Source organism: Hydrogenophaga palleronii (genome assembly GCF_031457455.1).
Classification (GTDB): domain Bacteria; phylum Pseudomonadota; class Gammaproteobacteria; order Burkholderiales; family Burkholderiaceae_C; genus Hydrogenophaga; species Hydrogenophaga palleronii_A.
Genome location: NZ_JAVDWU010000002.1, coordinates 1 through 56,908, shown reverse-complemented (window position 1 = coordinate 56,908; position 56,908 = coordinate 1). Strand labels below are relative to the sequence as shown.

The 56,908-nt window shown below is 65.1% G+C and carries 48 protein-coding genes (1 of these 48 cut by a window edge); 25 read left to right on the top strand and 23 right to left on the bottom strand.

Annotation, left to right across the window (positions count from 1 at the left end; translation table 11 throughout):
• From J2W49_RS04855 to J2W49_RS04840, 4 genes are all read right to left on the bottom strand, one after another.
• Positions 1-835 carry the 5' portion of an amidohydrolase family protein gene (locus J2W49_RS04855; protein ID WP_310312351.1) on the bottom strand. Its footprint begins 98 nt before the window's first position, so the window shows 835 of its 933 coding nt (coding positions 1-835); the start codon lies at positions 833-835; the stop codon falls past the left edge of the window.
• Between the two features lie 110 nt (positions 836-945).
• A complete protein-coding gene (gene ligK, locus J2W49_RS04850; protein ID WP_310312348.1) occupies positions 946-1,629 on the bottom strand; it encodes a 4-carboxy-4-hydroxy-2-oxoadipate aldolase/oxaloacetate decarboxylase in 684 nt (227 codons plus the stop codon).
• Positions 1,630-1,753: 124 nt separating this feature from the next.
• Positions 1,754-2,788 (bottom strand): amidohydrolase family protein, encoded by a 1,035-nt coding sequence (locus J2W49_RS04845; RefSeq protein WP_310312345.1) that lies wholly within the window; start codon positions 2,786-2,788, stop codon positions 1,754-1,756.
• A 27-nt stretch (positions 2,789-2,815) separates the two neighbouring features.
• Positions 2,816-3,532, bottom strand: a complete 717-nt coding sequence (locus tag J2W49_RS04840; RefSeq protein ID WP_405000990.1) for a substrate-binding domain-containing protein — start codon at positions 3,530-3,532, stop codon at positions 2,816-2,818.
• 75 nt (positions 3,533-3,607) lie between these two features.
• Between J2W49_RS04840 and J2W49_RS04835 the strand changes: the two genes are divergently transcribed.
• Complete coding sequence (locus J2W49_RS04835) at positions 3,608-4,501, top strand: LysR substrate-binding domain-containing protein (protein ID WP_310312338.1); 894 nt, start codon at positions 3,608-3,610, stop codon at positions 4,499-4,501.
• A gap of 27 nt (positions 4,502-4,528) precedes the next feature.
• On the opposite strand, the gene J2W49_RS04830 is transcribed toward J2W49_RS04835, so the two are convergent.
• The 7 genes from J2W49_RS04830 to J2W49_RS04800 all read right to left on the bottom strand — a co-directional run bounded on the left by J2W49_RS04830 (position 4,529) and on the right by J2W49_RS04800 (position 11,843).
• Positions 4,529-5,482 (bottom strand): AEC family transporter, encoded by a 954-nt coding sequence (locus tag J2W49_RS04830; RefSeq protein ID WP_310312335.1) that lies wholly within the window; start codon positions 5,480-5,482, stop codon positions 4,529-4,531.
• Between the two features lie 12 nt (positions 5,483-5,494).
• A complete protein-coding gene (locus J2W49_RS04825; RefSeq protein WP_310312332.1) occupies positions 5,495-6,415 on the bottom strand; it encodes an NAD(P)-dependent oxidoreductase in 921 nt (306 codons plus the stop codon).
• 21 nt (positions 6,416-6,436) lie between these two features.
• Complete coding sequence (locus J2W49_RS04820) at positions 6,437-7,432, bottom strand: Bug family tripartite tricarboxylate transporter substrate binding protein (protein WP_405000989.1); 996 nt, start codon at positions 7,430-7,432, stop codon at positions 6,437-6,439.
• A gap of 105 nt (positions 7,433-7,537) precedes the next feature.
• A complete protein-coding gene (locus tag J2W49_RS04815; protein ID WP_310312329.1) occupies positions 7,538-8,854 on the bottom strand; it encodes a TRAP transporter large permease in 1,317 nt (438 codons plus the stop codon).
• A 90-nt stretch (positions 8,855-8,944) separates the two neighbouring features.
• On the bottom strand, positions 8,945-9,466 hold the full coding sequence (locus tag J2W49_RS04810; protein WP_310312327.1) for a TRAP transporter small permease: 522 nt from the start codon (positions 9,464-9,466) through the stop codon (positions 8,945-8,947).
• A gap of 307 nt (positions 9,467-9,773) precedes the next feature.
• A complete protein-coding gene (locus J2W49_RS04805) occupies positions 9,774-10,820 on the bottom strand; it encodes a TRAP transporter substrate-binding protein (protein ID WP_310312325.1) in 1,047 nt (348 codons plus the stop codon).
• Positions 10,821-11,033: 213 nt separating this feature from the next.
• A complete protein-coding gene (locus tag J2W49_RS04800) occupies positions 11,034-11,843 on the bottom strand; it encodes a GntR family transcriptional regulator (RefSeq protein ID WP_310312323.1) in 810 nt (269 codons plus the stop codon).
• Positions 11,844-11,979: 136 nt separating this feature from the next.
• Between J2W49_RS04800 and J2W49_RS04795 the strand changes: the two genes are divergently transcribed.
• On the top strand, positions 11,980-13,116 hold the full coding sequence (locus tag J2W49_RS04795; RefSeq protein WP_310312321.1) for a 5-methyltetrahydropteroyltriglutamate--homocysteine S-methyltransferase: 1,137 nt from the start codon (positions 11,980-11,982) through the stop codon (positions 13,114-13,116).
• A 112-nt stretch (positions 13,117-13,228) separates the two neighbouring features.
• Here J2W49_RS04795 and J2W49_RS04790 read toward each other — a convergent pair whose 3' ends face one another.
• From J2W49_RS04790 to J2W49_RS04775, 4 genes are all read right to left on the bottom strand, one after another.
• Positions 13,229-14,257 (bottom strand): TRAP transporter substrate-binding protein, encoded by a 1,029-nt coding sequence (locus J2W49_RS04790; RefSeq protein WP_310312318.1) that lies wholly within the window; start codon positions 14,255-14,257, stop codon positions 13,229-13,231.
• A gap of 229 nt (positions 14,258-14,486) precedes the next feature.
• The gene (locus J2W49_RS04785; protein ID WP_310312314.1) at positions 14,487-16,043 is read right to left on the bottom strand and encodes an acyl CoA:acetate/3-ketoacid CoA transferase; all 1,557 of its coding nucleotides are present in this window, start codon (positions 16,041-16,043) and stop codon (positions 14,487-14,489) included.
• Between the two features lie 154 nt (positions 16,044-16,197).
• Positions 16,198-17,430: a thiolase family protein gene (locus J2W49_RS04780; RefSeq protein ID WP_310312311.1), complete on the bottom strand. Its 1,233-nt coding sequence runs from the start codon at positions 17,428-17,430 to the stop codon at positions 16,198-16,200.
• Positions 17,431-17,434: 4 nt separating this feature from the next.
• On the bottom strand, positions 17,435-18,640 hold the full coding sequence (locus J2W49_RS04775) for a thiolase family protein (RefSeq protein ID WP_310312308.1): 1,206 nt from the start codon (positions 18,638-18,640) through the stop codon (positions 17,435-17,437).
• Between the two features lie 172 nt (positions 18,641-18,812).
• On the opposite strand from J2W49_RS04775, the gene J2W49_RS04770 reads away from it, so the two are divergent.
• The 11 genes from J2W49_RS04770 to J2W49_RS04720 all read left to right on the top strand — a co-directional run bounded on the left by J2W49_RS04770 (position 18,813) and on the right by J2W49_RS04720 (position 31,776).
• Positions 18,813-19,598, top strand: coding sequence for a crotonase/enoyl-CoA hydratase family protein (locus tag J2W49_RS04770; RefSeq protein ID WP_405000988.1), 786 nt, complete (start codon positions 18,813-18,815; stop codon positions 19,596-19,598).
• A 66-nt stretch (positions 19,599-19,664) separates the two neighbouring features.
• On the top strand, positions 19,665-21,542 hold the full coding sequence (locus J2W49_RS04765) for a feruloyl-CoA synthase (RefSeq protein WP_310312305.1): 1,878 nt from the start codon (positions 19,665-19,667) through the stop codon (positions 21,540-21,542).
• Positions 21,543-21,556: 14 nt separating this feature from the next.
• Positions 21,557-22,321 carry an SDR family NAD(P)-dependent oxidoreductase gene (locus J2W49_RS04760; protein ID WP_310312302.1) on the top strand — a complete coding sequence of 255 codons (765 nt, stop codon included), beginning with the start codon at positions 21,557-21,559 and terminating at the stop codon, positions 22,319-22,321.
• Positions 22,321-22,749 (top strand): acyl-CoA thioesterase, encoded by a 429-nt coding sequence (locus J2W49_RS04755; RefSeq protein ID WP_310312298.1) that lies wholly within the window; start codon positions 22,321-22,323, stop codon positions 22,747-22,749. The genes J2W49_RS04760 and J2W49_RS04755 overlap by 1 nt, the downstream gene beginning before the upstream one ends.
• A 58-nt stretch (positions 22,750-22,807) precedes the next feature.
• Positions 22,808-23,938, top strand: coding sequence for an ABC transporter substrate-binding protein (locus tag J2W49_RS04750; protein WP_310312295.1), 1,131 nt, complete (start codon positions 22,808-22,810; stop codon positions 23,936-23,938).
• A gap of 158 nt (positions 23,939-24,096) precedes the next feature.
• Positions 24,097-25,137, top strand: a complete 1,041-nt coding sequence (locus J2W49_RS04745; protein ID WP_310312291.1) for a branched-chain amino acid ABC transporter permease — start codon at positions 24,097-24,099, stop codon at positions 25,135-25,137.
• A gap of 1 nt (position 25,138) precedes the next feature.
• Positions 25,139-26,908, top strand: coding sequence for a branched-chain amino acid ABC transporter ATP-binding protein/permease (locus J2W49_RS04740; RefSeq protein ID WP_310312289.1), 1,770 nt, complete (start codon positions 25,139-25,141; stop codon positions 26,906-26,908).
• Position 26,909: 1 nt separating this feature from the next.
• The gene (locus tag J2W49_RS04735) at positions 26,910-27,644 is read left to right on the top strand and encodes an ABC transporter ATP-binding protein (protein WP_310312286.1); all 735 of its coding nucleotides are present in this window, start codon (positions 26,910-26,912) and stop codon (positions 27,642-27,644) included.
• Positions 27,645-27,711: 67 nt separating this feature from the next.
• The gene (locus J2W49_RS04730; protein WP_310312283.1) at positions 27,712-29,472 is read left to right on the top strand and encodes a tannase/feruloyl esterase family alpha/beta hydrolase; all 1,761 of its coding nucleotides are present in this window, start codon (positions 27,712-27,714) and stop codon (positions 29,470-29,472) included.
• Between the two features lie 11 nt (positions 29,473-29,483).
• A complete protein-coding gene (locus tag J2W49_RS04725; RefSeq protein WP_310312280.1) occupies positions 29,484-31,205 on the top strand; it encodes an acyl-CoA dehydrogenase family protein in 1,722 nt (573 codons plus the stop codon).
• A 49-nt stretch (positions 31,206-31,254) separates the two neighbouring features.
• Positions 31,255-31,776 (top strand): MarR family winged helix-turn-helix transcriptional regulator, encoded by a 522-nt coding sequence (locus J2W49_RS04720; protein WP_310312277.1) that lies wholly within the window; start codon positions 31,255-31,257, stop codon positions 31,774-31,776.
• 126 nt (positions 31,777-31,902) lie between these two features.
• Here J2W49_RS04720 and J2W49_RS04715 read toward each other — a convergent pair whose 3' ends face one another.
• A complete protein-coding gene (locus J2W49_RS04715) occupies positions 31,903-32,181 on the bottom strand; it encodes a hypothetical protein (RefSeq protein WP_310312274.1) in 279 nt (92 codons plus the stop codon).
• Positions 32,182-32,509: 328 nt separating this feature from the next.
• Here J2W49_RS04715 and J2W49_RS04710 point away from each other — a divergent pair, with 328 nt between their 5' ends.
• The 4 genes from J2W49_RS04710 (at position 32,510) to dnaJ (ending at position 37,157) form a co-directional block, all read left to right on the top strand.
• Positions 32,510-32,866: a winged helix-turn-helix transcriptional regulator gene (locus J2W49_RS04710; RefSeq protein WP_310312272.1), complete on the top strand. Its 357-nt coding sequence runs from the start codon at positions 32,510-32,512 to the stop codon at positions 32,864-32,866.
• Between the two features lie 424 nt (positions 32,867-33,290).
• Complete coding sequence (gene grpE, locus J2W49_RS04705; protein WP_310312269.1) at positions 33,291-33,866, top strand: nucleotide exchange factor GrpE; 576 nt, start codon at positions 33,291-33,293, stop codon at positions 33,864-33,866.
• 132 nt (positions 33,867-33,998) lie between these two features.
• Positions 33,999-35,942 (top strand): molecular chaperone DnaK, encoded by a 1,944-nt coding sequence (dnaK, locus tag J2W49_RS04700; RefSeq protein WP_310312266.1) that lies wholly within the window; start codon positions 33,999-34,001, stop codon positions 35,940-35,942.
• 84 nt (positions 35,943-36,026) lie between these two features.
• Positions 36,027-37,157: a molecular chaperone DnaJ gene (dnaJ, locus tag J2W49_RS04695; protein ID WP_310312264.1), complete on the top strand. Its 1,131-nt coding sequence runs from the start codon at positions 36,027-36,029 to the stop codon at positions 37,155-37,157.
• Between the two features lie 102 nt (positions 37,158-37,259).
• Here the strand turns inward: dnaJ and J2W49_RS04690 are convergent, their stop codons facing one another.
• From J2W49_RS04690 to J2W49_RS04680, 3 genes are all read right to left on the bottom strand, one after another.
• The gene (locus J2W49_RS04690) at positions 37,260-38,108 is read right to left on the bottom strand and encodes a hypothetical protein (RefSeq protein ID WP_310312261.1); all 849 of its coding nucleotides are present in this window, start codon (positions 38,106-38,108) and stop codon (positions 37,260-37,262) included.
• A gap of 16 nt (positions 38,109-38,124) precedes the next feature.
• Positions 38,125-38,298, bottom strand: coding sequence for a hypothetical protein (locus J2W49_RS04685; protein ID WP_310312257.1), 174 nt, complete (start codon positions 38,296-38,298; stop codon positions 38,125-38,127).
• Between the two features lie 160 nt (positions 38,299-38,458).
• The gene (locus tag J2W49_RS04680; RefSeq protein WP_310312255.1) at positions 38,459-39,019 is read right to left on the bottom strand and encodes a DUF3617 family protein; all 561 of its coding nucleotides are present in this window, start codon (positions 39,017-39,019) and stop codon (positions 38,459-38,461) included.
• A gap of 110 nt (positions 39,020-39,129) precedes the next feature.
• Here J2W49_RS04680 and J2W49_RS04675 point away from each other — a divergent pair, with 110 nt between their 5' ends.
• From J2W49_RS04675 to J2W49_RS04650, 6 genes are all read left to right on the top strand, one after another.
• Positions 39,130-40,203 carry a ligase-associated DNA damage response exonuclease gene (locus J2W49_RS04675; RefSeq protein WP_310312253.1) on the top strand — a complete coding sequence of 358 codons (1,074 nt, stop codon included), beginning with the start codon at positions 39,130-39,132 and terminating at the stop codon, positions 40,201-40,203.
• Positions 40,200-41,867 carry an ATP-dependent DNA ligase gene (locus tag J2W49_RS04670; protein ID WP_310312250.1) on the top strand — a complete coding sequence of 556 codons (1,668 nt, stop codon included), beginning with the start codon at positions 40,200-40,202 and terminating at the stop codon, positions 41,865-41,867. Before J2W49_RS04675 ends, J2W49_RS04670 begins: the two co-directional genes overlap by 4 nt.
• The gene (locus J2W49_RS04665; RefSeq protein WP_310312247.1) at positions 41,864-44,566 is read left to right on the top strand and encodes a ligase-associated DNA damage response DEXH box helicase; all 2,703 of its coding nucleotides are present in this window, start codon (positions 41,864-41,866) and stop codon (positions 44,564-44,566) included. Before J2W49_RS04670 ends, J2W49_RS04665 begins: the two co-directional genes overlap by 4 nt.
• Before the next feature lie 104 nt (positions 44,567-44,670).
• Complete coding sequence (pdeM, locus tag J2W49_RS04660; RefSeq protein ID WP_310312244.1) at positions 44,671-45,348, top strand: ligase-associated DNA damage response endonuclease PdeM; 678 nt, start codon at positions 44,671-44,673, stop codon at positions 45,346-45,348.
• A 155-nt stretch (positions 45,349-45,503) separates the two neighbouring features.
• Positions 45,504-46,304, top strand: coding sequence for an ABC transporter ATP-binding protein (locus tag J2W49_RS04655; RefSeq protein ID WP_310312242.1), 801 nt, complete (start codon positions 45,504-45,506; stop codon positions 46,302-46,304).
• A complete protein-coding gene (locus J2W49_RS04650; protein ID WP_310312239.1) occupies positions 46,288-48,798 on the top strand; it encodes an ABC transporter permease in 2,511 nt (836 codons plus the stop codon). The genes J2W49_RS04655 and J2W49_RS04650 overlap by 17 nt, the downstream gene beginning before the upstream one ends.
• A 3-nt stretch (positions 48,799-48,801) precedes the next feature.
• Here the strand turns inward: J2W49_RS04650 and J2W49_RS04645 are convergent, their stop codons facing one another.
• The 3 genes from J2W49_RS04645 to J2W49_RS04635 are packed head-to-tail and all read right to left on the bottom strand — an operon-like array spanning position 48,802 to position 51,360.
• Complete coding sequence (locus J2W49_RS04645) at positions 48,802-49,611, bottom strand: amidohydrolase family protein (protein WP_310312236.1); 810 nt, start codon at positions 49,609-49,611, stop codon at positions 48,802-48,804.
• Complete coding sequence (locus J2W49_RS04640; RefSeq protein WP_310312233.1) at positions 49,608-50,612, bottom strand: tripartite tricarboxylate transporter substrate-binding protein; 1,005 nt, start codon at positions 50,610-50,612, stop codon at positions 49,608-49,610. The genes J2W49_RS04645 and J2W49_RS04640 overlap by 4 nt, the downstream gene beginning before the upstream one ends.
• A gap of 10 nt (positions 50,613-50,622) precedes the next feature.
• Entirely contained in the window at positions 50,623-51,360 is a 738-nt protein-coding gene (locus J2W49_RS04635; protein ID WP_310312230.1) for a GntR family transcriptional regulator, read from the bottom strand.
• A 323-nt stretch (positions 51,361-51,683) separates the two neighbouring features.
• Here J2W49_RS04635 and J2W49_RS04630 point away from each other — a divergent pair, with 323 nt between their 5' ends.
• The gene (locus J2W49_RS04630) at positions 51,684-52,709 is read left to right on the top strand and encodes a ZIP family metal transporter (protein WP_310312228.1); all 1,026 of its coding nucleotides are present in this window, start codon (positions 51,684-51,686) and stop codon (positions 52,707-52,709) included.
• 61 nt (positions 52,710-52,770) lie between these two features.
• Here J2W49_RS04630 and J2W49_RS04625 read toward each other — a convergent pair whose 3' ends face one another.
• Positions 52,771-55,179, bottom strand: coding sequence for a S8 family serine peptidase (locus J2W49_RS04625; RefSeq protein ID WP_310312226.1), 2,409 nt, complete (start codon positions 55,177-55,179; stop codon positions 52,771-52,773).
• A 212-nt stretch (positions 55,180-55,391) separates the two neighbouring features.
• On the opposite strand from J2W49_RS04625, the gene J2W49_RS04620 reads away from it, so the two are divergent.
• On the top strand, positions 55,392-56,756 hold the full coding sequence (locus J2W49_RS04620; RefSeq protein WP_310312223.1) for an MBL fold metallo-hydrolase RNA specificity domain-containing protein: 1,365 nt from the start codon (positions 55,392-55,394) through the stop codon (positions 56,754-56,756).
• Positions 56,757-56,908 lie beyond the last annotated feature (152 nt).

Below are 56,908 nucleotides of genomic sequence, written 5' to 3'. Positions count from 1 at the left end.
GCAGGCCATCGTCGGGCATGTGGTCTTTCAAGTTGGGATGTGGCCAGTCGGTGCCCCAGAGCACGCGGTCCGGGAACTCTTCGACCACCTTGCGCGCAAAGGGCACCACGTCCTGGTAGGCCGCCTGTTCACCGTTCAGTGCTTTGGGGCCGGCCACAGACAGGCGCTCCGGGCAGCTCACCTTGCTCCACACATTGGGGTGCTGGCGCATGAACTTCAGGAACAGCTCGAACTCGGGGCCGTCCACGGGCTTGCTCACATCGGGCCGGCCCATGTGGTCGACCACCACGGTGGTGGGCAGCGCGGTGAAGAAGTCCCACAGATCGGGCAGGTCCACCGCTTCGAAGTAGATCACCACATGCCAGCCCAGCTTCTGGATGCGCGCGGCGATTTCCATCAGTTCGTCCTTGGGCGTGAAATCCACCAGGCGCTTGACGAAGTTGAAGCGCACACCACGCACGCCCGCTTCGTGTAGTGATTGAAGGTCCTCATCGCTGATGCTGCGACGGACCGTGGCCACACCCCGCGCCTTGCCCTTGCTGTGCACCAGCGCGTCGACCATGGCACGGTTGTCGGCACCATGGCAGGTGGCCTGCACCACCACATTGCGCGCAAAGCCCAGGTGGTCGCGCAACGCGTACAGCTGCTGCTTGCTCGCGTCGCAAGGGGTGTATTTGCGCTCGGGCGCGTAGGGAAATTCAGCCCCGGGGCCGAAGACGTGGCAATGCGCATCCACGCTGCCAGCCGGTACCTGGAAGCGCGGCTTGCTGGGGCCCTCAAACCAGTCAAGCCAGCCTGCAGTCTTGGTGAAGTCGCCCGATGTCGGTTTCGTCATTTGCTGATCCCTGGGAGTGAGGTGAATTTTTCAAGAAACACCGCGGAACCGGCTTTGCCGGGCCGCTGGTGTTGCCCCCTGGAAGGGGGTCGCGCGCAGCGCGGCGGGGGTCAGTCAATATATTTGAGGCCGGCCGCAGCCAGCGGCTCGCGCATCTTGTACATGTCCAGTCCCAGCACACCGCTGGCAAGTTTGGCGCGCTTCTCGCCTTCAAAGCTTTCGCGCTTCTGGGCAGCCTCCAGCGTGGCCGCAGCGCGTGCGGCGGGCACACAGACCACACCATCGTCGTCGGCCACGATCACATCACCCGGTGTGACCAGCATGCCGGCACACACGATGGGAATGTTCACCGAGCCCAGTGTGGCCTTGATGGTGCCCTTGCTGCTGATCGCCTTGCTCCAGACAGGAAAGTTCATCTCCTGCAGCGTTTTCACGTCGCGCACGCCGGCATCGATGATCAAGGCGCGCGCGCCGCGGGCCTGGAAACTGGTGGCCAGCAGGTCGCCGAAGTAGCCGTCGGTGCATTCAGCGGTGACCGCCGCCACCACGATGTCGCCGGCCTGGATCTGCTCTGCGGCCACGTGCATCATCCAGTTGTCGCCGGGTTGCAGCAACACAGTCACGGCCGTGCCGCTGACCTGCACGCCCGGGTAGATGGGGCGCATGTAGGGCTTGAGCAGGCCGACGCGGCCCATGGCTTCGTGCACGGTGGCAGAGCCCAGGGCGGCGAGCCCGTCTGCGGCTGCGCGGTCTGCGCGGGTGATGTTGCGGTAAACAACGCCGAGTTCGTACATGTTCAGTCTCCTGTTGTCGATTTCCCCTCTCCCCTTGGGGAGAGGGTCAGGGTGAGGGTGTTGGCGTGCCGAGAACCCTCACCCCAGCCTCTCCCCAAGGGGAGAGGGAGTTAAGTCCGTTCCTTCAATGACCTTTGGCTTTGAGGCGCGCATCCAGCCGTGAGAACACACGGCGCACATTGCCTTCATAGATCTGGTGCTTGTCCTCCGCGCTCAGGATGGTGGATGCCTCGATGTAGCGCTTGGTGTCGTCGTAGTAGTGGCCGGTGGTGGGATCGATGCCACGCACCGCGCCGATCATTTCGGAGGCGAACAGCACGTTCTTCACCGGGATCACGGTGTTGAGCAGGTCGATACCGGGCTGGTGGTACACGCAGGTGTCGAAGTACACGTTGTTCATGAGGTGTTCGCTGAGCAGCGGCTTCTTCATTTCCTGGGCCAGGCCACGGAAGCGGCCCCAGTGGTAGGGCACGGCGCCGCCGCCATGGGGAATCAGGAACTTCAGTGTGGGGAAGTCCTTGAACAGATCACCCTGGATCAGCTGCATGAAGGCAGTGGTGTCAGCGTTCAGGTAATGCGCGCCGGTGGTGTGGAAGCAGGCGTTGCAGCTCGTGCTCACGTGGATCATGGCCGGCAGGTCGTGCTCCACCATCTTCTCGTAGATGGGGTACCAGTGTTTGTCGGTCAGTGGCGGGCTGGTCCAGTGGCCGCCGGACGGATCGGGGTTCAGGTTGATGCCCACGGCACCGTATTCCTTCACACACTTTTCAAGTTCCGGAATGCAGGTGGCCGGGTCCACGCCGGGGCTTTGCGGCAGCATGGCCACGGGCACGAAGTGATCAGGGAACAAGGTGGAGACGCGATAGCACAGCTCGTTGCAGATGGCGGCCCAGGTGCTGGAGACGTTGAAGTCGCCGATGTGGTGCGCCATGAAACTGGCGCGCGGGCTGAACAGCGTGATGTCGCTGCCGCGCTCCTTCATCAGCTTGAGCTGGTTGGTCTCGATGGACTCGCGCAGCTCGTCGTCGCTGATCTTCAGGTCGGCCACCTTCGGCATGGCGGCCGGGTCCTTGATGCCGGCGATCTGCGCGTTGCGCCAGTTTTCCAGCGCCTTGGGGGCCGTGGTGTAGTGACCGTGACAGTCGATGATGAGGCTCATGTTGTCTCCAGGGTGAATGGTGTGTGTTCAGGCCGGCTCCATGCCCTGACGCTTTTTGGCATCCATCGCCTCCGGCGAGGCCATGAAGGCGATGAAGGCACGGGCCGCGTCGGGCTGGCTGGCTGTGCAGCAGATGGCCGCCGAAAAAGTGGTGGTGATCTGGATGGCGTCGGGCAAGGGTCCGAGCAAGGTGATGCCGTCGACATGCAGCAGCTCACTGAGCTGCTGGAAACCCAGCTCCACCTCGCCTCGCGCCACCAGCGTGCCCACGGGTACGCCGGGCGGAGCCTGCACGATGCGCTCACGCAGCACATCGGCCAGGCCCCAGCGCTCAAACAGTCTGGCCAGTGCGACGCCGCTCGGGCCAGTGGAATAGCTCAGACTGCGAGCGGTCAGCACGGCCTGGCGCACGGCGGCCTCGGAACTGATGTCGGGCTCCGGCGCGCCGGCCTGCACGGCCAGCGCAACGCCGGAGCGCACCAGATCCACGCGGCTGCCCGGCAATACCTTGCCGGCGGCTTCAAGCTTGTCGATTGCGTCCGACGCCAGCACCACCAGATCAAAGGGCTCGTCAGCCGCCACGCGCCGCGCTGCATCCACACCGCCCACCGATTCGATGGAGATGGCAGGTGCAGAAGGCTGCTGTTGGGCGTAGGCAGCGATCAGGTCGGCCAGGACCAGTCGGGTGGCCATGGAAGAAATCCCGCGCAGGGCGGACACAGCGGTGTCGGACATGCGTTGCATTGTGCTCACCTCAGGGAAACCTACAAGCGGAATACCGTACTATTAGCCATTCCTGTTTGATATAGCTCCCCGTCCATGGACCTCAAGCAACTGGCGTACTTCGTCCGCGTGGCCGAACTGGGCAGCTTCACCAAGGCGTCTCAGGCGCTGGATGTGGCGCAGCCCGCGCTCTCGCGGCAGGTGCGCCTGCTGGAAGTGGAACTGCGGCAGAACCTGCTGGTGCGCAACGGCCGCGGCGCCACGCCCACTGAAGCGGGGCGGCTGTTGCTGGAGCACGGGCGCGGCATCCTGCATCAGGTGGAGCGCGCGCGCGAAGAACTGGGCCGTGTGCGCGGCTCGCTGGCCGGGCGCGTGGCCATCGGCCTGCCACCCAGCCTGGCACGGGTGCTCACGGTGCCACTCACGCGGGCGTTCCGCCAGCAGTTGCCCGAAGCCAGCCTGTCGATCAGCGAAGGCTTGTCGGCCACCATGCAGGAATGGCTGGCCACTGGCCGGCTGGACATCGCGGTGCTCTACAACGCCCTGCCCGCACCGGAAATCGAGATCACACCGCTGCGCGACGAAGACCTGTTTCTGGTGCAGAAACGCCCGGCCGGCTTGGCCGAGGAACCTCCCGCGCCACCGATTCCGCTGGCCGAAGTGGCCAAGCTGCCCCTGGTGATTCCCAGCCGGCCCAATGCCATCCGCATGCATGTGGAAAGCGAAATGGCCAACATCGGCTGCCGGCCGCAGGTGGTACTTGAAATCGATGGCGTGTCTGCCATCCTGGATCTGGTTGCCGATGGCGCCGGCGCCGCCCTGCTCTCACGCAACGCCGTGGCCAGCTCGATCCGCCCTTCCGCCTACCTGACCCGACCGATCTGTGACCCGCCACTGCGCACCCGCGTGTGCCTGGCCACCAGCTCCATGCGCCCGGCCACGCTGACCCAGCAGGCCACGCTGAACCTCATCAAAACAATTCTGGGCTGACCTTCCGCCGCGCAGCGCCGCGAGGGCTCAACCCTTCACCATCCACAAGATGGCGCTGAGTGTGAAGAACGATGTCGCCGTTGTGGCCAGCAGCGCTGCCGCCGTGAAGCCTTCCAGGCCGTGGCGCTGGGCCAGGAGGGGGTAGATGCCCAGCATGGGCATGGCCGCGGAAAGAACCGCCGCAGCGCGCAGCTCGCCGGTGACGGCCGGCAGACCCAGCAAGGGCAGCAACACGACGGCGCCAAACACCGCCAGAGGATGCAGCACCAGCTTGCCCACGGTGATCATCGCCACCTGCCTGCGCAGTCCCTTGACCTTCAGACCCACCAGGGTGCCGCCGATGATGAACAGAGCCAACCCACCGCTGGCTGCAGAGAACAGGTTGATGGTGCGCGAGAGCACGTCGGGCAGGCGCAAACCCACGAGGGCCACCAGAAAACCGGCACAAATGGCCACGATCATCGGGTTGCGGATCTGCCGTGCGGCGGTCTGCTTCAGCACCTGGGCCACCGATGGCCTTTGCCCCTGGTGGCTGCCCGCGTCGGCCAGCGCAAACAGCAACGGCAGCTTGGCCAGGTTTTCCACGAGCAGGTTGAGCGCAAGAATGACACCCGCCAGTGGGCCGAAAGCCAGCAGCATGACCGGATAGCCCACGTAGCCACTGTTCGAGCAGGTCATGCCCATGGCCACATAGGCGCTCTCGGTCAGCGGTTTGCCTTGCACACGCCGGGCATACGCCAGCGCCCCCAGCAGAAGCGCCAGTGAACCGACGGCGTAGGCCATGAGGTAACCCGGGTGAATGACCTCGGTCAGCGGGCGCGAAGCGAGGGCGTTGAACAGCAGCGCCGGCAGGGCAATCTGGATCACGAAACGGCCCAGCACCCGCATGTCGGCGGCGCTGAACAGGCCCAGGCGAACACTCGCAAACCCGGCCGCGATACACAGGTAGATCGGGCCGGTGATGGTGAAGATGTCAAGCATGCAGCTGGAAGCTCACTGCGCAGCGTCGCCAGGCGGGCGATTCAGCAGGCGATCCGCGTAGGCCTGCCAGGGGGAAAGCGACTCGGCCTTGTGGCTCAGGTCGGCAAACAAGCCGTCGCGCGCCTTCCCGGCCATCCAGTCATGTTTGTCGGCAATGGCCGACGCCATGAAGGGATCAAAGCCCGCTTCGCGCACGGTCTGCGCCACCTCGCGCATTTCTTCTGCCCGGCGCTTGCCGTGCTGCGCCACACGGCTGAAAAAATAGCTGCCCTGGCGCTGCCAGTCGATGCCGGGAAAGGTTTCCTGCAGCGTGGCGATCATGGCGTCTTCCACGCCGTGATGGCGTGCGGTGGCATAGCTCTCCAGCACCAGGGCTTCCAGCCCCTTGATCATCACGCTGCGGCACATTTTGGTGGCCGAGGCCACGCCGAGCTTTTCACTGGCGATCTTCGCGTCCATGCCCAAGGCCTGCAGTGCGGGCAACAACGTCGCCGCATGCGCGCCACCCAGCAGCATGGGCACACGAATGCCATAGGGCGGCACCGAGGTCATCACGCCGGCTTCCACGTAGCGCGCACCCGCCGCATCAATCAGCGCTGCGGCCTGCTGCTTGGTGCCGGGCGACGCGGAATTCAGATCGAGGAAAAACGCACCGGGCCGGATGTGGGCCGACACCGCCTGTGCCACCGCCAGCGTGTTCGACGCGGTCACGGCCGAGACCACCAGCGTGGCCTCGGCACACAAGGCGGCAAGTCCGTCACACACCACCACCTCGTTGGCCGTCGCCGGCGCCACCATGGCGTCGCGCAACGCGGGCTCGTCGAATTTCAGATCCCAGGCGCCCACCCAGGGCACACCAGCGGCCTTGAGTCCGGCCGTGAAGATGCGGCCCACCTCTCCAAACCCGACAAAGCCCACACGCATGTTGTCCATCTCTCTTCCTCGCTTTGATGCTCATTGCTTCGGAATGCCGACGCGCTCGATCACGGCACTCCATCGAAGGATGTCAGCGGCCAGCAGCGCGGCCGCCTGCTCGGGCGTGGAGGCCTTGGCTTCGACATTGAGTGTGCGCAGGCGCTGTTGCACCTCGGCGTCACCCAGGGCAGCCACGATTTCGCGGTGCAGGCGGTTGATCACAGCAGGCGGTGTGCCAGCCGGCGCAGCCAGTGCATTCCAGGACGAGGCCACCAGGCCTGTCACGCCGGCCTCCTTGGCCGTGGGCACACGAGGCTGCACGATGGAGCGGGTCTCTCCAGTCACAGCCAGCGGCCTCAGTGCGCCGGCATGGATCTGCGGCAACACCGGCCCCAGCATCTCCACCGCCACGTCCACCTGGCGCCCGCGCAGGGCGGCCACCAGGGCGGGCGTGCCGTTGAACGGCACCACTTGCACATCGATACCAGCCGAACTCTTGAACAACTCGGCGGTGAGGTTCTGCGTGCTGCCCACGTTGATGCTGCCCACGTTCAGCTTGCCGGGATTCGCCTTGGCATACGCAATTACCTCGGCCAGTGTGGTGTAAGGCGCTTCCGTGCCCGACACCACGGCGATGTCAAAGTAGCCCAGTGTGGAGATGGGCTTGAAGTCTTTCACCGTGTTGAATGGCAGCGTCTTGAACAAGCCCGCAGTGACGGCGGTGCCGTTGGACATCAGGAACAGGGTGTGGCCATCTGGCTCGGCACGGGCCACTGCCTCTGCGGCCGCCACGCCACCGGCACCCGGCCGGTTTTCGATCACCACTGGCTGGCCCAGCCGCTCTGCCAGCTTCTGTCCCACGGCGCGCGCCGTGAGGTCGCCCACGCCGCCTGGCCCAAACGGCACGATGATGCGCACGCTCTTGCTGGGGAACGTGGCCTGCGCAGTGGCCAGGGTGGGTGCCAGACCTGTCATGCCCAGACCCAGCGCAGCAAGTGAGAGAAGATGGCGTCGGCGAATGAACGGTACGGGCATCGGGGGTCTCCTTGGGCTCAGTGATCGAAAGCGTCAAGTGTCAACAAAAAAGGCCTGCTTGGGCAGGCCCTTCGTTTGCGCATGTAAGCGCAGCGCACGCCGACATCAAAGGCGCAACACGAACACGGTGATCGAGGGAAACGCCACCAGGATGGCGGTGCGGATCACGTCGCTCAGCACGAACGGCATCACACCCCGGTAGGTGGCCATGATGGGCACGTCCTTGGCCATGGAATTGATCACGAACAGGTTCATGCCCACCGGCGGCGTGATCAGGCCCACCTCCACCACGATCAGCACCAGAATGCCGAACCAGATGGCGAACTCTTCCGGTGGCAGCCCGAAGTCCAGCGCCGTGACGATGGGGAAGAACACCGGGATGGTCAGCAGAATCATGGACAGCGAGTCCATGAAGCAACCCAGGATCACATAGATGACCAGAATGGCCACCAGCACCACCCAGGGATTCAGGCCGGAGCCCCCCACCATGGACGCAGCTTCCTGCGGCAGTTGCGACAGCGCCAGGAAGGTGTTGTAGACACCCGCACCCAGCACGATCATGAAGATCATGCCAGTGGCAATCGCCGTACCCAGGATGGCGCCCAACAGGGTCTTGCGGTTCAGCCCACCGGCGAACCATGCAGCCAGGCCGGTGCCGAAGGCGCCCACGGCTGCACCTTCGGTGGGTGTGAACAGGCCGCTGTAGATGCCCCCCACCACGGCCACAAAGATCACCATCACCGGCCAGACCTTGGCGGTGGCGAGCCAGCGGTCTTTCATGGGCATGGGCGGCATGGTGCCCATTTCCTTGGGGCGCACACGCGCGTAGATCGCAATCACGATCATGTAGCCGATGGCCGCCAGAATGCCCGGCACGAAGGCGGCCAGGAACAGCTTGGCGATGTTCTGTTCGGTCAGGATGGCGTAGATCACCAGCACCACGGAAGGTGGAATCAGGATGCCCAGCGTGCCACCGGCGGCCAGTGTGGCGGTGGAAATACCACCGGCATAGCCAGCGCGCTTGAGTTCCGGCAGGGCCACCTGGCCCATGGTGGCGGCGGTGGCCAGCGAAGAGCCACAGATGGCGCCGAAGCCAGCACACGCGCCCACGGCCGCCATGGCCACCCCACCCTTGCGGTGACCGATCCAGGCTTCTGCTGCCTTGAAAAGCGCCTGCGACAACCCTCCCAGCGCCGCAAACTGGCCCATCAGGAGAAAGAGCGGAATGACCGAGAGCGAGTAATTCGAGAAAGTGCTGTAGGTGACTTGCTTGAGCTGGTTGAGGATAGGCGCAGCGCTGCCGTAGATGATGCCGGCGCCCACCAGGCCGCAGACGAGCATGGACAGGCCGATCGGGATGCGGATGAAGATCATCAGCAGCAGGATGGGGAAGGACCAAGCGGCGAGTTCGATACCGGACATTTCAGGCTTTCAGGCAGACCGGCACGAGGGCGGTCAATGCGCCCATGCTGGGCAGGGAAACGGGGATTGGGGGGCGGGCGTCGCGCATGCTCAGTGGCTTCCACCACCGTCGGTGGTGAACCCGGCAGGCACCGAGCCAATACCGAACTGGGTCAGTGTCTTGGCGATGTAGCACAGGCAGCCAATCGCAGCGCCCACCATGCAAACGGCATAGGCCCACCAGATGGGCATCTGGAGAATGAACGTGGTTTCCTGGTATTCGCGCTTTTCCAGCATGCCTTCCCACAACATCCAGGAGAGCATCAGCCATACCGCCAGCATCAGCACATCGCTGATGGTGTCGATCACCCGGCGCGCCACATTGGGCAAGTGCATGTAGAGCAGGTCCACCGTGGCGTGGCCGCCCTTGAGGTAGCACCAGGGCAGGAAAAAGAACACCGCGAGCGCCGTGCCCACTTCCACCAGTTCAAAGTCACCCGGCACCGGCCCCAGGCCCAGACCGATCAAGGCGCGCCCAGAGACGCTGATCACAATCAAGATCGTCAGGGCGCACAGCATCAAACCACCGATCAGGGCGGTCCAGTTCGCGATCCGGTATATCCAACCAGTCATCATCAATTCCTTGTGGGCGAGGTCCAGTGCAGAGGAAGCAGAAGGGCGTGACCCAGGCGGGCACCCTGCAAATTCCGGTCATTGTCTCCCATGGTCCCAGCACCGCTGGAATCCAGCAGGCGACCAAAGCGCAGAGAATATACCGCAGTGTTTCGCATCATTTAATCAATTTACCTATTCGTAACCGTCGACCCACCCAACACCCGCTGCAAGCTCTCAGCCAGGCTTGAGCCGGGTGCCCACCCGCCATGCCGCACCCGAAAAAATGGCCGTCCAGCAATAGGGACGGCCACGGGGTATGGAGGCCTCAGCGAGAATGTTTCGCGATCAGCGCACGCGCCTCGGCAGCGAGCTTGGCGCCATCGATGTTCTTGCCCTTCATTTCTGCCACCCAGTCGGTTTCAACCGTGGCGGCCGTGCGGCGCCACCGCTGCGTCTCGGCGACATCAAGCGCCACGATGTTGTTGCCAGCCTTGACGGCGATGGCGCGGCCCGCCTTGTCGCCCTCGTCCATGGCGCGACCAAACATCGCGGCGGTCTCGATACCGGAGTTGTCGTCAATGACCTTCTTCAGGTCCGCAGGCAGGCGGTCATAGGCATTGCGGTTCATGGAGAAGGCGAAGGTCTGGGTGTACAGACCGGTGGTGCCTGCGAAGGTGGTGTGGTTCTTGACCAGTTCAGAGACCTTGAGGGCAGGCGTCACTTCCCACGGAATCGTGGTGCCGTCGATCACCCCCTTGGACAAGGCTTCCGTCACGGCCGGCACTGGCATGCCCACCGGCGTCGCGCCCAGCTTGGTCAGCATGTTGTTGATGATGCGCGAACCGCCGCGAATCTTCATGCCACGCAGGCTCTCCAGACCGGTGACCGGGTTCTTGGTGTGAAACAGGCCAGGGCCATGCGTGTGCACCGCGATCAGCTTGACGCTGCGGAATTCGTCTGCCGCGAACTGCTCCACATATTCCTGAAAGGCCCTCGAGGAAGCCTCTGCCGAACCGCTCATGAAAGGCAGTTCAAACACCTCGGCCTTGTTGAATCGACCCGGGGTGTAGCCCAGCACGGTCCAGGTCAGGTCGACCACGCCGTCGCGCGCTTGGTCGAACAGCTGAGGAGGCGCGCCGCCCAGTTGCATGGCATGGAAAAGCTGCACCTTGATGCGCCCCCCCGACTCCGCTTCAACCTTCTCGGCCCAGGGCGTCAGGGCGCGCGCCGGGATCGTGGCCTGGGGTGGCAGCATCTGATGGAGACGAAGGGTCACAGGCTGCTGGGCGAGCGCCGAGCCTGCCATGGAGCCAGCTGCTGCCACTGCCAGCGCCAACACGGCTGTGCGCCGCTTGATGGAAGGGGATGTCATGGATTTGTCTCCTGTCGAGGGAAGGGAGTTCGAACCAGGGGCGTGTGGGCCGACCCCGGATCGAAGTTTTCTGGAAATGAGGGAGCCCACACTTTGCAAGGATGGCGCCGTATGCGCCAGAGGTAATTGGGACTTTCAGCTATGCCAGCTTGGCATAGAACGCCGCCAGCAAAGCTGGGCGGGAGCCGGTATTGGTCAAGCGCTTCCATGTGATCAGGGCCGGCGAATGAGTTTGAAGGAAGGCAGGGACGCGGGCGCCTGGCCAATGGCGTGGGCAGCCAGGGCCTCTCGCAGATTGCGTTGCGCCAGGCGGGCGTGTTCACGCAGGATGAACTCCGCACGTGCGCCTTCGCGGCGCTCGATCGCGTCGAGCACCTGGTGGTGCTGGTCCTGCGCCACGATGAGCATGTCGCGTGCCTGGGACGAGTGCGCCTTGGTCAGCACAAAGCCCGAAGGTGAGGCAAACGGCAGGCTGAACACCTTTTCCAGTTGACGGGCGATGGTGGGGCTTTTCGCCATGTCGCGAATCAGGGCGTGGAAGCGGCTGTTGAGCGCAACGTAGCGGGAAAACGCTTCGTCGTCGAGCACAGGTGCGGCCAGCACCTCGTCGATCGCGGCCAGGCACTCACGCGCTTCCAAGACATCCTCACCCGGCACCCCGCGTTCGGCCGCCAGCCTCGCCAGCAGGCCCTCCAGCGTGCCGCGCAGTTCAATGGCGTCGGCCACATCGCTCTCAGAAAAAGTCTGCACCACATAGCCGCCGTTGGGCAATGCCGCCAACAGGCCTTCCTGCTCCAGCCGCATCAGCGCGGCACGCACGGGTGTGCGCGATACGCCCAGGCGCTCGACGATGGCCATTTCGGCGATGCGCGAGCCCCCCGGCAGCTCGCCGGAAAGCACCAGTTCGCGCAACTGCAGCAACGCGCGCACCTGCACGCTTTCCGCCCCGTCGCCCACCGGGGTGCGGCGCTCGGCGGGGATGTCTGGAGCGGTCGACGCGGCAACGGAAATCACTGGGTCCATGGCCTTCAATGTATACAGAAACCCGGGGTTCAAGGCAGCAAATGCCCCTGTATTGGGGTTTTCCTGATGTTTCTGTATCCAGCAAAGGCTGGCACAGTGCAACATCTACCCCGTCACACCACACCTGAGGAACCTCATGACACTGCGTACCCACCCCCCGTTCCGGGCCGACCATGTAGGCAGCTTTCTGCGACCAGCCTACCTGCTGGAAGCCCGTGACCAGTTCTTCAACAAGAAGAGCCTGAGTGCCGAGCAGCTGCGCGTGGTGGAAGACCGGGCGATCACCGAGATCGTGAAATTCCAGGCCGATGTGGGGCTGCAGTCGATCACCGACGGCGAGTTCCGTCGCACCTATTTCCACATCGACTTTCTGGAACAGCTGGGCGGCGTCAAGACCGACATCCCGGTCACCATCGTTCGGCCCGACGGCACCGAGGAACTGGCACCGCCGGTGATTCGTGTGATCGACAAGGTCCGCCACGCCAAGAACATCCAGCTCGCCGACTTCCAGTACCTGAAGGGCCAGGTGGACGCGCTGGGCCTGCCCGGGGTGGTGCCCAAGGTGACCATTCCCTCGCCCACCATGTTGCATTTCCGGGGCGGGCGCGCCGGCATCAGCAAAGAGGCCTACCCCGAGCTTGACCCGGTGTTCTACGACGACGTGGCCAAGGCCTACGGTGAAGAGCTGCAAAGCCTGGCCGACGCAGGCTGCACCTACGTACAGATGGACGACACCAACATGGCCTACCTGTGCGACGAGCGCATGCGCGAGGCCGCCCGCAGCCGTGGCGACGACCCCAACGAATTGCCGCACCGCTACGCGGGCTTCATCAACAAGGTGGTGGCCCACAAGCCGGCCGGCATGACGCTGGCCATGCACCTGTGCCGGGGCAACTTCAAGAGCACCCACGCGGCCGCCGGCAACTACGAACCGGTGGCAGAGGCGCTGTTGTCTGAGATGAACCTGGACGCCTATTTCATGGAGTACGACGACGACCGAAGCGGCGACTTCCGCCCGCTGCGCTTCCTCAAACCCGGCAAGATCGTGGTGCTGGGCCTGGTGACCACCAAGTTCGGCCAGTTGGAGAGCAAGGACGACCTCAAGCGCCGCATCGAAGAAGCGTCGACGTACGCTCCCCTGGACCAGCTGTGCCTGTCACCCCAGTGCGGCTTCTCCAGCACCGTGCACGGCAACAACATCGCCGTGGAAGACCAGCGCCGAAAGCTGGCGCTGGTGGTGGAGACGGCGCAGGAGGTGTGGGGGGGCCTCTGAATCACCCCCGCGCCGCCTGCGGCGTCACCCCCACAAGGGGGCGCCAGCTGCGGCCCGGCAAAGCCGGTTCCGCGCTGGCCTGGTCCCTGCACTCATGCGGCACGGAGGGCCATCACTTCTCGTAGTTCGCGATCAGCGCCTTGGCCTCGCTCACCAGCTTGTCGCCATCGATGTTCTTGCCCTTCATGTCCTTGAGCCAGTCGGCCTCCACCGCACCGGCTGTCCGGCGCCAACGCTGCACCTCCGCCTTGTCCAGCTCGGTGATCGTATTGCCGGCCTTGACGGCCAGGTCACGCCCGGCGTTGTCGCCCACATCCTGCGTGCGTGCAATAAGGGCACTGAACTCGGCACCTGAGTTGTCATCGATCACCTTCTTCAGATCTGCCGGCAGCTTGTGATAGGCGGACTTGTTCATGGCCACAACGAAGGTGGTGACGTACAAAGCACGGTCACCAGCAAACGTGGTGTGGTTCTTCACCAGTTCCTGCACCTTAAGTGCCGGTGCCACCTCCCAGGGAATGGTGGTGCCATCCAGCACGCCTTTGGAAAGCGCTTCAGTCACAGCCGGCACCGGCATGCCCACGGGTGTGGCACCCAGCTTGACCAGCATGTTGTTGACCACACGCGTACCACCGCGGATCTTCATGCCACGCAGGCTTTCCAGACCGGTCACCGGCTGCTTGGTGTGGAACAGGCCAGGCCCATGGGTGTGCAAGGCCAGCACATGCACGTCCTTGTACTCGTCCATCGCATTTTTCTGGACGTAGTCCCAGAGCGCACGCGAGGTCTTCTCTGCAGACAGGCCCGCGATGAACGGCAGTTCAAACACTTCGGTTTTGGGGAAACGGCCAGGGGTGTAGCCCTGCAGGGTCCACACGATGTCGACCACCCCGTCACGCGCCTGGTCGAACAGTTGCGGCGGCGTGCCACCCAGTTGCATCGAGCTGTACATCTGGATCTTGATACGACCCTTGGACTCCTCTTCGATCTTCTTGGTCCAGGGTGTCAACGCCTTGGAAGGCACGGTGCCCTGTGGGGGCAGGAACTGGTGCAGGCGCAGGGTGACCTCCTGAGCGAACGCGCCAGCGCTGGCCGACATGGCCAAGGTCAGAGCAGCCACTTTAAATGTCCAGGATTTCATGTGTGTGTCTCCGGTTGAGGCCCGCATACGGGCCAGAAGTCTGAATGGCAACGGGTTCAGGGGTGCCGCCAATTCGTTATTTTCCATAACAATTAGCGTGCTGACTGCCTAGGACTTTCCCCTAAATGGAAGTGCTACAGGTCCTGGTTCCAAGGCGGTACAGGGCGCCTTCCTCCTCCATTCGTTAGCGGGGGACGGAGCAAAGGCACCGCGAAGCGCTGCGGTTTTTTCACTTCCCCAGAAAACCGCGCAGCCCACCCCACTTCTCACTGAAGATGCCCGGATCCATGGTCTTGAGATCTTTGATGATGGGCCTGAAGGCCATGTGGGCCAGCACATCGCGCTCCAGGTCGACGCCGGGCGCGATCTCCGTCAGCTCCAGGCCGTCTTCGCGCAGGTGGAACACGGCGCGTTCGGTGATGAACACCACCTGCTGCTCACGCAGCGCGGCGTCGTGGCCGTTGAAGGTGACCTGCTCCACCTGGTCAATGAACTTGCGCGCCTTGCCTTCCTGGACGATGGTCAGCTTGCCATCGCCCACCCTCACATCCAGCCCACCGGCGGTAAAGCTTCCGCAGAACACCAGCTTCTTCGTCGAACGCGTGATGTTGACAAAGCCACCGCAACCCACCGGCCGCCCATTGAACTTACTCACGTTCACGTTGCCATGTGCATCGGTCTGCGCCAGGCCCAGGAAGCTGGCGTCAAGCCCGCCGCCATCGTAGAAATCGAACTGGGCGCTTTGCTCAATGATGGACTCGGCGTTGTAGGCCAGACCGAAGTCGCCCAGTTGCGCGGGTATACCGCCGTTCACGCCGGATTCGATGGACAGGGTGAGCAGATCGGAGACACCCTCTTCCGCCGCCACCGTGGGAATGCCCGCCGGGATGCCGATGCCCAGGTTGGTGATGTCACCGGGCGTGACCTCCATGGCCGCGCGCCGCGCGATCACCTTGCGCTCGTCCAGCGGCATGGGCACCATGCTGCCGGTGGGCACGCGGATGTCGCCGCACAGCGCGGGGTTGAACTGGGTGGCGATGCTCTGCATGTGGTTCTCGGGCTTGCCGATCACCACATAGTCCACCAGCAGGCCAGGTACCTTCACCGCCTTGGGGTGCAGACTGCCGGCTTGCACCACCGCCTCCACCTGACAAATCACAATGCCACCCCAGCGCTTGGCCGCCTGCGCAATCGACAGTTGCTCCAGCAGCATGCCTTCCTTGTCCAGCGTGATGTTGCCGCGCTCGTCGGCCAGCGTGCCGCGGATGATGGCCACGTCGATCTTGGGCGGTGCGTAGTACAGCCACTCCTGGCCTTCGAACTCCACCAGCTTGACCAGGTCTTCGGTGGAACGGCTGTTCATCTTGCCGCCTTCCAGGCGCGGGTCGACGAAGGTGCCCAGGCCCACCTGGGTCAGCAGGCCGGGCGAGCGGTTGGCGATCTGGCGTGTGAGGTGCGAGAGCGAACCCTGCGGGAAGTTGTAGGCCTCGACTTCGCCGTCGAACACCATCTTCATCATCTCCTTGCCGGTCTGGCCAAAGTGCCCGGCAATCACGCGCTTGATCATGCCCTTGTGGGCAAAGTGCTTCATGCCCGCCTCACCCGAATTGCCCACCGCGCCACAGGCCCAGGTGGTCACGTTGCGCGGGTGGCCCGAACTCAGGAACGTGCGCTCCACGCCCTGCAGCACCTCTTCCGGCAGGCTGGTCACCGCCAGCCCACCCAGGAAAATCGTGGCGTCGTCAGGAATCAGGGCACCGGCTTCGTCGGCAGTGATGACTTTCATGGATGTCTCCAAAAATGCGGGGTCGAGAAAAACGAATCAAAAAAATACTGCCGGAGCGCGATGCCCCATCAAGGGCTGACAAGGATCCGGCTCCGCCGGTCCAAGGCAGCGCCCCCCTTTCAAAGGGGGGTCGCGCGAAAGCGCGGCGGGGGGATCAAACCTCTACCAATAGCGCCATCCCCTGCCCACCACCCACACAGGCAGAAGAAATCCCATACCGCAAACCCCGGCGCTTCAGCTCACGCGCCAGCGTCACGGTCAGGCGCACACCGGTGGCCGCCAGCGGGTGGCCCAGCGCAATCGCGCCGCCGTTCACGTTGAGCTTGTCGCGGTTCAGCCCCAGTTCACGCTCCACCGCCACGGTCTGTGCACCCTGGGCTTCGTTGATTTCGAACAGGTCAATGTCGTTCAGCGTGAGCTCGCAGCGCTCCAGCAGCGCGCGAATGGCTGGCGCCGGGCCAATGCCCATGATCTCTGGCGGCACACCCACGGCGGCCGCGCCCACCAGGCGGGCCAGGGGCTTCAGGCCGTTGCGTTTCACATAAGCGTCGCTGGCCACCAGCGCGCCCACGGCGGCGTCCACCAGCGCCGAGCTGTTGCCTGCGGTCTGCACGCCACCGGCGTACACGGGTCGCAACTTGGCCAGCGCCTCCACCGGCGACGGCCGCGGGTGGGTGTCCTGCGTCACCTGGTCCATCTTGCGCGGCAGGCGGATGCCGCGCGTGTGGTAACCGTCCAGGGCGAAGTCTTCGTTGACCACGGGAACAATTTCCCCCGCATGAAAACCGTCTGCCTGAGCCTTGAGCGCGAGCTCGAAGGAGCGCGCGGCGTAGGCGTCCACATCGGCGCGGCTGATGCCGTACTTCCTGGCCAGGTTCTCGGCGGTCTCAATCATGGTCACCGGGCCGGCGGTGTCATTCAATGCCTCCACCAGGAAATCCTTGAACTCCACGGGCGCGCCCAGCTTAAAGCCGGTGCGGTGCGTGTAGGCGGCAATGGGGTTGCGCGTCATCGACTCGGTGCCCACCACCAGCGCCAGCTCGGCGTAGCCCAGCGCGATCTGGTCGGCCGCCTGGCGAAACAGCTCGAAGCCGGTGCCGCAGATGCGCTGAACCAGAATGGACGGCACCTGCATGGGCACGCCTGCGTAGAGGCCGATGTGGCGCGGCAACACGAAGGCATCGAAGTCGGCCTGCGCCATGGAGCCGGTGATCACCGAGTCCACGTCGGTCGCCGGCACGCCGGCGCGCTCGATCACGGCACGCGCGGCCTTGATGCCCATGTCGGTGGGCGAGAGCGCGCCAAAGGCACCGCAGTAGTCGACCATGGGTGTGCGCACGCCATCAACCAGCCAGGTGTTGGCAAAACGAGCAGAGAAGTGTTTCATGGTTTTAACCTTTGCGGCTTTCGGTCACACGGATCACGGTGGCGTAGCCACTGTCGCCAGCCGCACAGCCGGTGAACAGGCCCACGCCGCCGCCGCGCAGCACCAGCTCTTCGATCATTTCAATGATGGCGCGCATGCCAGTCGGCGCCTGCGGGTGGCCCCAGACGATGGAGCTGCCGTAGTTGTTCATCTTCTGCCAGGCAAAGCCGGTGTCGCGCGCCAGCGCAATGTCGTTCACGGCGAACGGGTTGTGGGTCTTGATGACGTCGATGCCGCCGATCTCCAGGCCGGCGTTCTTCATGGCGTTGATCGCCGCGGGCGAAGGCGCCATGGGCATGTAGCCGGGCTCGACCCGTGCCATTCCGAACCCGAGAATCTCGACCTCTATGCCCTTGTCGGTGGCCACCTCGCGAGCCCGCTCGCGGGTGGTCACGATGGCGCCGGCGTTGCCGTCGGCCGGGTGGGTCTGACCACCAAAGGTGATGGTGCCGCCCTCTTTCACCGGCTTGAGTTTGGCCAGGCCTTCGGCCGTGGTGGGGAAGACGCCTTCGTCCACAGCCAAGGTACCGGTCTGCTTGCGGAATTTCGAATCCGACAGCGGCACGTCCACCATGTAGCGCTTCTGGAAAGCGCGGTCACTGGCCAATGCGTCCAGGTACTGGTGGTAGCGGTGCAGCTTCAGTTCATGTTGTTCGGCGGTGCTGATGCCGTACCGCGCGGCCACGTTCTCGCCGGTCTGCAGCATGGGGTTCTTGGCGTAGGGGTCGTGGCCCATGTTGTCCGGCACCCAGTTTTCGGTGATGCCGTAGCCGCCGGTGCCGGTGGGATCCGGGTAGAACACCACCGGACCGTTGGACTGGCGGTCGGCCATCACCAGCAGCGCACACTGCGCCGTGCCGCACACCACTTCCTGTGCGGCCATCTGCAGTGCGCGCACGCTGGTGGCACAGGCCTGCTGCACCGTGGGGCCGGCCACGCGGTCAATGCCCATGAGGCCTGTCACGTAGGGCAGGCCATAGAAGCTGCCCTTTTGCGGGTTGGTGATGCCCAGCAGGCCCAGGTCGATCTGCGCCATGTCGAAGCCGCGAGCGCCCAGTGCCTGCTTGCCCACCGCAGCGGCCAGCGGCAGCGCGTTCATGTTTGCCAGTGACCCTTGCCATTTGGAAAAGGGCGTGGACCAGTAGATGCCATAGGGAATGAACGCTTGCATGTTTGTCTCCAGCGGGATTGAAATGGCGTCAGCCGGTGTGCTTCTTTCCGAAAAAAACACCCATTGGTACAAACCCTAGGTTGTCTGTTTCAGCGTTGTACGCAGCTGCATTTGGTTATAGACTATAACGAGATTGACCCGCCAACGCAATGGCCTGAAGCAAGGAAATCCGATGACCACGACGCGCATGACCGACGAACTTTCCCTTGAGATCCGGGGCGCTGTGGCGCTGATCCGGCTGACCCGCCCGGCCAAGCGCAACGCCATCAACGATGCGCTCGTACTGGGCCTGCGCGACGTGTTTGAGAATCTGAGCCCAGAAGTGAAAGCTGCGGTCATTGAAGGCGAAGGCGAGCACTTCTGCGCCGGCCTGGACCTGAGCGAACTCAGCGAGCGCGACGCCGTGGGCGGCATGCACCATTCGCGCATGTGGCACAAGGCGCTGGATGCCGTGCAGTTCGGCCCGGTGCCCGTGGTCTCAGCGCTGCACGGTGCGGTGGTGGGCGGTGGCCTGGAACTGGCCAGCGCCACGCACATCCGCGTGGCCGACGAATCCACCTTCTACGCGCTGCCAGAAGGTTCGCGCGGCATCTTCGTGGGTGGCGGCGGTTCGGTGCGTGTACCGCGTCTGGTAGGCGTGGCACGCATGACCGACATGATGCTGACCGGCCGCGTCTACAACGCACAGGATGGCGAGCGCGCCGGCTTCGCGCAGTACCTGGTGCCCGCCGGCCAGGCGTTGGCCAAGGCCATGGAACTGGCCGAGAAGATTGCGCAGAACGCGCCCACCACCAACTTCGCGCTCACCCATGTGCTGCCCCGCATCGCCGACCAGACAGCCGATCACGGCTTGATGACCGAGGCCCTCATGGCCGCGATTGCGCAGTCAGCGCCCGAGGCGAAAGAGCGTGTGAAGGCCTTCCTGGAAGGCCGGGCCAACAAAGTTCGCAAAGACTGAGCGTCTTTCAACCAGACCCTACGAGGGGTCGCCGTATTTCGACAAGCGACGCATGGAGACAAGGCAATGAGCAGCGCATCACCCCAGCCCAAATACCGCCCGATGGCCTTCGGCGTGCCCCGCGTTCTGATGCGCGAGGGCGCCAGCGGCGTGCGCTACCTGCGCGGTGAACCCGAACTGCTGCCCTACGCCCCCACCATGGGCGAACGCCTGGCGCACTGGGCCCGCGTCGCCCCGGACCGCACCCTGTTTGCACGGCGCGAGCGCCACGCCGACGGCAGCGCCGGTGACTGGCAGCACCTGAGCTTTGCGCAGGCGCTCGACGGCGCACGGCGCATCGGCCAGGCCCTGATCGACCGCGGCTTGAACGCCGAGCGGCCGGTGGTGATGTTGAGCGAAAACGACCTCGACCACGCCCTGCTTTCGCTGGCCTGCCTTTACGTGGGTGTGCCCTACTGCTCCACCTCGCCGGCCTACTCCACCATCAGCACCGACCACGGCAAGCTCAAGCATGTGATGGCCACGCTCACGCCCGGCCTGGTGTTCGCCAGCGACGGCGCACGCTACGCCAAGGCGATTGATGCCGCCGTACCGGCCGACTGCGACGTGGTGCTGAGTCAGGTGAATGGTTACGAGCGCGCCTCGGGCAAGGTCTTCACATTCGCAGAGTTGCTTGCCACGGAAGCCACCGCAACCGTCGACGAAGCTGCCGCCCGCGTCACGCCAGACACCATCGCCAAGTTCCTGTTCACCTCCGGCTCCACCAAGCTACCCAAGGCGGTGATTAACACCCACCGCATGTGGTGCGCCAACCAACAGCAGATGCGCCAGTCCATGACGCCGCTGACGCAGGACCCCCTGGTGCTGGTGGACTGGCTGCCCTGGAACCACACCTTCGGCGGCAACCACAACTTCGGCATGGTGGTCTACAACGGCGGCACGCTCTACATCGACGATGGCAAGCCGGTGCCCGCGCTCATGGGTGAAACCCTGCGCAACCTGCGCGAGATCGCGCCCACGGTGTACTTCAACGTGCCCACCGGCTTTGAAGTGATCGCCGACGTGATGAAGACCGACGACGTGCTGCGCAAGAACCTGCTCAGCCGCGTGCGCATGTTTTTCTATGCGGCCGCAGCCTTGTCGCAGCCCATCTGGGACGCGCTGCACGAATGCCAGGAACGCGAGATTGGCGAACGCATCGTGATGTGCACTGGCCTGGGCATGACCGAGTCCGGCCCCTTCGCGCTGTCGGTCAACAGCGCCAACGTGAAAGCCGGCGACCTGGGCGTACCCACGCCGGGCCTGGAGATCAAGCTGGTCGATGTGGACGGCAAGACCGAGGTGCGCTACAAGGGCCCCAACATCACGCCTGGCTACTGGCGCAGCCCGGAAGCCACGCAAGAAGCCTTCGACGAAGAAGGCTTCTTCTGCAGCGGCGACGCCGTCACCTGGATCGACCCCGACGACATCCACAAGGGCCTGCGCTTCGACGGCCGCATCGCCGAAGACTTCAAGCTCAGCACCGGCACCTTTGTGAGCGTGGGCCCGATGCGCTCCAAGGTGATCGCGGCCGGTGCGCCCTATGTGCAGGACGTGGTGCTCACCGGCCTGAACCTGAAGGAAGTGGGCGCCATGATCTTCCCGACCCAGCACGTGCGAACCCTGAGCGGCCTGCCGGCCACGGCCCCCATGGTCGAGGTGCTGAATCACCCCGACGTGGTCGAGCACTTCCAGTTCGTCATCAACGAACTGGCCAAAACCGCCACCGGCAGTGCTACGCGCATCGCACGTGCCGTTCTGCTGAGCGACCCGCCCTCCATCGACCTGGGCGAGATCACCGACAAGGGCTCCATCAACCAGCGCATGGTGCTCAAGCACCGCGATGCCCTGGTGCAGGCCCTGCACGCCGACACCGCCCCGAACATCCTCAAACCCCAAGCCTGAAAGCGACACCCATCATGAACATCCAAGGACATGCCGCACTCGTCACTGGTGGCGCCTCCGGCCTGGGCGAGGCCGTGGCCCGCGAACTGGCCCGCCTGGGCGCCAAGGTCGCCGTGCTCGACGTCAACACCGAGCTGGCGGAAAAGGTCGCGGCCGACATCGGTGGCGTGGCCTGCAGCTGCGACATCACAAACACCGAGAGTGTGATGGCAGCGCTGGCCAAGGCCACAGCCGCGCACGGCCCGGCGCGCATCCTGATGAACATCGCCGGCATCGGCACCGCCAAGCGCGTGGTGGGAAAAGACGGCAATGCCGCGCCGCTGGAAGATTTCGCCCGGGTGATCAATGTGAACCTGATCGGCAGCTACAACATCAGCCGCCTGTTCGCGGCCGAATGCGTGAAGCTCGCGCCCATGGAAGACGGCGAGCGCGGCGTGATGATGTTCACCGCCTCGGTGGCCGCCTTTGACGGCCAGGTGGGCCAGCAGGCCTACAGCGCCTCCAAAGGCGGCCTGGTGGGCATGACCCTGCCCATGGCGCGCGACCTGGCACAGCACGGCATCCGCGTGTGCACTGTGGCACCGGGCCTGTTTGCCACGCCGCTCATGAAGCAGCTGCCCGAGCCGGTGCAGCAGTCGCTGGCCGCATCGATCCCGTTCCCCTCGCGCCTGGGCAAACCCGAAGAGTTCGCGCAGCTGGCCGCGCACATCGTGACCAACGGGCATCTGAATGGTGAAGTGATACGGCTGGATGGCGCGCTCAGAATGGCACCACGCTGATGACCAAAACCGTCGTCTACGAGGTCGAGGTGATGTTCGGCGACTGCGACCCCGCAGGCATCGTCTTCTACCCGAACTTCTCGAAGTGGATGGACGCGTCTTCGCTCAATTTCTTTCGGCAATGCGGTGTGCCGCCTTGGCGCGAACTGCTGCGCACACGCGGCATCGTGGGCACGCCACTGGTGGAAGCGCATGTGCGCTTCTTCCGGCCTGCTTCTTACGGCGATCGCCTGCAGGTGCACACGCATGTGGGGGAGTGGCGCCACAAAGTGTTCATTCACCAGCACACCATCAGACGAGGTGACGAGCTGATCTGCGAAGGCTCTGAAACGCGCGCCTTCGTGATCCACCCCCCTGACGAACCCGACCGCATCAAGGCGATCCCGGTGCCTGCGGACGTCCGGGCGCTGTGCACAGACGATCAATAAAAAGAGTTTCAAGCGTTCCCCGGTCCTTTCCCTACCACCCTCAATGAGGAGACATCTCATGAAATACACAAAAACCCTGCTCGCCCTGGCCATCACCACCCTGGCGGGCGCCGCGCAGGCGGACATCAATATCGGCGTGAGCCTGGCGCTGACCGGACCGGGCTCCGGCCTGGGCATTCCGATGCAGAACCAGTTCAAGCTGTTTCCCAAGACCATCGCTGGTGAAAAGGTCAACCTGATCATCCTGGACGACGCCACCGACCCCGGCAAAGGTGCGGCCAATGCGCGCCGCTTCGTCACCGAAGACAAGGTGGACATGATCATCGGCTCGTGCATCACCGCCGTGGCTGCCGCCATGAGCGACATCGCATCCGAAGCCGGCACCGTGCAGCTCGCCGCGTCCCCCGTGGGCCTGCCGCCCGGCAAGGACAAGTGGGTGTTCCGCCTGCCCCAGTCCAACACCGTCATGGGCCACGCCGTGGTGGAGCACATGAAGAAGCAAGGCGTGAAGACCATTGGCTTCCTGGGCTACACCGACGCTTATGGCGAACAGTGGCTGAAGGAAGTCGGCCCGCTGCTGGACAAGGCTGGTATCAAGATCGTGGCCACCGAGCGCTTCGCCCGCACCGACACCAGCGTGACCCCGCAGGCCCTGAAGATCAACGCCGCTAATCCCGACGCGGTGCTGATCGTGGCCTCCGGCAGCGGCGCGGCCATGCCGCACATGGCCATGGTCGACCGTGGCTTCAAGGGCAAGATCTACCAGACCCATGCTGCGGCCACGCAAGACCTGATGCGTGTGGGCGGCAAGGCCGTCGAGGGCGCCTACGTGGTCTCCGGCCCGGCCGTGATCGCCGAGCAGTTGCCTGACAGCCATCCTTCCAAGGCGGTGGCGGTTGACTTTGTGCAGAAGTATGAAAAGGCCGTGGGCGCCGGCCTGCGCAACCAGTTCGCGGGCCACGCCTACGACGCAGAGATCACGCTGGAGAAAGTGATCCCCATGGCGCTGCAGAAGGCCAAGCCCGGCACACCTGAATTCCGCGCAGCGCTGCGCGACAGCATCGAAACCATGGGCCGCACGATCTTCTCGCACGGCGTGATGAACTGGACACCCGCCGACCACTGGGGCTTCACCCTGGAGACAGGGGTCATGCTGAAGGTTGTAGACGGCAAATTCAAAGTCGAATAAGCAAGCACCCCCCGCAAACACACACCCGCCTCGCCTGAGGCAACGCCATCCAGGGACACCGAGGGTCCGGCTTTGCCGGCCCGAGGTGTCGCCCCCCTCCCGCCGAAGGCGAGAGAGGGGGGTGGCGCCGAAGGCGACGCGGGGGGTGAAAGGTTTATATGGATTTCTCCATTGCCAGCATTCTCCTGCTGGACGGTTTGACCAACGGTGCGGTGTACGCCCTGCTCGGGCTGGCCACGGTGCTGGTGTTCACCGTCACGCGGATCATCTTCATTCCCCAGGGGGAGTTCGTGGCCTACGGCGCACTCACCCTGGCCATCTTTCAGACCGGCCGCGTACCGGGCACCGTATGGCTGCTGATGCTGCTGGCCACGGTGGCCGCGCTGATGGAGCTTTCCGGTCGCTGGCAGCACCACCGCAACGCGCTGGTCGCGTTCAAAGCCGCCGGGCGCATGCTGTTTGTGCCCATGGTGGTGGCCGGTGTGGCCATCTGGGCAGCGCCACAACAATTCCCGCTGGCGGTACAGGCGGCACTGAGCGTGGCCGTGGTCACCGTGTACGGCCCCCTGGTCTACCGCGTGGCTTACCAGTCGCTGGAGAGCGCCACGCCGCTGGTGCTGCTGATCGTCTCCGTGGGCGTGCACTTCGCCATGACGGGCCTGGGGCTCGTTTTCTTCGGCGCCGAAGGTTTCCGCAACCCCGCGTTCTGGGACCTTCGCCTGAACGTTGGCCCGGTGATGCTCTCCGGCCAGGCCATCATCACCGCGCTGGCCGCCGTGGCACTCATTGTGATGCTGTGGCTGTACTTCGAACGCTCCCTGCGTGGCAAGGCGCTGCGCGCCACCGCCGTGAACCGCACCGGTGCGCGGCTCATGGGCATTTCATCGCAGGCATCGGGCCAGTTGACCTTCACCATGGCCGCGTTCATCGGCGCCCTCTCGGGCCTGCTCATCGGCCCCACCACCACCGTGTTCTACGACTCCGGCTTCCTCATCGGATTAAAAGGCTTTGTCGCTGCCGTGGCCGCCGGCCTCGCCAGCTACCCCGGTGCGCTGATCGCGGCCTTGTTCGTGGGCGTGATCGAAGCCTTCGGTTCCTTCTGGGCCAGTGCGTTCAAGGAAGTCATCGTGTTCACGCTGATTCTTCCGGTGCTCTTGATTCGCTCTTTGCGCAGTGGCCATTCAGAAGAGGACCACTGAAATGAAGAATTTGCAAAACATCGGCCTGCTGGTACTGGCCGCCGCCATCCCCCTGATCGCGGTGCTTCCCCTGCCCGATTTCTGGATCGCCCAGCTCAACTACATCGGCATGTACAGCATGACGGTGATGGGGCTGGTGCTGCTCACCGGCGTGGGCGGCCTCACCTCCTTCGGTCAGGCGGCGTTCGTCGGCATCGGGGCCTACACCACGGCGTGGCTCACGCTCAACACCGGCATCTCGCCCTGGCTCACGCTGTTCATCGGCATGGGCCTCACGGCTGGCAGTGCGCTGCTGGTGGGCCTGATCACCTTGCGCATGTCGGGCCACTACCTGCCGCTGGCAACAATAGCCTGGGGTCTGTCGCTCTACTACCTCATGGGCAACCTGGACGGTCTGGGCAAATACGACGGTCTGCTGGGCATCAAGAGCCTGTCCATCGGCGACTTCGACATCGGCCAGGGCCGTGCCTTCTTCGTGCTCACCTGGGCCATCCTGCTGTGCTTTGCCGCTGCGCTGCTGCACCTGCTGGACTCGCGAGCTGGCCGCGCCATCCGCTCGCTCAAGGGTGGCTCGCAGATGGCCGAGGCGATGGGCATCAGCACCTTCCGCTACAAGGTCACCATCTTCGTGCTGGCCGCCTTGTTCGCTTCGGTGGCGGGCTGGTTGCTCGCGCACTTCCAGCGCACGGTCAACCCCTCGGCTTTCGGTTTGAAGATGGGCATTGAGTACCTCTTCATGGCCGTGGTGGGCGGGGTGGGCCACGTGTGGGGTGCCATCGTGGGCGCCGGGCTCATCCGCCTGCTGGAAGACCAGTTGCAGGTTCTGCTGCCGCGCCTCATGGGCACCAGCGGCAGCTACGAAGTGATCGTATTCGGCATTGCACTGGTGATGGTGCTGAAGTATCTGCCTGACGGCCTGTGGTCGCTGGTGGGGCGGCACCTGCCCAAACGCCCGCGCCCGGTGGACTGGCAACAGGCAGCCCCACTGGCAGAGCGCGAGAAACCCGAAGCCGGCGCACTGGTGCTGGACGTGCGCAAGGCACGCATGGAGTTCGGCGGCCTGGTGGCGGTGAACGACATCAGCTTCCAGATCCATGCCGGGCAGATCGTGGGCCTGATCGGCCCCAATGGTGCAGGCAAGTCCACCACCTTCAACATCATCACCGGCGTGCTGCCGGCCACACGGGGTGAGGTGATGTTCCGCAACGAGAACATCAGCGGCCTGCCATCGCGCGACATCGCCAAACGCGGCATGGCGCGCACCTTCCAGCACGTGAAGATGATCGCCGACATGACCGTGCTGGAGAACGTGGCCCTGGGCGCCCACACCCGTGGCAGCAAGGGCGTGCTACCGGCCATGCTGCGCGCCAACCGCTCGGAAGAAAAGCAGTTGTTCCGCGAAGCACAGCGGCAGTTGGAACGCGTGGGCATGGGCGAGTACCTGCATGAACAGGCCGGCAACCTGGCCATGGGGCCGCAGCGGCTGATGGAGATTGCCCGCGCGCTCTGCGCTGACCCCACGCTGTTGCTGCTCGACGAACCCGCCGCCGGCCTTCGCCACAAGGAGAAACAGGCGCTGGCTGACGTGCTGCGTCAGCTCAAGAACGAAGGCATGAGCATCCTGCTGGTCGAGCACGACATGGACCTGGTAATGCAGATCTGCGACCACCTCGTGGTGATGGAATTCGGCACACTGCTCACGCAAGGCCCGCCGGCGCAGATCCAGCAAGATCCGAAGGTTCGCGCAGCCTACCTGGGAACGGAGCACTGACATGAGTACCCCTATCCTCCAAGTCAAAGGCCTGCGCGCCGGCTACGGCCGCGCCGAGGTGCTGCACGGTATCGATCTGCAGACCGACCAAGGTGGCGTCATCACCGTCATCGGGCCCAACGGGGCGGGCAAATCCACTTTGCTCAACACCCTCATGGGCATCCTGCCGGGCAAGGGCAGCATCGAGTTTCGCGGCCAGGACATCAGCACCCTCACGCTGGAAGACCGCGTGATGAACGGCATGGCGCTGGTGCCTGAAAAGCGCGAACTCTTCGGCACCATGCCGGTGGAAGACAACCTGCTGCTCGGCGGTTTCCGCCAGATGCGGCTGGGCAATGCGAAATGGCGCAGCCGGCTGGACGACGTCTACAGCATCTTCCCGCGCCTGCAGGAACGGCGCGTGCAACTCGCTGGCACGCTTTCTGGTGGTGAACGCCAGATGCTGGCGGTGGGCCGCGCGCTCATGTCCGCGCCTGATCTGCTGATGCTTGACGAACCCAGTCTGGGCCTGGCACCGCTGATCGTGAAAGAGATTTTTTCCATCATCGAGCGGCTGCGCGAAACCGGCGTGACCATCGTGCTGGTGGAACAGAACGCGCGAGCCGCCCTGCAGGTGGCCGACCACGGCTATGTGCTGGAAATGGGCGAGGTCAGCGCTCAGGGCCCCGCCAGCGAACTGGCCCACGACCCACGCGTGATCGAGACCTATCTGGGCAGTGCGCGCCAGGCCGCCTGAGGATCCCAGCGTTCACCCCAGGGCATGGCCACCGGAATTTTCGATTCCACACAACAAGGAGACCAACATGAAACCCGCTCACAACGCAACAAAATCATCCGCAGCACGCGCCCACCGCCAAGCCCCGGCGCTGCTACCCGCTGCGCTCGTGCTCGCGCTGGCAGGCTGCGGCACCGCATCCGGCCCATCGAAGCCGACTGCCAAGCCCCTGGCGCCCGCCGTGGGTGCGGCCCTGCGCCAGTGCGACGCCCTGGTGGGTCAGTTCCAGTTCGACCAATTGCGTCTGCAGTCTGCTGCGGCGGTGGCAGCAGGCAGCGTGGCACCCGGCGGTGCCGCCGTGGGTGCGCATTGCCTGGTGAAAGGCGAGATGCACCAGCGCAAGGGCAGCGATGGACGCGACTACGCCATCGGGTTCGAGATGCGCCTGCCCAACGACTGGAACGGCCGCTTCTACTACCAGGGCAATGGCGGACTGGACGGCAACGTACACCCGGCCCAGGGCGCACTCGGCGGCGGCCCCATCACCGGCGCACTCGCACAAGGCTTCGCCGTCATCAGCTCCGACGCCGGCCACACTGGCGCACAAACCCCCTACTTCGGCCTGGAGCCACAAGCACGCCTGGACTATGGTTACCAGGCCGTGGCCAAACTCACGCCCATGGCCAAGGCACTGATTGCCGCCGCCTACGGCAAGGCCCCTGATCGGTCCTACATTGGCGGCTGCTCCAACGGTGGCCGCCACGCCATGGTGGAAGCCGCGCGCGGCCAGGCCTACGACGGCTACCTGGTGGGCGCACCGGGCTACCGCCTGCCGCTGGCCGCCGTGGCGCAGCTGTGGGGCGCGCAGCAATGGGCGCCGCTGGCCACACCGGGCGTCACCACCCAGCATCCACTCAACCCCAACGCCCGCATCCCGGACATCAGTGGTGCGCTCACCAAGGGCGAGCGCAAGCTGGTGGCCGACGCCATCCTGAACCAGTGCGACGCACTCGACGGCGCCCGCGACGGCTTGGTGCAGGCCACCCAGGCCTGCCAATCCACCTTCAAGCTGCAGACCGCCGTGCCCACCTGCACCGCCGTGCGCAACGGCCAGTGCCTGAGCGCCGCACAGAAGACCGTCCTGCAGAACGTGTTCGACGGTGGCCGCACCCCTGACGGCAAGCCCTTCTACGCCCCCTTCCCGTTCGACCCCGGCCTGGCCGCCGACAACTGGGCCACATGGAAATTCACCAACTCGGTCGCGCTGGACCCGCTGTCGGTGGGCACCATCTTCAGCGTGCCGCCCGGGCGGGTGGACCCGCTGCAGGACAACATCGCCGCGCGCCTGCCCATGCTCAGCGCAACCAACGATGTCTATCGCGAATCCGGCTTGTCCCTCATGAGCCCACCCGGCAACGAGAGCCCGGCGAACATGCGGGCGCTACAGGCCAGGGGCGCGAAGATGATCATCTACCACGGCGTGGCCGACGCCATCTTCTCCGCCGAGGACACGCGCCAATGGATGCATCGGCTTGACAAGGCCCTGGACGGTCAGGGTGATCGTTTTGCGCGTTACTTCCCCGTGCCCGGTATGGCGCACTGCAGCGGCGGCCCGGCCACGGATCAGTTCGACCTGCTGTCCCCGCTGGTGAAGTGGGTGGAACAAGGCCAGGCACCACAGGCGGTGACCGCATCCGCCCGTGGGCCGGGAAATGCCGGTGGCGTGAACAACGACGTTCCCGCAGACTGGGCCCCCAACCGCACCCGCCCGCTGTGCGCCTACCCCACCGTGGCCACCTACAAGGGCAGCGGCCCCATCGAATCTGCCGCCAGCTTCACCTGCAAGTAACGCACCGATCCATGAACAGCTTCCAGCCCCGCACCGACGACATGCAATTCATCCTGCAGCAAGTGCTGCAGGCCCCGGCGCAACTGCAGGCCCTGCCTGCCCACACCGAAGCCGACGAGGCCCTGATGCAGCAGGTGCTGGAGGAAGCGGGCAAGTTCGTGGGCGAGGTGGTGGCGCCGCTGAACCGCGACGGCGACGAGACCGGTGCGCAGTTCAGGGACGGCGCTGTCACGATGCCACCGGGCTTTCGCGACGCCTACCAGGCGTTCTGGCAAGCGGGCTGGCCCTCGCTGGCCTGCGCCACCGAAGACGGTGGACAGGGCCTGCCCACGGTGCTGGAAGCCATGCTGTACGAAATGCTCAGCGCGGCCAACCACGGCTGGACCATGGCCCCCGGCCTGCTGCACGGCGCGTACGAATGCATCAAGCACCACGCGTCTGACGCGCTCAAGGCGCGTTACCTGAAAAAAGTGGCCACCGGCGAATGGCTGGCCACCATGTGCCTGACCGAGCCACACGCCGGTTCCGACCTGGGGCTGGTGCGCACCAGGGCCGTGCCGCTGACGAACGACAAGGAAGGTCGATACGCGCTGAGTGGCACCAAGATCTTCATTTCCGGCGGTGAACACGACCTCACCGACAACATCGTGCACCTGGTGCTGGCGCGCTTGCCAGACTCGCCGCCTGGCCCCAAGGGTCTCTCGCTGTTCCTGTGCCCGAAGTTCTACAGCGATGGCAGCAGAAGTGCTGTGGTCTGTGAACGCATCGAAGAAAAAATGGGCCTGCACGGCAGCCCCACCTGCGTGATGCGATTCGACGAGGCAGCCGCATGGATCGTGGGCGAACCCGGCAAGGGCCTGAACGCGATGTTCGTGATGATGAACGCCGCGCGCCTGCACGTGGGCCTGCAAGGCATCGGCCTGCTGGAAGCCGCCTGGCAGAAGGCCGACACTTACGCGAAAGAGCGGCGCCAGATGCGGGCGCCAGGAAGCCACTCCAAAGCAGGGGAAGCGGACGCCATCGAGGCCCACCCTGCGATGCGCCGCATCCTTGATGCGCAACGGGCCTGGATCGACGCGGGCCGTGTGGTCGCCTACCGCACCGCGCTGGAACTCGACACCCTCAAGCACCACCCGGACCCTGAGCGGCGCGAAAGCGCCAGCCGCTGGTGCAGTCTGGTCACGCCCGTGCTCAAATCCGCTTGGACCGACCAGGCCTTTACCGGCGCCAGCGCCTGCCTGCAAGTGTTCGGCGGCCACGGCTACGTGCGTGAATGGGGGATTGAACAGCATGTGCGCGACGCCCGCGTGGCCATGATCTACGAGGGCACGAACGAAATCCAGGCGATTGACCTGTTGCTGCGCAAGGTGCTTCCCGACGGTGGTCAGGCCTTGTTGCATGTGCTAGCGGACCTGACCGACGATTTGATCGACGCGCCCCAATATCAAAGGGCCCGCCAGGCCATCGAGCAACTCGCCGCCTTCACACGCCAACAATTGCTGCCACGCCTGCAGTCCCCCGATGCCCCCATCGACACGGCCCAGTGGCTGGCCGATGATTTTCTGCGTGCTCTGGCCCTGGTGCTGATGGCCTGGGCCTGGGCGCGCATCGACATGGCTGATCCAGGAGGTACGACGCGCTGGTCAACCGCACACACGGGCTTCTGGCGCTGGGTCTGGCCCGAATTTGACATGCGCCTGGCGACCATGAACGCCACGCTCACACCGGCGTGAGCGAGAATCCCCCGAAAAGCGGGCCACGCTGCCAAGCTATGCTCTGACCATGCCAGAAACCACTGTTGCCAACGCCCTTCGCCGTCCGCGCGTGCCCAGAAGCTCCTCCCCATCACCGGCCGAGGCTGCGGCAGGCGACGCCGGTGACATCGACACCAGCTACTTGGAAAGCCTCCTGGGCTACAACGCCCGCCGTGCGGCCCTGTCGGTCATCACCATCTTCCTGCAGCGTATGGCGCCGTATGGCTTGCGCCCGGTCGATTTTTCCGTGCTCACGCTCATCGCGCACAACCCTGGCATCACCTCCCGCCAGATCTGCGCCGCGCTCGACATCCTGCCGCCCAACCTGGTGGGCATGATCAAACAACTGCAGAAACGCGAACTGATCGAACGCCGCCCCCATCCCACCGATCGCCGGGCTCAGGGTCTGCATCTCACCCCTTCAGGCAAGAAACTCCAGCGCGAAGCCCAGGCCACCGCTTCCAGCCTGGAGCAGGGCGCCACCCACTCGCTCACGCCGGCAGAACTCAAGACATTGATTCACTTGCTGAAGAAGGTGTACCGGGGCTGAGGCAAGCGCAAGGATTGCCGCTCAAACAACTCCACAAGCAAGAGCCTCGCTTCCGGACCCGCTTGCTTGCCTTCCGATACGTGGCTGCTTGCGGAAGAGCGTCGGAAGCAAGTGGCCAAAGAGGTCTCAGGCCATGTAAGCAAGCTGCCCCCAGCTGCGTTCGATCACATCGGCAAGTTGTTTCAAGCCACCTTTGGGCGTGTAGATGGTGAGCACCACCGGGTACCGGCTCGTCGCCTGCCCTACAAAGATGCGCACATCCATGTCTATGCCTTGCATGCGCCCCACAAAGTCGGCCTCTCTGCCCTTGAGTACGCCATAGGAAGCTGCTTTGGGAACGATCCCTTTGGCATGACTGGCAGACAGGCCGAAATTCGGCGCTGCGGTCTGGAACCAATATGCCATTGGAATTCATCAGGCTCTGTATGGCTGCTGAGCGGTCCGAATTATGAACATTTTTGATTTACTTTTCTGAAATCAACGACAGCTTGCAACCACAACACCCAAAGCGCCAGCCACGCTGCTGCACCAATACAGGCCTTCGCAAGCTGAAACCCGCCGACCAGTCAATTGGTGTTGATCCGCATGCGGGGTCCGCCGTGCGCAGAAGTGCACACTCACGCCGCCTGCGGCCTATTGCTGCAGTGCACACAGCTAGCAAATGGGTAGCAAAAGGGCTTTCCTGGCCTATAGTGCACTGACGCGCCCAATGAAGGCCGCCCAGGAGACAAGCATGAGTGCGAGAGACAACGCTGCCATGGTCCAGTTGCTCGATTTGCTGGAGTCCCGATATGCCATCCGGGTGGTCTGGGCCCTGAGCGATGGCCATCCTCAGACCTTTCGCCTGCTGCAAGACAGCGTGGGCGGCGTCACTCCAAACACCCTCAATACCCGTCTGAAAGAGCTGCGCGCGGCCAAGCTGGTGGACCACGGGGGAGACGGTTACCGCCTCACCTCTCAGGGCGCGGATCTGGCCCGGCGCCTGACGGAGGTGCAGCGCTTTGCGAGCAAATGGTCGCAGCAGCTTGCGCGCAGCCACGCCACGGTGGCTGCGGCGTCTCGATCCAGCGCGCCGCGCCTGGGGGCCTGACACCCTGCCCTGGGCTGCACCGGGTCCGACCCCTGCCCGCGTTGGCGCGGTGAGACATGTTCCGCCACTGGCAGATTGATCGCCCTCACCCCATAGGCCCGCCCCCCGGACGCCCCCCGGATCGGGCCATTCAGGTGTTGTGAGGCCGTCGGGGCCATAGAATCGGGGGTCAGCGAGGCGCCTGCGATGTCGGCCGCCTCGCCGAAAAGGTCGCGCAGGGCGCCAAGGGCGTCGATCAGGCCGGGCCTCCAGGAGCCCGGCGAGCCGTGTCGAAAGTGCTTCATGGGTGTCCCCAAGTGGAAAACCGCCAATTTCACCGGCCTGCGCCCATTTTGCTGCCAGCACCCTTGAACCCGGGGCATTCAACCCCATGTGCCGCGCAGCACCTTATTTGCCCATGTTTTCAAGATATTTCAGATCGCCCATGAGCCAGAACCCGACCCCAGCCGACAACGCCCAACCCGCCGACGCTGCGGCCACCGAAGCCGTGCGTCCTGAAGAAGCCGAAGCGGCTGCGGCCGCCAACGAGACCGATGCGCTGGCCGCCCTGACGAACGAAGTCAGTGCCCTCAAGGCCCAGAACGCCGATCTGGCCGAGCAGTTTCTGCGCGCCAAGGCCGAGGCCGAAAACACCCGCCGCCGGGCCGAAGAAGAAACATCCAAGGCGCGCAAGTTTGCGGTAGAGAGCTTTGCCGACAGCCTGCTGGCCGTGGCCGACAGCCTGGAAGCCGGCCTGGCCATTCAGGAGGCCACGCGCGAACAGCTGCGCGAAGGCTCTGAAGCCACGCTGAAGCAGCTCAAGAGCGCACTGGAGCGCCACAAGGTGATCCAGATCGAACCTGTCGGCGGCACAAAGTTCGACCCGCACCAGCACCAGGCCATCAGCATGGTGCCGGCCGACCAGGAACCCAACACCGTGGTGACCGTGCTGCAAAAGGGCTACCTGATCGCGGACCGCGTGCTGCGCCCGGCCCTGGTGACGGTGGCCGCACCCAAGTAAGGCAGGGGGCCGCCGCAGTGCCAGACTTTTCCAGCCGCAGCGCACAGGCCGCCCACAACCCGCCCACTTGAAATCCACATAGTTATCCACATCTTTCCAACAATTCAACTTTCCTCTCACGGAGCAAACAAAATGGGAAAAATCATCGGTATCGACCTGGGCACCACCAACTCGTGCGTGTCCATCATGGAAGGCAACACCACCAAGGTGATTGAAAACGCGGAAGGTGCGCGCACCACGCCGTCCATCGTGGCCTACCAAGAAGACGGCGAAGTGCTGGTCGGCGCCAGCGCCAAGCGCCAGGCCGTGACCAACCCCAAGAACACGCTCTATGCCATCAAGCGCCTGATCGGCCGCAAGTTCACCGAAAAAGAAGTCCAGAAGGACATCGACCTCATGCCTTACACCATCGTGGCGGCCGACAACGGCGACGCCTGGGTGGAAGTGCGCGGCAAGCAGATCTCTGCCCAGCAGGTCAGCGCTGACATCCTGCGCAAGATGAAGAAGACCGCCGAGGACTACCTGGGCGAGCCCGTGACGGAAGCCGTGATCACCGTGCCGGCCTACTTCAACGACGCCCAGCGCCAGGCCACCAAAGACGCCGGACGCATTGCCGGCCTCGATGTGAAGCGCATCATCAACGAACCCACCGCTGCGGCACTGGCCTTTGGCCTGGACAAGCAGGAAAAGGGCGACCGCAAGATCGCCGTGTACGACCTGGGTGGCGGCACGTTCGACGTGTCCATCATCGAGATCGCCGATGTGGACGGTGAAAAGCAATTTGAAGTGCTCTCCACCAACGGAGACACCTTCCTGGGCGGCGAAGACTTCGACCAGCGCATCATTGACTACATCGTCACCGAGTTCAAGAAGGAACAGGGCGTCGACCTGACCAAGGACGTGCTGGCCCTGCAGCGCCTGAAGGAAGCCGCTGAAAAGGCCAAGATTGAGCTGTCCAGCTCGGCCGCAACCGACCTGAACCTGCCCTACATCACGGCAGACGCGTCCGGTCCAAAGCACCTGAACATCAAGCTCACCCGCGCCAAGCTCGAAGCCCTGGTGGAAGAGCTGATCGAACGCACCATTGCGCCCTGCCGCACCGCCATCAAGGACGCCGGCATCAGCGTGAACGACATCCACGACGTGATCCTGGTTGGTGGCATGACCCGCATGCCCAAGGTGCAGGAAAAGGTGAAGGAATTCTTCGGCAGGGAGCCACGCAAGGACGTGAACCCTGACGAAGCCGTGGCCGTGGGTGCTGCCATCCAGGGCCAGGTGCTCTCCGGTGACCGCAAGGACGTGCTGCTGCTCGACGTGACCCCGCTGAGCCTGGGCATCGAGACCATGGGTGGCGTGATGACCAAGATGATCGCCAAGAACACCACGATCCCGACCAAGTTTGCGCAGACCTTCTCCACCGCCGAAGACAACCAGCCGGCCGTGACCATCAAGGTGTTCCAGGGCGAGCGCGAGATTGCCAGCGGCAACAAGCTGCTGGGCGAGTTCAACCTCGAAGGCATTCCCGCTTCGCCGCGCGGCATGCCGCAGATTGAAGTGTCGTTCGACATCGACGCCAACGGCATCCTGCACGTGGGCGCCAAGGACAAGGGCACCGGCAAGGAAAACAAGATCACCATCAAGGCCAACTCCGGCCTGAGCGAGGACGAGATCCAGCAGATGGTGAAGGACGCCGAGCTCAACGCCGCCGACGACAAGAAGAAGGTGGAACTGGTGCAAGCCCGCAACCAGGGCGAAGCCATGGTGCACAGCGTGAAGAAGAGCCTGGGCGAACATGGCGACAAGCTCGAAGCCGCCGAAAAGGAAGCCATCGAGACCGCCATCAAGGACGTGGAAGAGGCGCTCAACGGCGACGACAAGGCCTCCATCGAGTCCAAGACAGAAGCCCTGATGACCGCCAGCCAGAAGCTGGGCGAGAAGGTGTACGCAGCGTCGCAGGCCGAAGCGGCCGCCGCAGCCGGTGGTGCCCCTGAGGGCGAAGCCCAAGCCGGTGGCAGCAAAGCCGGCGCCGACGACGACATCGTCGATGCCGAGGTGAAGGAAGTGAAGAAGGGCTGATTGCCTTCTGCTCCACCTGCCACCCACCGCCGCGTCAGGGCAACCTGACGCGGCGTTTGCACTCAACAAGAACCGCATTCCACCATGGCTAAACGCGACTTTTACGAAGTGCTGGGCGTCCCCAAGAACGCTTCAGACGACGAAATCAAGAAGGCGTATCGCAAGCTGGCGATGAAGCATCACCCTGACCGCAACCAGGGTGATGCAGCCAAGGCTGCAGAAGAACGATTCAAGGAGGCCAAAGAGGCCTACGAAATGCTGACCGACCCGCAAAAGCGGGCGGCCTACGATCAGCACGGCCACGCTGGCGTCGATCCCAACATGCGCGGCGGCCCGGGCGCAGAAGGCTTTGCCGGCTTCGGTGACGCCTTTGGCGACATCTTCGGTGACATCTTCGGTGGCCAGCGCGGCCAGCGCGGCGGCCGCCAGGTCTACCGCGGCGCCGACCTGTCGTACGCGATGGAAATCTCGCTGGAAGAAGCTGCCGCAGGCAAGGAAAGCCAGATCCGCATTCCCAGCTGGGACGACTGCGAAACCTGCAAGGGCAGCGGCGCCAAACCCGGCACCAGCGCCAAGACCTGCTCCACCTGCCACGGCCAGGGCGTGGTGCAGATGCGCCAGGGCTTCTTCAGCGTGCAGCAGACCTGCCCGCACTGCCACGGCAGCGGCAAGATCATCCCCGACCCCTGCACCACCTGCCACGGCCAGGGCAAGATCAAGAAGCAGAAAACGCTGGAAATCAAGATCCCCGCCGGCATCGACGACGGCCAGCGCATCCGCAGCACCGGCAACGGCGAACCCGGGCAAAACGGCGGCCCCTCAGGCGACCTCTACATCGAGGTGCGCCTACGCAAGCACGACATCTTCGAACGCGAAGGCGACGATCTGCACTGCCAGGTCCCCGTGCCCATGACCACCGCATCCCTGGGCGGCGAGATCGACGTGCCCACCCTGCAAGGCAAGGCCACGATCGACCTGCCCGAAGGCACCCAAAGCGGCAAGACCTTCCGTCTGCGCGGCAAGGGCATCAAAGGTGTACGCAGCAGCTACCCTGGCGACCTGTACTGCCATGTGGCGGTGGAAACACCGGTCAAGCTCACCGAGTACCAGCGCAAGCTGCTGAAGGAACTGGACGAGTCGTTTAAGAAGGGTGGCCACAAGCACAGCCCGAACGACAAGGGCTGGTTTGAGAAGGCGAAGAGCTTTTTCGCCTGAACGGCCCGCTCACATCGACAGCCGCCAGGCCGACTGGAGCGATCCGGTCGGCCTGGTTGTTTGGGCCTGCGGGCCAGGACGTTCAGGGCATCCGAGCCCTCTTCATGTCCAGTCGAAGGTGATCAAGGCAATGCGCTCCACCGGTTCGAAGAACAGAATGATCGAGTCCGCTCCGGCCTTGCAGTAGTGCCAACCCGGCACCTGGGCCACAAAATGGAAGCGGTTGCCCGTGGGACCCACGGGATAGACATCGTTCCACTCATCGTCGGCCATGAGCCGAATGCCCCCGTCCGTTTCAGCCCAGTTGCCGCCGGCCGCCGGCCCACCCAGTTGCTCCAGAAAATTGCTTGATGGCTCGCGATCAAAGTTGGCGTTCTCACGCGGGAACTGGTTAACCGATAGCAGCTTGCCATGCGCCAGAAAGCGGCGCTTGGCCATGGCGTAAGCCTCGTGCTGCTCGGCATAGTGCGCCTGCACCTGTGCGTAGGCACTCTCATGCGTGGGGAAGACCTCTCGCTCGCGTTCGACCGCGTTCGAGAATCCATGCAGTTTCTTGTCCATGGAGGCGAACAACTTCTGCATGGCCTTCAGACCTTGCTCTCGCTCGCGCTGGAAACGCCGATCGGGCCGATTCAGCTCGGGGTTCTCCAAATAGAAATAGCGCCAATCCCCCAGCAGCTCGTAGCGGTCGTTCGCATCGAGCTTGAAGGCCAGCCAGTTGGTCTGAAGATACGCGTTGTGGTAGCGGACCGTGCGGTCCCCAATCATGCCTTCCGCAGGCTCGCAGGGGTTCACCAGATGGATCCAGCCAGACCACTGGGGATTGACCTGCGCGAGGTCGATGGAGACCAGGGGCAGCAGATGTCGAAAGCTCCGCTCCACGTCTCCAGCAAACACATCTGCAGGATCGGGAAATGGGCGAATCCAATGGGTGACAGCGTTGATGGCCAATTGAAGGTTCCTCTCTTCAGTAGAAAATCGTGTGCTCACCCAGCAGAATCGGCTGAGCCAGGGTCTGGTCCAGAAGGCCTCGCATCACGCTGCCGACTTCGGCCGTGGGATATTGGCCCACGGTGTGGCGCTGGTCAACGAACCCCGGAATTCCAGCGCGGGCCAGATGCACACCGGTCTGGGTGGTCACGGACGGCAGGCTGGCTGCGGCGTGGCGTGCGGGCCATTCGGTGTTGCCAATGTGGCCGGGTTCCCGAGTGGATACCACCAGGAAAGATATTGCCTATGTTCGGTCATGGTTTCATCTTTCGATACGTGGCCTGCCAATGGCGAGTTCGCTGGGCTGCACCTCACTTCAATTGAATGTCCTCCTCCTGGCAGGCCTGCCCCGTCAGCTTGCCATCCACGCGCACCGTCACCTCGCTCCAGGGTTCGCCATCCCGCGTCATCGTTTCCGTGGCCACCTGCTCCAGCCGGTCGGCAGACACTTTGTTGACGGCACGGGTCACCGCGTGCAGACCATCTGAGCGTTCACAGGTGAACTGCCACCGTGCCTCACGAGCATCCCCTTCGCGCGAGTCGACCCGGCATTGAAACTGGTTGCGGCGCGGCCTACCCATGGCGAAGTCGGTGGAGGTGTAGTTTTCCTTGTCCACGAAGCTCTGTGCCTTGCAGGCGCGCTGAACCATGGGACCGGCCGGGGGTGGCATGCTGGCGCCCGGCCCGGTGGCCGATTCGATGGTGACGCGGATTTCCCACTGACCTGGCGACATCACCCCGGCCCAGAGGATGTGTGGCAATGCGATGGTCGCGGCCAGCGCGCCACCTGCTTCAACAAACGTGTCATCTGAACTCCCTGCTGCGCCCTCAAAAGGCAATTGAATCGAATGGCCCGGGCGGCCGACGCGCATCATAGTTCGATCGAAGCGTCTGCCGGATGGCGCATGTCGCGCCGCCGCGCGGCACAAGACACTACACCAGCCACTCTGACCGACTTCCGGCACACTGGCATTCAAGCAACATGGCATCCGCTTCCCAAGACCTCGTCATCGCCCGCCCCGAAGGCCTGTACTGCCCCGCAGGCGACTTCTACATCGACCCCTGGCGACCGGTGGAGCGCGCCGTGATCACGCACGCGCATTCGGACCACGCCCGCACCGGTCATGCCCACTACCTTGCGCACACCGACAGTGCCGGCACGCTGCGCCAGCGGCTGGGCGCGAGCATCCACCTGCAGACGCTGGCCTATGGTGAATCGATCGAACACAACGGCGTGCGCTTGTCGTTGCACCCTGCCGGGCATGTGCTGGGCTCAGCCCAGGTGCGGCTGGAACACGGTGGTCGGGTGTGGGTGGCATCTGGCGACTACAAGACCGAGCCCGACGGCACCTGCCCGGGTTTTGAGCCAGTGCGCTGCGACACCTTCATCACCGAAAGCACCTTCGGCCTGCCCATCTACCGCTGGCCCACGCAGGCCGTGCTGTTCGACGAGATCAACGCCTGGTGGCGCAGCAACGCCGATGAGGGCCGGGCGTCTGTATTGCTGTGCTACGCCTTTGGCAAGGCACAGCGCATCCTGCACGGTGTGGACCCGTCCATCGGGCCCATCGTGGTGCACGGCGCAGTGGAGCCGCTGAACGCGGTGTACCGGGCGGCGGGTGTAGATCTGCCGCCCACCTTTCGCGTGACGGATGCAGCGATGGACAAAGCTGCGCTCAAGCGCGCGCTGGTGCTGGCACCGCCTTCTGCGCAGGGCACTCCATGGATGAAGCGGTTTGGTTCGGATGCGGTCGACGCCTTTGCCAGCGGCTGGATGCAGGTGCGCGGTACGCGCCGCCGCAGGGGTGTGGATAGGGGCTTCGTCATGTCGGACCACGCCGACTGGCCCGGCCTCATGGCCGCCATCCAGGGCACGGGCGCCGAGCACATCCGCGTGACGCACGGCAGCGTGCCCGTGCTGGTGCGCTGGCTCAATGAAAACGGACTGGACGCGCAGGCTTTTGATACCGAATATGGTGACGACGATGTGGCCGACCAGGCTGTTCCAGAAACGCCCGAGCCCAAGCCAGAGCAGCCCGAAGGTGAAGCCGCATGAAGCGTTTCGCCGCCCTCTACCGCGAGCTCGATGCCAGCACATCCAGCCGCGACAAGCAGGCTGCCCTGCAGCGTTACCTGCGCGAGGCCCCGGCCGAGGACGCCGCCTGGGCGGTGTATTTCCTGGCCGGTGGCAAGCCGCGCCAGATCGTGCCCACGGCACTGTTGCGCACCATGGCCCGGGAGACCGCCGGCCTGCCGGAATGGCTGTTTGAAGAGAGCTATCAGGCCGTGGGCGACCTGGCAGAAACGGTGGCGCTGTTGCTGCCGCCCGGTACCGAAGCGGTCGAACGCGGTCTGGCGGACTGGCTGCTCCACCACCTCCTGCCTTTGCGCGGTCAACCACCCGACGTGCAGGCCGCAGCCCTGCACAGCGTGTGGCAGCAGCTGCCGGACGATCAACGCTTCATCTGCATCAAGCTCATCACCGGTGGTTTTCGTGTGGGCGTGTCGCGCCTGCAGGTCACGCAGGCGCTGGCGACGGTGGCCGGGGTGAGCACACAGCGCGTGGCGCAGCGGCTCATGGGCTACACGCACGTGGGCGCCTTGCCCACTGCCGCAGTATATGAAGCGCTGGTGGTGCCGGAGTCCGTCGCAGAAACCAACCAGAAAACCAGCGGCCAACCCTATCCCTTTTTCCTGGCTCACCCGTTGAACGAACCACTTGAACGTTTTGACGAACTGCTGGGCTCACCGACCGATTGGCAGGTGGAATGGAAGTGGGACGGCATTCGCGCCCAGTTGGTGCGTCGCGCAGGCCAGACCTGGCTGTGGTCGCGCGGCGAGGAGCTGGTGACCGATCGTTTTCCCGAGCTCAGCGCCCTGGGCGACGCCCTGCCCGACGGCACCGTGATCGACGGCGAGATCGTGGTGTGGCGCGATGGTCAGCCCCAGCCTTTTGCCGAACTGCAGCGGCGCATCGGCCGCAAGACGCTGGGCGCCAAGCTGCTGCGAGAAGTGCCGGTGGTGCTGCTGGCCTATGACCTGCTGGAAACCGAGGGCAACGACCTTCGCGAACAAACCCAACAGACGCGCCGCGCTCAGCTCGACGCGCTGGTGGCGGAGATGAACCACCCCCAGCTCATCGCCAGCCCGATGCTGCAGGGCGACTCATGGGTTGAACTGTCAGAACAGCGAGAAGCCGCCCGACAGATGGGCACCGAGGGCTTCATGCTCAAGCAGCGCAGCGCGTTGTACGGCGTGGGCCGCACACGCAGCGTGGGCACTTGGTGGAAATGGAAGATCGACCCATTCAGCGTGGATGCGGTGCTGATCTACGCCCAGCGCGGACACGGCCGCCGCGCCAGCCTCTACAGCGACTACACCTTCGCGGTGTGGAACGCGCCGCCAGGCACCGAACGCCGGCAACTCGTGCCTTTCGCCAAGGCCTATTCGGGCTTGACGGACGCCGAGATGGCGAAGGTGGACGCGATCATCCGCAAGACCACGGTGGAGAGCTTTGGCCCGGTGCGCAGCGTGCGGCCCACCCTGGTGTTTGAGCTGGGCTTTGAAGGCATTGCCCGCAGCACCCGCCACAAGAGCGGCATTGCGGTGCGCTTTCCGCGCATGCTGCGCTGGCGTGAAGACAAGCCGGTGGATGAAGCCGACACACTGCAAACCCTGGCCGCGCTGATGCCCGGTGCGGCCAGCGCCATTTCGCCATGAAAGGCCCCAACGCCACGGCCTGGCTGGCAGCACGCGATTGGAAGCCCTTTGCGTTTCAGCGCCAGGTGTGGACCGCCATGGCACGCGGCCAGAGCGGTCTGCTGCACGCCACGACAGGCTCGGGCAAAACCTTTGCGGTCTGGCTGGGTGCGCTGCAGGCGCTGATCGACGCCAAGCGCCTGAAAGCGGACGCCGCCAACTCTTCCAAAACAGCCAGCACGGAAATCGTGGTTCCAGACGCACACCCGAACCCACACGCACAGCCCAACGCCGCACCGCTCACCGTCATCTGGATCACCCCCATGCGCGCCCTGGCCGCCGACACTTTGCGCGCCCTGAAGGAACCGCTGACCGAGATGGCTCCGCACTGGAGCGCGGGCGCGCGCAGTGGCGACACCACCAGTGGTGAGCGCAGCGCGCAAGACCGTCGCCTGCCCACCGTGCTGGTCACCACGCCTGAGAGTCTGAGTGTTTTGCTCTCACGGGCCGATGCGGCCGACAACCTCGGCCGTGCGCGGCTGGTGGTGGTGGACGAATGGCACGAGCTCATGGGCAACAAGCGCGGTGTGCAGACGCAGCTGGCGGTGGCGCGCCTGCGCCACTTGAACGCGGACCTGATGGTGTGGGGCATGTCGGCCACACTGGGCAACCTCGATGTGGCGCAGCACACCTTGCTCGGCCCCGGGCGCGATGGTGTGCTGGTGCAAGGCAAGACACCGAAGCGCCTGACGGTGGACACGCTGCTGCCGCCCCGCACCGATCGCTTCCCCTGGGCCGGCCACCTGGGCATCAGCATGCTGCCGCAGGTGGTGGAGGAAATCGAACGCAGCGGCAACACGCTGGTCTTCACCAACACGCGATCGCAAGCCGAACTCTGGTATCAGGCCCTGCTGGACGCGCGGCCTGACTGGGCCGGCCTGATCGCCCTTCACCACGGCTCGCTGGACCACGGCGTGCGCGAATGGGTGGAGGCCGGCCTCAAGAGCGGTGCGCTGCGCGCGGTGGTGTGCACCAGCAGCTTGGACCTGGGCGTGGACTTTCTGCCGGTGGAACGCGTGCTGCAGATCGGCTCACCCAAAGGCATTGCCCGGTTGCTGCAGCGTGCGGGGCGTTCCGGCCACGCACCGGGCCGCCCTTCGCGCATCACCATCGTGCCCACGCATGCGCTGGAATTGATCGAAGGCGCAGCCGCACGCGACGCCGTGGCGGCCGGGCACATTGAAGCCCGCGAGGTGCCGCAGCAACCGCTGGACGTGCTGGTGCAGCATTTGGTCACGGTGGCGCTGGGCGGTGGTTTCATGCCCGAAGCATTGCTGCACGAGGTACGCAGCACCGCGGCTTACGCACAGCTCAGCGATGCCGACTGGGCCTGGTGCCTGGCCTTTGTGCGCCAGGGCGGCGAGGCGCTGGGCGCCTACCCGGATTTCCACCGCGTGCAGGTGGACGCGAACGGCGTGTGGCGCGTGCCCGATGCGCGGCTGGCCAGGCGCCATCGCATGAACATCGGCACCATCGTCAGCGACGCCAGCATGGCGGTGCAGTTCGTGGGCGGAGCGCGGCTGGGCCAGGTGGAAGAGAGCTTTGCCGCGCGACTGAAACCGGGCGATTGCTTTCTGTTCGCCGGCCGCCTGCTGGAGCTGGTGCGCGTGCATGAGATGACGGCCTGGGTCAGGCGTGCCCAGGGCCAGCGGCCCGCCGTGCCGCGCTGGAACGGCGGCAAGATGCCACTGTCCACCACGCTGGCCGACGCGGTGGTGGACCAGCTCGAACTGGCGGCTGATGGTCGTCACAGTTCGCCAGAGCTGCGAGCCGCAAAGGATCTTCTGGCGGTGCAAAGCGAATGGTCGGCCCTGCCCACGCGTCACCACCTGCTGGCCGAAGTGCTGCACTCCCGTGAAGGCACGCACCTGTTCCTCTATCCGTTTGCGGGCCGCCATGTGCATCTGGGCCTGGGTGGCCTCATTGCGTGGCGCGTGGCGCGCCATTCGCCCACCACGTTTTCCATTGCGGTCAACGACTATGGGTTTGAGCTGCTTTCGCCCACGCACACCGACTGGGCCGAGCTGCTGCCGCAGGTCTTGCGCAACGCTGAGAGCGACAAGGCTTTGCAGCAGGAAGTGCTCGACAGCCTCAACGCGGGCGAGCTGGCGCAGCGACGCTTCCGGGAAATCGCGCGCGTGGCAGGCCTGGTGTTTCAGGGCCACCCCGGCGAACAGCGCAGCAGCCGGCAACTACAGGCGTCGTCGCGCCTGTTCTGGGAGGTGTTCCGCCAGTACGACCCAGGCAACCGCCTGCTGCACCAGGCCGAGCAGGAACTGCTGGCGCTGGAGCTGGACATGGCGCGCTTGCAGACCGCACTCGCGCGCATGAACCAGCAGACCTTGATGCTGCACACATTGGAGCGGCCCACGCCGTTTGCCTTTCCGCTCATGGTGGAGCGCTTTCGCGAAAAGTTCAGCAACGAGAACGTGGCCCAGCGCATCGCGCGCATGGTGGCCCAACTGGAGAAAGCCGCTGACGGCCCATCCAGGAGGAAGGCACGCGACAAGTCCCAGAGCCCGGAAGGCGAGGACGAAGGCGACGTACAAGCCGTGCTCGACACACTGGACTTCGGCCGCGACAGCCCCGTTTCCCGGCGCACCGGTGATCGGCGCCCCCGCCGCGAACGCAAGCCGCCACGCCCGCTGCCACCGCTCTGAGCGTGGAAACAGCGGTTGAACGCGCACTCCCTTCTCCCCGCAGTGCGCTCAGGTCTGGCCCGCTGTCACACACCTGCCAGCAACATCTGCCCACAATCCAGGGCATGCTCCCCGTCGCCGAAACCCCTCACGCCTGCGTCGAATGGGCCGGTGAAAGCCTGCACCTGCTGCCCGAACGCGCGCTTTGGTGGCCGGCTGCCCACACGCTGTTCGTGGCCGACCTGCACCTGGGCAAGGCCGCCACCTACCGCGCGTTGGGCCAACCCGTGCCCCACGGCACCACGCAGGACAACCTGAGGCGGCTCGACGAACTGATCACCCGCCATCAGGCCCGCCACTTGGTGTGCCTGGGCGACTTCCTGCACGCCTCAGCCGCGCGCACACCACATGTGCTGGCATCGCTGCAGGCCTGGCGCGAACGCCATGCTGCGCTGGACGCCACCCTGGTGCGCGGCAACCACGACGATCGCGCCGGTGACCCGCCTCCCTCGCTGGGCATTGCCGCGGTGGACGGACCCTGGTTGCTCGGACCCTTTGCCTGCTGCCACCACCCACAAAGCCATTCCACCCACCACGTGCTGGCCGGCCACCTGCACCCGGTGGTGGCACTGCAAGGACCGGGCCGTGACCGGCTGCGCCTGCCCTGTTTCGTGAGTGAGCCGGGGCAATCCATCCTGCCCGCCTTTGGTGCCTTCACCGGCGGCCATGTGCTGGGCGCCGCGCCAGGCCGTCAGCACCACGCCGTAGGCGGCGAGCGCGTGTGGACCCTGCCTCCGGTCTGAACCCATGCCCGGCGACAAAACGCCCGATCCCTTGCGACAAACCCTCGGACGAACTGGAAGGAACCTCCGTGGGGTAATGGCCTCACACTGCGTTGACCTGCCGCACAGACAGCACACCTGACCCAGGCGCCCTCCCCCCACGCTCCCCGCACCGAATGACAGACACCATTCCACCCATCATCGAAGTCGACGACCTTTCCATGTCGTACCCCCTGGCCCACACCCGGGTGGACGTGCTGCGGGGTGTGAACATGCGCATTGAAGCCGGCACGCGCGTGGCCATTGCCGGGCCCTCGGGTTCAGGCAAGACGTCACTGCTGTTGCTGTTCTCAGGCTTGGAGCGCCCCAGTGGCGGGCGCGTGGTGATCGACGGCGTGGACCTGGGCAAGCTGGACAGCGATGGTCTGGCCGACCTGCGGCGCGAACGCGTGGGCATCGTGTTCCAGAGCTTTCACCTGCTGCCCAGCCTGAACGCGCTGGACAACGTGGCCCTGCCCTTGCAAATGGCTGGCCGCCGAGACGCCCGGGAGCAGGCCCGCGCCATGCTCACCCGTGTAGGTCTGGACAGTCGGCTGGATCACTTCCCCACGCAGCTCTCCGGCGGCGAGCAGCAACGCGTGGCCATTGCCCGCGCCCTGGTGCACCGCCCTCGCCTGCTGCTGGCCGACGAGCCCACCGGCAACCTCGACGACCACACCGCCGAATCGGTGCGCGAACTGCTGTTTGAGCTCAACCGAGACCTGGGCACCACACTGGTGCTGGTCACGCACGACCTCGACTTTGCAGCACGCTGCGACCGCGTGCTGCGCCTGCACGACGGCCAGTTACACGAGACCGCCCCGAGCGAGGTGCACAGCCCTATTCCTGCTTCAGCTTCAACTTCCACTCCCACGTTCACCGCTTCCACCACCTACCATCCCGCTGCAGGAACCACGTCACATGCCCTTCCTGCTTGATCTGGCCTGGCGCGACCTGCGCCGCAGTGGCCGCAGCCTGTGGATCTTCTGTGCCTGCCTGGTGCTGGGCGTGTCGCTGGTGGCGGCCGGCGGCGGCCTGTACCGGCAGGTGGCCGACGCCTTGCGCTCCGACGCACGCCTGCTGTTTGGCGGTGACGTGGAAGTGGAATACCAGCAGCCCCTGCACGCCGACGTGCTGGCTTGGATGAACGACACTGCCACGGTCTCGCGCATGGTCGAGCTGCGCACGATGCTTCGCACTGCCAGCGGGCAGGCGCAACTCATCGAACTGCAAAGCACGGATGCGCAGTACCCGCTGTACGGCGAGGTCACGTTGGCCCCAGCGTCTGTGCTGGACGCTGCCTTGGCCCAGCGCGGACAAGACTGGGGCGCGGCAGTAGACGCCGCGCTGGCCCAGCGCCTGAACCTGCAACCAGGCGACCGCATCGACATTGGCGATCTGAACCTGGAAGTGCGCGCCCTCATCACCCGACAGCCCGACCGCAGCCTGCGCGCCGACTGGGGTGGTGCCCCCGTGTTGGTGGCCGATGGTGCGCTAAAGGCGACCGGCCTGGTGCAGCCGCTCAGCCGCGTGGAATACCGCTACCGCGTGCGCACCGACGAGCCGGCCAACCAATGGCGCGACGCCTTCGTGGCCGCTTTCCCCGCGCTGGATGCGGATGTGCGCACCTTCAGCCAGCGCAGCGCACGCATGGCCGAGGTGCTGGCACAGATTGGCTCCGGCCTGCTGCTGATCGGGTTCTCTGCGCTGTTCATTGGCGGCCTGGGCGTGTTCAACAGCGTGCAGGCCTATCTGCAAGGCAAGCTCACTTCACTGGCCACGCTGCGCGCGCTGGGCCTGCGTGACGGACAACTGGCGGCCATGGTGCTGCTGCAGATCGTGATGCTGGCGCTGCTGGCCAGCGTCGCCGGCGTGCTGCTGGGCAATGCCCTGGCCCTGGCAGCCGCCTTCGCCACGGCCGAGCGCCTGCCCATGGCGGTGTTGCTGGTCGGGCTGTGGCCCTCTTCGCTGGTGGCGCTGATGTTTGGTGTGCTCACGGCCGTGGCCTTTGCCTTGCCGGCGCTGGGGCGCGCGCTGTCGGTCTCCCCCGCTGCGCTGTTTCGCGGCGTCAATGGCGCCAACCTCAAGACCCCGCGCCGCACCTGGTGGCTCACGGCCGCTGCGGCCGGCATGACGTTGCTGCTGCTGGTGCTGACCCTGCCCGACCCGCGTTTTGGGCTCGCCTTCGTGGCCGCCACCGTCGCCCTGCTGGTGCTGCTGGAAGGCATCACGCGCGGGCTGAAACACGTGGCGCGCCAGGTACAGGGCATGACCCGCTGGCAACCGCCGGTGGAGCTGCAGCTGGCACTGGCCGGCCTGCAGCAGCCGCACTCGCCGCTGCGCCCTGCGCTGCTGTCGCTGGGCTCGGCACTCACGCTGCTGGTGGCCTGCACGCTGGTGGTGGTCTCGCTGCTGCGCACGGTGAATGAAACCGTGCCGGCCAACGCTCCCGCCCTCGTGTTCTACGACGTGCAGACCGAACAGATCGACACCCTGCGCGAAACCTTGCAGGCCGCACCCGGCCTGGCCCGCGTGCAGACCGCACCGCTCGTGCTGGGCCGACTGGTGGCGGTGAACGGCGAAGCCCTGCGCGACAGCGCAGACGGCGAGCGCGCCATGGAGGCTCGCGACGAGCACAAGTTGAGCAATCGGGAAGGCAACATCGACGACGTGGTGATCGACCGCGGCCAATGGTGGCCGGCCGGCCACACCGGCGAACCGCTGGTGGCCATGGAAGACCGAGAGGCGGATCAGCTTGGCCTGAAGGTGGGCGACGAACTGCGCTTTGAAATCATGGGAACGCCGGTGGAAGTGACCTTGTCAGCCATCTACAGCCAGCGCCGCATGCAGTCGCGCCTGTGGCTGGAAGCCATCTTCAGCGACGGCGTGCTCGACCCGTTCATCACCCGCCACGTGGGCGCCGCATGGCTGCCGGCCGATGAGGCCCTGGCCGCGCAGGACCGCCTTGCCGCTGTGGCACCCAACATCGCCAGCGTGCGCACCGAATCGCTGCTGCGCGAAACCCGCACCTTGATGGGCCGCGCGAGCAGCGGCCTGGTGGTGGTGGCAGGCGTGTGCCTGGCCGCGAGCTTGCTGGTGTTGGCCAGCGTGGTGGCCGCCAGCCGTACCCGCCAGGTGTTCGACGCCACGGTGATGCATGCCCTGGGTGCTCGCCATTCCAGCCTGCGGCGCGTGCTGTACTGGGAATACACCTTGCTGGCGGGGGTGACCGCCAGTTTCGCTGTGCTCGCCGGCAGCGCCCTGGCCACCGGCCTGTTGCGCTGGCGGCTGGACATGGACCCCGCCGGCCTGTACTGGAGCGGCGTGCTCACCGCCGTGGGCGTGAGTGCCATCAGCCTGGGGATGGGCGCGCGCTACCTGCTGCGCCAGATGCACCTGAGCCCCGCCATGCTGCTGCGCAGCGGAGGATAGAAATCAGGTGTACAGCGCGGCCCCTGCCGCTCGAATCTGCGCAGCGCGTGTGAGACCCAGCGCGTCCACCACCGGCCGCCAGACGCTGGCGTAGGGCGGCAAGGCATCGGCTGAAAAAGCGGTGTGCGGCCAGTCGGAGCCCCACACCAGGCGCTCCTTCATTTCAGCAGCCATGCGCTGGATATGGGCACCCAGTGCGTCGTAAGGTGCACTGGCCTGCAGGCGGTACCAGCCTGACAACTTGACCCATGCACCCTGCGCCGCCAGCGCGCGCAGCGCCGCCCATGCCGGGTCGCTGGAGGCAACAGCCGTGCCCATACCAGCCAGATGGTCAAGCACCGCAGTGAGGCCCGTGCCTTCGTGCAGCGCGGCAATGGTGGCCAGTTGCTCGGCTTTGGCGTACCACTGCACGTGCCAGCCGCGCTCGCGTAGGCGGGGGGCCAGCGCCTCCAGGCCTTCGTGGCCATTGCCCACCGGCGAGACCAGGTTGAAGCGCACGCCACGCACGCCCATGGCGTGCATGCGGTCGAGCTCAGCGTCGGTAATACCGCGGTCGATCACAACCACGCCACGGTGGCGTTCTGGCTGATGAGCCAGCGCCTGCAGCAGCACGGTGTTGTCGGTGCCGTACACACTGGGCTGCACCAGCACCAGATGATGCACCCCGTGCGCCTGCGCCAGCGCCTCAATGTCGGCCAGGTCGTGCTGCACCGGACGGTAGTGGCCACCCTGCACCGGGTGCGCTGCGTCGAACACATGCACATGGCAGTCCCAGCCTCCGGCGGGGCTGACGATGTTTTGATGTGTGCTCATCCGGCCGTGATGTTCCGTTCCTTGATCACCTTGCCCCACAGGGCCTGCTGCGCCGCGATGAACTGGCCGGCACTCTGCTGGCTGGGGTCAGCAAACAGGTCACCGCCCAATTGGCGGATGCGCCCAAGCACCTCCGCATCGTCCAGCGCCGTGCGAATGACAGCCACCAGGGTCGCTTTCACCTCGGCGTTGATGCCTGCGGGCGCCAGAACGGGGTTCCATTCCAGCACCTCGTAGCCCGTCACACCCACTTCGGCCATGGTGGGCACATCGGGCAGTGAACGCACACGCAGCTTGCTGGTCACTCCCAGGGGGCGCAGCTTGCCGGCCTTGATGTGGCCCAGCGCAGAAGCCACGTTGGCAAAGAACAGCGGCACGTGCCCACCCATCACGTTGTTCATGGCGGGTCCGCCGCCACGGAAGGGGATGTGGGTGAGCGTCACACCTGCACGCTGTTCAAACAGGGCACCCGCCAGGTGCTGCGCCGAGCCATTGCCGGAAGAAGCGTAGGTGAGCGACCGGGCCTTGGCCAGGCGGATCACGTCCTTCACGCTTTCGGCCTCAAAGGCCGGGTTGCACACCAGCACATTGGGGAAAGTGGCCAGCACCGCGAGCGGGGTGAAGGCGGTCGCGGTGTCGTACGGCAGCTTGGGGTATAGCGATGGGGTCACGGAGAAGGAAGACGCATCCAGCAGAAGCGTGCTGCCATCGGCTGCGGCCCGCGCCACATAGCCGGCCGCGATCTGCCCGCCGGCACCCGCCCTGTTCTCCACCACCACGGGCTGACCCAGGGCCGCTTCCATGCGGGGTGCGAGGATGCGCGCCATGAGGTCGGCACCGCCACCGGGTGGGTACGACACCACCAACATGATCGGCTTGCCACCGGCAATTTTGGTCTGTGCATGGGCACCGAACCAGGGAGCTGCCAGGGCGGCGCCGGCTGCGGTTATGAGCCTGCGGCGCGAAAGCTGCGCGCCAGTGTGGGAGGGAATGGCAGACATGGGAATTCCTTCAGGTGATGGTGACGGTGTAGTGAAAGGCGTGGGCGTCGCCGCTGGTGGTGCGCACTTCAACGCAGCGCCCGGCGAGATCAAAGGCCGAGCGCTGTACCTGCGCGCAGGGATGACCAGGCGGCAAAGCCAGGTGCTGAGCCTGCACGGCGCTCAATTGGGAAAAACCAATGTCGTCCACCGCGCGGTGCACATGCACCTGCACCCGGCGAGCAAACATCGGGTAGAGCAGGTCTTCCCAGGTGGAGAGGTCGTCGTCGGCGAGCGGGCCAAAGAGGTCCAGCGGCAACCAGAGTTCTTCAAAAAGCCGGGGCTGGTCGCCCATGAGGCGCAAGCGGTGGAGCCGCAACACCGGCTCCCCGGCGCCCATGCCCAGTGCTCGCGACACCGTCGCCGGTGCGCTGACCTGGCTGCGCTGCAAGATGCGCGACTTGGGCACTTCGCCCGTGCCACTGTCAAACCGGAAGAAGCGCAACATGGTGGCCCCCGTGAGCCCTTGCCGCACAAAGGTGCCCTTGCCATGAATGCGCTCGATGAAGCCCTGCTCTGCCAGTAGCTCCAGCGCGCGGCGCATGGTGCCCAGCGCCACGCCGTGCTCGTTGGCCAACTGGCTTTCGGCTGGCAAGGCCGAGCCCGGCGGCCATTCACCAGCTACAACCCGGGCACGGAGTGCCTGTGCCAGCGAGGCATACCGGCTAAGACCAGGTTCCGATCTCAGAAGATGGAGAGGTGGGTTCATGCCTCGAAATATAGTCCTCTATAGGACTAGATGAATACAGGATAAACCCTGAGATTTTGCTGCCTGGACCGCCGAGCGATTGTTCATTTTTGCTCCACCCGGCGGTCCTGCCGCGTCCTCTGTTCCGCCCCGGAAAGCCCGGCTGGCCCACCACAGTGGACCAGCCAAGGCCGAATCGAACCTCCAGCTCCCCGTGCGCCATGTTGCTGGCTCGGGTCACTGCTGACAGCTATCAACGACATCGAATCAATCAAATAGGAAGCATCGATAGTTTTTGCCACACTAATCAATCATTGCAACAGACTCCGATCCAGGAGCCCCCCATGACCGCCCTCATCCGTCAGCTGCAGCCCGCCTGGTTCCAGATCCAGCAACTGGAGCTTCCTTTGCCGCCTCATGCCCTGCGCAACGCCTTGCTGGCGCTGGGCGCGGGTCTGCTGTTGATGGCAGGGTTGGTGGCAGGCAGCACCTTCTGGGGGCCCGCTCGCCTGTGGTGGGACGCCACGGGCGCCAGCAGCGCGATGACGGCGGGGGTGCAGGCTTCGCTGATCGCGGCACTGGCCACGGCGGTGGGGGCCTTGCCGGTGTTCCTGGTGCAGCGGGTGAGCAAGCGGCAGGAATCGGCGCTGATGGCTTTCGCAGCGGGCGTGATGCTGGCGGCGGCCATTTTTGCGCTCTTGCTGCCCTCGCTGGAAGCCGGACGGGCCATGCTGGCCGCCACCGGTGCGGCGCAAACGGGTGCGGCCGGGCTCACGGCAGTAGGCCTGCTGCTGGGCATGGGCCTGATGCTGGCGATCGACAAGGCCATGCCGCACGAACATGCCGTGCTGCCGCCGGCAGCGCCCGGCCACGCCGGGCAGTGGTCGGCGGGCGGCGAAGCGGCGAATGCTCAGCGAGCCTGGCTGATGGTGCTGGCCATACTGATCCACAACGTGCCTGAGGGGCTGGCGGTGGGTGCCGCGTATTCGGGCGCGGGGCTGGGTGTTGACGCGGGCGGTGCGGCGCAGACCGGCGCCTCGGTGGCGCTGGCGATTGGCCTGCAGAACATGCCGGAAGGTCTGATCGTGGCCATGGCGTTGCGCTCGCTGGGCAAGAGTGCGGCCTTGTCGTGGGGCGTCGCGGCGCTCTCTGGCCTGGCCGAGCCGCTGGGCGCCATTCTGGGGCTGTGGGTGCTGGGCAGCCTGCCGGCGTTTTACCCGGTAGGCCTGGCGGTGGCGGCGGGCGCCATGATCTTTGTGGTGAGCCACGAGATCATTCCCGAAACGCACCGCAACGGTTTCGAGAGTCTGGCCTCGGTCACGCTGATGGCGGGTTTTGTGTTCATGCTGATGCTGGACGCGGCGCTGTAGTTCGGGATCAGCAAAGCCCGACCCAATGAACCGCGCCTTTGGAACCGAAGGCCCACAGCGCTCAGCCTTTGATGGCCTTGCGCTTGCGCTCGAAACGCCAGGTCACGCGCCCCACCTCTTCTCCTTCGAACACCTGCGCGATAGACAGCGACTGCCCGGCCCGTGCCTGCTTGGCCACGCCCTTGAAAGTAATGCGGCAGTCCAGCCGCGCGTCGGCCGGCAGCAGCACGCGTGGCACGCGCATGTAGGGCGCACTGGGCAACACGATCTGCGCACGCTGGCGGGCCTTATCGAGCTTGTAGTCCATCTCCAGCCCGGCCACGAACGCCTTGGCCAGTGCGGCAGGCACATCCAGGGTGACGCGCACCTCGCGCGAGAGGCGGCGCTGGATCACGAAATCGAAGAAGCGCCGCTCCTTGGGGAAGTTGGCAATCAGGAAGTGGTGCACCGAAGGGTCGGCCGAGGGTTCTTCCACTGCTTCCACCACATTGAAATTGCGCCAGGTGACGTTGTTCTGGTTGCGGATGAACGCGCGGAAACCGTCGAAGTCGGTGGGTGAAGGCAGCACCGGAGCCGGGTCCGCCGCGTGGTCCAGAATGCCGACGAAGCAGTAGTGGCCGGTGGCAGGCACTTCGGCGGCTGGCCAGGTGAGTGCGTCGGTTACCACAAGGGTGTCGCCCACGGGCACATCCACAGGTGTGGTGGTGCCAATGGCGTTCCACAGCGCTGGCGTGACCAGCGTGGAAACAGGGCTCCAGAACACCTGGGCCTGCACGCCGGTGGCGTCGGTGCCGCCACGGTTTTTCATGCGCACATAGATGAAGTTGTCCTGCCCGCCTTGCACCTGCGAGCCCAGGTTGTTGGCGTTCTCGGTGCCAGAGCCTTCGCCAAAGGCGGCGTTGGGGTCGGGCACAGTGCCAGGGAGCACGATGATGTCCGGGCTGGCACTGATGGCGCCGGCGGTGGGCACGCTGCCGTCGTCACCCACGTTGTCGCGCAGGTAGACATCGGCCACCACGCCCAGGTTGCCGTCGAGAATGGCGCGCAGGTTCGGCATGATGCCGATGTTGCCGGCCACCCCGCCACCCTGGGCCGTGCCGGTGAGCGGGTTCGAAAGGATTGCGCGCATCTGCATGGGTGACAGGCGTGCTCCGGTGGCCGCGGCGTGGGTGGACTGCACGATGAGCGCGGCACCCGCAATGGTGGGCGTTGCCGCGGAGGTATTCTGGAAGTCGCCGGCATAGGCCTGATCGGGGTTGCCGCCGCCGTCATCGAGGTCGCCGGTGCCCGTGGTGACCACGTCCTCGCCCCAGGCGAAACAGTCCAGCCGTGCGCCGAAATTGCTGGCGGCCTTGCGGTTGTGCGGCAGTGGGCTCAGACAGGCGCCCACCATGATGGCACCAGAATCGCGGAAGTCCGCCGATGCCGGGTTGAGGATCTGCAGCCCGCCGGCGTTGGTGAAGGTGTCCAGGTTCGAGCTGCCATTGCCGGCCGCCGCACACACCACAATGCCCAGGGCCGATGCCAGACGGATGGCGTCAAAGGTGTCATCCACGATTTCGGCCGGTAGAAAGCTCGTCTGCACCTCGATCAGCATCACATCGCCCGCCGCCATCTGGTCCACTGCGGCGATCACGGCATCGGCCACGAATCCACTGACGCCCAGGCCCGCATCGAAGTGACTTGAGCAAAGCACAGGCGACGCTGCCGAAGCGATGCCGACCACCCCCACGGCGTTGTCGACCGACACCATTTCACCCAGCACCGCACAGCCGTGGTTGAAGCTGGACGCCCGGTTGTCGTTGAAGATCAGTGAAGGTGCGGCCGCTGCCAGGTCCTCGTGGGTGAGGCGCCAGCCTTGTTCCACGTCGCACACACCTATACCCTGACCGAAGCCACCGGGCTGGGTCCAGGCCCAGCGGGCATCGATGCCGTCAGGCGCTGCGTCCTGGTAGCCCTGCATGGCATTGAAGGGATCGTTGCCGGGGTTGTTTGCCGGGTCGTCACCGCTGCGGTGCTCGTAGGCCTGAGCCACGCCGGGGGTGGCCATGAGGCGTTTGACGACGGCGTCGATGTCATGGGGCTGACCACGGAGGTCGAGCAGCCAGTAAGCACGCAGGCTGCGCAATGGCGGCAAAGGACTGCGCTCTGCACGCTCCTCCATCTCACGAAGGCGCTTGGGCGAAACAGCCGTGATCAATCGACGGCCCTTGGAAAGCCCCAGCGACTTGAGCAGGTCTGCCAAGGCGCCAAGCTGCCCTTGCTTGAGCACGGCAGCCAGGCTGTCGGCGGCATCGGCTTCGGGTGTGAGCCCGCCTTCAGCCAGTTGCAGCACCACGAAACCGGTGCGCTTCGTCCGCTCATCCGGCTGGCCTGCGTCGCCGCGCAAGGACGGCACCGCGGCCACAATGGCTCGCAGGTCGTCAGGCCGCAACAAGGTTCTGGGATTGAGCAATCGGGTGGTGATCATGGCTAGCCTCCTTGGGTGGTGTGAACTGCCCGCTGAACCGGATCGAAGCTCTCACGCCCAGCGGAATCCACATTGAATGCCTGCGACCTGAGAGCTTCCAGCCCCCATTGGGGGACGACCTCCTCATAACGTCTACCGCCCACGCGCGCCCAGGCCAAGACGTTGTGCCACCCGGTGGCAGACGCGGAACCACACAGGACTACACTGCCTGAATGAGCGTACACATCCGATTCCTCGGCGGCGCTGGCACCGTCACCGGCTCCAAGTATCTGGTCGAACACGATGGGCACAGTGTGCTGGTGGACTGCGGCCTGTTTCAGGGCTACAAGCAGCTGCGGCTTCGCAACCGCGACCCGTTACCGATATTGCCCAACAACATCGGCGCGGTGATCCTCACGCACGCCCACCTGGACCACAGTGGCTACCTGCCCCTGCTGGCCAACGAAGGCTTTCACGGCAAGGTGTGGACCACACCTGCCACGCGTGATCTGGCGCAGATCCTGTTGCCTGACAGCGGCCACATACAGGAAGAAGACGCGGCATTTGCCAACCGCAAGGGCTTCTCCAAACACGCGCCGGCGCTGCCGCTCTACACCGAAGACGATGCCCGCCGCAGCCTGAAGCTGATCCGCACCGCGCGCATGAACCAGGTTTTTGAGCCAGTGCCCGGGTGGACGGCACGCTTCTCCGGCGCCGGGCACATCCTTGGGGCGGCCAGCCTGCTGCTGGAAGTGGGCGGGCGGCGCATTCTGTTCTCGGGTGATCTGGGCCGGCCGGACGATGCCATCATGCTGGCCCCTGAGAACCCGCCAGCGGCCGACGTGGTGGTGTGCGAATCCACTTACGGCGACCGCGAGCACCCGGATGAAGACGTGCTGGCCGAACTGGGCCCTGCCCTGCAGCGCGTGGCCGCGCGTGGTGGCACCGTCGTGGTACCCGCATTTGCCGTGGGCCGTGCACAGGCGCTGCTGCACGCCATTGCCGAACTCAAGGCAGCAGGCACGCTGCCGAGCGGACTGCCGGTGTACCTGGACAGCCCCATGGCCATCCACAGCACCGAGCTGTTTGCCCAGCACCTGGGTGAGCACCGCTTGAACGCAGCCCAGTGCCACGCCATGGCCACCGTGGCCACCATGACGCGCACGCCCGACGAGTCCAAGACCATCGCCTTGCAGCACGGTCCGAAGGTGATCATCTCTGCCAGCGGCATGGCCACCGGCGGGCGGGTGCTTCACCACCTGGCCAAATACTTGGGTGACCACCGCAACATGGTGTTGCTCACTGGCTACCAGGCGCCCGGCACGCGTGGCGCCAGTCTGGCGCACGGGGCCACCCAGTTGCGCATGCACGGAAAAGACATCCCGGTGCGCGCCGAGATCGTTCAGCTCGCTTCCGCGTCTGCCCATGCCGACGCAGGCCAGTTGCTGGCGTGGCTGCGCGCCCTGCCCGGCGCACCGCGCCGCGTGTTCGTGGTGCACGGCGATCCGGAGGCCTCTGACCGGCTGCGCTACCGCATTGAAAACGAGTTGCGCTGGCAGGCGCTGGTGCCGGAGCATGGGAGCACTTGGCAGGCCTAACGGCCACCCCCCGCGCCGCCTTCGGCGTCACCCCCCTGAAAGGGGGGCGCACCCAAAGGCCCGGCAAAGGTTCTATGGTTTGTTGTCAAGCGACTGGGGTATGCGTTGCGGATCAAACGGTTTGCCGGTGCGCCAAACGGCAAAGGCGATGC

What these genes read in the sequence shown, in the direction of transcription:
- J2W49_RS04755 (WP_310312298.1), top strand. Translation starts at nt 22,321, where the DNA reads ATGACCAAAACCGTCGTCTACGAGGTCGAGGTGATGTTCGGCGACTGC.
- J2W49_RS04780 (WP_310312311.1), bottom strand. Translation starts at nt 17,430, where the DNA reads ATGAAACACTTCTCTGCTCGTTTTGCCAACACCTGGCTGGTTGATGGC.
- dnaK (WP_310312266.1), top strand. Translation starts at nt 33,999, where the DNA reads ATGGGAAAAATCATCGGTATCGACCTGGGCACCACCAACTCGTGCGTG.
- J2W49_RS04645 (WP_310312236.1), bottom strand. Translation starts at nt 49,611, where the DNA reads ATGAGCACACATCAAAACATCGTCAGCCCCGCCGGAGGCTGGGACTGC.
- ligK (WP_310312348.1), bottom strand. Translation starts at nt 1,629, where the DNA reads ATGTACGAACTCGGCGTTGTTTACCGCAACATCACCCGCGCAGACCGC.
- J2W49_RS04840 (WP_405000990.1), bottom strand. Translation starts at nt 3,532, where the DNA reads ATGCAACGCATGTCCGACACCGCTGTGTCCGCCCTGCGCGGGATTTCT.
- J2W49_RS04745 (WP_310312291.1), top strand. Translation starts at nt 24,097, where the DNA reads ATGGATTTCTCCATTGCCAGCATTCTCCTGCTGGACGGTTTGACCAAC.
- J2W49_RS04810 (WP_310312327.1), bottom strand. Translation starts at nt 9,466, where the DNA reads ATGACTGGTTGGATATACCGGATCGCGAACTGGACCGCCCTGATCGGT.
- J2W49_RS04675 (WP_310312253.1), top strand. Translation starts at nt 39,130, where the DNA reads ATGGCATCCGCTTCCCAAGACCTCGTCATCGCCCGCCCCGAAGGCCTG.
- J2W49_RS04650 (WP_310312239.1), top strand. Translation starts at nt 46,288, where the DNA reads ATGCCCTTCCTGCTTGATCTGGCCTGGCGCGACCTGCGCCGCAGTGGC.
- J2W49_RS04815 (WP_310312329.1), bottom strand. Translation starts at nt 8,854, where the DNA reads ATGTCCGGTATCGAACTCGCCGCTTGGTCCTTCCCCATCCTGCTGCTG.
- J2W49_RS04720 (WP_310312277.1), top strand. Translation starts at nt 31,255, where the DNA reads ATGCCAGAAACCACTGTTGCCAACGCCCTTCGCCGTCCGCGCGTGCCC.
- J2W49_RS04735 (WP_310312286.1), top strand. Translation starts at nt 26,910, where the DNA reads ATGAGTACCCCTATCCTCCAAGTCAAAGGCCTGCGCGCCGGCTACGGC.
- J2W49_RS04625 (WP_310312226.1), bottom strand. Translation starts at nt 55,179, where the DNA reads ATGATCACCACCCGATTGCTCAATCCCAGAACCTTGTTGCGGCCTGAC.
- grpE (WP_310312269.1), top strand. Translation starts at nt 33,291, where the DNA reads ATGAGCCAGAACCCGACCCCAGCCGACAACGCCCAACCCGCCGACGCT.
- J2W49_RS04775 (WP_310312308.1), bottom strand. Translation starts at nt 18,640, where the DNA reads ATGCAAGCGTTCATTCCCTATGGCATCTACTGGTCCACGCCCTTTTCC.
- J2W49_RS04805 (WP_310312325.1), bottom strand. Translation starts at nt 10,820, where the DNA reads ATGACATCCCCTTCCATCAAGCGGCGCACAGCCGTGTTGGCGCTGGCA.
- J2W49_RS04790 (WP_310312318.1), bottom strand. Translation starts at nt 14,257, where the DNA reads ATGAAATCCTGGACATTTAAAGTGGCTGCTCTGACCTTGGCCATGTCG.
- J2W49_RS04845 (WP_310312345.1), bottom strand. Translation starts at nt 2,788, where the DNA reads ATGAGCCTCATCATCGACTGTCACGGTCACTACACCACGGCCCCCAAG.
- J2W49_RS04640 (WP_310312233.1), bottom strand. Translation starts at nt 50,612, where the DNA reads ATGTCTGCCATTCCCTCCCACACTGGCGCGCAGCTTTCGCGCCGCAGG.
- J2W49_RS04665 (WP_310312247.1), top strand. Translation starts at nt 41,864, where the DNA reads ATGAAAGGCCCCAACGCCACGGCCTGGCTGGCAGCACGCGATTGGAAG.
- J2W49_RS04680 (WP_310312255.1), bottom strand. Translation starts at nt 39,019, where the DNA reads ATGCGCGTCGGCCGCCCGGGCCATTCGATTCAATTGCCTTTTGAGGGC.
- J2W49_RS04630 (WP_310312228.1), top strand. Translation starts at nt 51,684, where the DNA reads ATGACCGCCCTCATCCGTCAGCTGCAGCCCGCCTGGTTCCAGATCCAG.
- J2W49_RS04710 (WP_310312272.1), top strand. Translation starts at nt 32,510, where the DNA reads ATGAGTGCGAGAGACAACGCTGCCATGGTCCAGTTGCTCGATTTGCTG.
- J2W49_RS04725 (WP_310312280.1), top strand. Translation starts at nt 29,484, where the DNA reads ATGAACAGCTTCCAGCCCCGCACCGACGACATGCAATTCATCCTGCAG.
- J2W49_RS04715 (WP_310312274.1), bottom strand. Translation starts at nt 32,181, where the DNA reads ATGGCATATTGGTTCCAGACCGCAGCGCCGAATTTCGGCCTGTCTGCC.
- J2W49_RS04750 (WP_310312295.1), top strand. Translation starts at nt 22,808, where the DNA reads ATGAAATACACAAAAACCCTGCTCGCCCTGGCCATCACCACCCTGGCG.
- J2W49_RS04620 (WP_310312223.1), top strand. Translation starts at nt 55,392, where the DNA reads ATGAGCGTACACATCCGATTCCTCGGCGGCGCTGGCACCGTCACCGGC.
- J2W49_RS04770 (WP_405000988.1), top strand. Translation starts at nt 18,813, where the DNA reads ATGACCACGACGCGCATGACCGACGAACTTTCCCTTGAGATCCGGGGC.
- J2W49_RS04835 (WP_310312338.1), top strand. Translation starts at nt 3,608, where the DNA reads ATGGACCTCAAGCAACTGGCGTACTTCGTCCGCGTGGCCGAACTGGGC.
- J2W49_RS04795 (WP_310312321.1), top strand. Translation starts at nt 11,980, where the DNA reads ATGACACTGCGTACCCACCCCCCGTTCCGGGCCGACCATGTAGGCAGC.
- pdeM (WP_310312244.1), top strand. Translation starts at nt 44,671, where the DNA reads ATGCTCCCCGTCGCCGAAACCCCTCACGCCTGCGTCGAATGGGCCGGT.
- J2W49_RS04820 (WP_405000989.1), bottom strand. Translation starts at nt 7,432, where the DNA reads ATGCCCGTACCGTTCATTCGCCGACGCCATCTTCTCTCACTTGCTGCG.
- J2W49_RS04740 (WP_310312289.1), top strand. Translation starts at nt 25,139, where the DNA reads ATGAAGAATTTGCAAAACATCGGCCTGCTGGTACTGGCCGCCGCCATC.
- J2W49_RS04765 (WP_310312305.1), top strand. Translation starts at nt 19,665, where the DNA reads ATGAGCAGCGCATCACCCCAGCCCAAATACCGCCCGATGGCCTTCGGC.
- J2W49_RS04655 (WP_310312242.1), top strand. Translation starts at nt 45,504, where the DNA reads ATGACAGACACCATTCCACCCATCATCGAAGTCGACGACCTTTCCATG.
- J2W49_RS04760 (WP_310312302.1), top strand. Translation starts at nt 21,557, where the DNA reads ATGAACATCCAAGGACATGCCGCACTCGTCACTGGTGGCGCCTCCGGC.
- J2W49_RS04785 (WP_310312314.1), bottom strand. Translation starts at nt 16,043, where the DNA reads ATGAAAGTCATCACTGCCGACGAAGCCGGTGCCCTGATTCCTGACGAC.
- J2W49_RS04635 (WP_310312230.1), bottom strand. Translation starts at nt 51,360, where the DNA reads ATGAACCCACCTCTCCATCTTCTGAGATCGGAACCTGGTCTTAGCCGG.
- J2W49_RS04730 (WP_310312283.1), top strand. Translation starts at nt 27,712, where the DNA reads ATGAAACCCGCTCACAACGCAACAAAATCATCCGCAGCACGCGCCCAC.
- J2W49_RS04800 (WP_310312323.1), bottom strand. Translation starts at nt 11,843, where the DNA reads ATGGACCCAGTGATTTCCGTTGCCGCGTCGACCGCTCCAGACATCCCC.
- dnaJ (WP_310312264.1), top strand. Translation starts at nt 36,027, where the DNA reads ATGGCTAAACGCGACTTTTACGAAGTGCTGGGCGTCCCCAAGAACGCT.
- J2W49_RS04825 (WP_310312332.1), bottom strand. Translation starts at nt 6,415, where the DNA reads ATGGACAACATGCGTGTGGGCTTTGTCGGGTTTGGAGAGGTGGGCCGC.
- J2W49_RS04670 (WP_310312250.1), top strand. Translation starts at nt 40,200, where the DNA reads ATGAAGCGTTTCGCCGCCCTCTACCGCGAGCTCGATGCCAGCACATCC.
- J2W49_RS04830 (WP_310312335.1), bottom strand. Translation starts at nt 5,482, where the DNA reads ATGCTTGACATCTTCACCATCACCGGCCCGATCTACCTGTGTATCGCG.